The sequence below is a fragment of the Arthrobacter alpinus genome (assembly GCF_900105965.1).
Taxonomy (GTDB): domain Bacteria; phylum Actinomycetota; class Actinomycetes; order Actinomycetales; family Micrococcaceae; genus Specibacter; species Specibacter alpinus.
Map to the genome: position 1 here is coordinate 3157436 of NZ_FNTV01000001.1, position 56925 is coordinate 3214360.

54 protein-coding genes and 1 tRNA gene (2 of these 55 only partly in view) are annotated in these 56925 nt (G+C 61.4%); 38 read left to right on the forward strand and 17 right to left on the reverse strand.

Translation table 11 applies throughout. The annotated features are described in order from the left end of the window. Positions 1 to 1166 carry the 5' portion of a septum site-determining protein Ssd gene (gene ssd / locus BLV41_RS14440; protein ID WP_083360794.1) on the reverse strand. It extends 19 nt beyond the left edge of the window, so only the first 1166 of its 1185 coding nucleotides appear in the window; it begins with the start codon at positions 1164 to 1166; the stop codon falls past the left edge of the window. Positions 1167 to 1286: 120 nt separating this feature from the next. Between ssd and BLV41_RS14445 the strand changes: the two genes are divergently transcribed. Beyond that, entirely contained in the window at positions 1287 to 3017 is a 1731-nt protein-coding gene (locus BLV41_RS14445; protein ID WP_074712257.1) for a bifunctional 3'-5' exonuclease/DNA polymerase, read from the forward strand. A 25-nt stretch (positions 3018 to 3042) separates the two neighbouring features. On the opposite strand, the gene BLV41_RS14450 is transcribed toward BLV41_RS14445, so the two are convergent. From BLV41_RS14450 to BLV41_RS14460, 3 genes are read right to left on the reverse strand one after another with little or no spacing between them, the layout of a single operon-like run. Further along, positions 3043 to 3729: an NUDIX hydrolase gene (locus BLV41_RS14450; protein WP_074712258.1), complete on the reverse strand. Its 687-nt coding sequence runs from the start codon at positions 3727 to 3729 to the stop codon at positions 3043 to 3045. After that, on the reverse strand, positions 3726 to 4538 hold the full coding sequence (gene nth / locus BLV41_RS14455; RefSeq protein ID WP_074712259.1) for an endonuclease III: 813 nt from the start codon (positions 4536 to 4538) through the stop codon (positions 3726 to 3728). The genes BLV41_RS14450 and nth overlap by 4 nt, the downstream gene beginning before the upstream one ends. Next, a complete protein-coding gene (locus tag BLV41_RS14460; protein WP_074712260.1) occupies positions 4538 to 5914 on the reverse strand; it encodes a hypothetical protein in 1377 nt (458 codons plus the stop codon). The genes nth and BLV41_RS14460 overlap by 1 nt, the downstream gene beginning before the upstream one ends. Positions 5915 to 6263: 349 nt before the next feature. Between BLV41_RS14460 and acs the strand changes: the two genes are divergently transcribed. The 6 genes from acs to aroQ all read left to right on the forward strand — a co-directional run bounded on the left by acs (position 6264) and on the right by aroQ (position 13386). Then, on the forward strand, positions 6264 to 8240 hold the full coding sequence (gene acs / locus BLV41_RS14465) for an acetate--CoA ligase (protein WP_044577432.1): 1977 nt from the start codon (positions 6264 to 6266) through the stop codon (positions 8238 to 8240). 454 nt (positions 8241 to 8694) lie between these two features. Further along, positions 8695 to 10017, forward strand: coding sequence for an ABC transporter substrate-binding protein (locus BLV41_RS14470; RefSeq protein WP_074713338.1), 1323 nt, complete (start codon positions 8695 to 8697; stop codon positions 10015 to 10017). Between the two features lie 88 nt (positions 10018 to 10105). After that, positions 10106 to 11080, forward strand: coding sequence for a carbohydrate ABC transporter permease (locus tag BLV41_RS14475; RefSeq protein ID WP_074713339.1), 975 nt, complete (start codon positions 10106 to 10108; stop codon positions 11078 to 11080). Next, positions 11080 to 11988 (forward strand): carbohydrate ABC transporter permease, encoded by a 909-nt coding sequence (locus tag BLV41_RS14480; protein WP_083360795.1) that lies wholly within the window; start codon positions 11080 to 11082, stop codon positions 11986 to 11988. The genes BLV41_RS14475 and BLV41_RS14480 overlap by 1 nt, the downstream gene beginning before the upstream one ends. 74 nt (positions 11989 to 12062) lie before the next feature. Beyond that, positions 12063 to 12854 carry a DeoR/GlpR family DNA-binding transcription regulator gene (locus BLV41_RS14485; RefSeq protein ID WP_074713341.1) on the forward strand — a complete coding sequence of 264 codons (792 nt, stop codon included), beginning with the start codon at positions 12063 to 12065 and terminating at the stop codon, positions 12852 to 12854. 73 nt (positions 12855 to 12927) lie between these two features. After that, positions 12928 to 13386 carry a type II 3-dehydroquinate dehydratase gene (aroQ, locus tag BLV41_RS14490; RefSeq protein WP_074712261.1) on the forward strand — a complete coding sequence of 153 codons (459 nt, stop codon included), beginning with the start codon at positions 12928 to 12930 and terminating at the stop codon, positions 13384 to 13386. A gap of 16 nt (positions 13387 to 13402) precedes the next feature. Here aroQ and BLV41_RS14495 read toward each other — a convergent pair whose 3' ends face one another. Then, complete coding sequence (locus tag BLV41_RS14495) at positions 13403 to 14626, reverse strand: MarP family serine protease (protein ID WP_342028217.1); 1224 nt, start codon at positions 14624 to 14626, stop codon at positions 13403 to 13405. Positions 14627 to 14821: 195 nt separating this feature from the next. Between BLV41_RS14495 and BLV41_RS14500 the strand changes: the two genes are divergently transcribed. Continuing rightward, on the forward strand, positions 14822 to 15499 hold the full coding sequence (locus tag BLV41_RS14500; protein ID WP_058945660.1) for a Crp/Fnr family transcriptional regulator: 678 nt from the start codon (positions 14822 to 14824) through the stop codon (positions 15497 to 15499). Positions 15500 to 15575: 76 nt separating this feature from the next. Here the strand turns inward: BLV41_RS14500 and BLV41_RS14505 are convergent, their stop codons facing one another. The 3 genes from BLV41_RS14505 to sp36 are packed head-to-tail and all read right to left on the reverse strand — an operon-like array spanning position 15576 to position 17147. Further along, positions 15576 to 16490, reverse strand: coding sequence for an NUDIX hydrolase (locus BLV41_RS14505; RefSeq protein ID WP_074713343.1), 915 nt, complete (start codon positions 16488 to 16490; stop codon positions 15576 to 15578). Between the two features lie 13 nt (positions 16491 to 16503). Next, positions 16504 to 16989, reverse strand: a complete 486-nt coding sequence (locus BLV41_RS14510) for a RidA family protein (RefSeq protein WP_074712262.1) — start codon at positions 16987 to 16989, stop codon at positions 16504 to 16506. Between the two features lie 2 nt (positions 16990 to 16991). Beyond that, positions 16992 to 17147 carry a Sp36 family protein gene (gene sp36, locus BLV41_RS22130; protein WP_170835480.1) on the reverse strand — a complete coding sequence of 52 codons (156 nt, stop codon included), beginning with the start codon at positions 17145 to 17147 and terminating at the stop codon, positions 16992 to 16994. 36 nt (positions 17148 to 17183) lie between these two features. On the opposite strand from sp36, the gene BLV41_RS14515 reads away from it, so the two are divergent. The 6 genes from BLV41_RS14515 to BLV41_RS14540 all read left to right on the forward strand — a co-directional run bounded on the left by BLV41_RS14515 (position 17184) and on the right by BLV41_RS14540 (position 24417). Continuing rightward, on the forward strand, positions 17184 to 19406 hold the full coding sequence (locus BLV41_RS14515; RefSeq protein WP_044577448.1) for a transglycosylase domain-containing protein: 2223 nt from the start codon (positions 17184 to 17186) through the stop codon (positions 19404 to 19406). A 12-nt stretch (positions 19407 to 19418) separates the two neighbouring features. Continuing rightward, positions 19419 to 20372 carry a metallophosphoesterase gene (locus BLV41_RS14520; protein ID WP_074712263.1) on the forward strand — a complete coding sequence of 318 codons (954 nt, stop codon included), beginning with the start codon at positions 19419 to 19421 and terminating at the stop codon, positions 20370 to 20372. A gap of 119 nt (positions 20373 to 20491) precedes the next feature. Beyond that, a tRNA-Pro gene (locus tag BLV41_RS14525) sits at positions 20492 to 20568 on the forward strand. Positions 20569 to 20678: 110 nt separating this feature from the next. Continuing rightward, on the forward strand, positions 20679 to 21044 hold the full coding sequence (locus BLV41_RS14530; RefSeq protein ID WP_074712264.1) for a zinc ribbon domain-containing protein YjdM: 366 nt from the start codon (positions 20679 to 20681) through the stop codon (positions 21042 to 21044). A 33-nt stretch (positions 21045 to 21077) separates the two neighbouring features. Next, a complete protein-coding gene (locus BLV41_RS14535) occupies positions 21078 to 23072 on the forward strand; it encodes a DUF6541 family protein (RefSeq protein WP_074712265.1) in 1995 nt (664 codons plus the stop codon). A gap of 112 nt (positions 23073 to 23184) precedes the next feature. After that, on the forward strand, positions 23185 to 24417 hold the full coding sequence (locus tag BLV41_RS14540; RefSeq protein ID WP_074713344.1) for a helix-turn-helix domain-containing protein: 1233 nt from the start codon (positions 23185 to 23187) through the stop codon (positions 24415 to 24417). Between the two features lie 86 nt (positions 24418 to 24503). On the opposite strand, the gene BLV41_RS14545 is transcribed toward BLV41_RS14540, so the two are convergent. After that, entirely contained in the window at positions 24504 to 25472 is a 969-nt protein-coding gene (locus BLV41_RS14545) for a phosphoribosylaminoimidazolesuccinocarboxamide synthase (RefSeq protein ID WP_074712266.1), read from the reverse strand. Positions 25473 to 25484: 12 nt separating this feature from the next. After that, positions 25485 to 26777 (reverse strand): phosphoribosylamine--glycine ligase, encoded by a 1293-nt coding sequence (purD, locus tag BLV41_RS14550; protein ID WP_044577464.1) that lies wholly within the window; start codon positions 26775 to 26777, stop codon positions 25485 to 25487. Positions 26778 to 26881: 104 nt separating this feature from the next. Between purD and BLV41_RS14555 the strand changes: the two genes are divergently transcribed. From BLV41_RS14555 to purM, 8 genes are all read left to right on the forward strand, one after another. Next, the gene (locus BLV41_RS14555) at positions 26882 to 27832 is read left to right on the forward strand and encodes a proline dehydrogenase family protein (RefSeq protein ID WP_074713345.1); all 951 of its coding nucleotides are present in this window, start codon (positions 26882 to 26884) and stop codon (positions 27830 to 27832) included. A 238-nt stretch (positions 27833 to 28070) separates the two neighbouring features. Next, a complete protein-coding gene (locus BLV41_RS14560) occupies positions 28071 to 30521 on the forward strand; it encodes a S1 family peptidase (protein ID WP_074712267.1) in 2451 nt (816 codons plus the stop codon). A gap of 150 nt (positions 30522 to 30671) precedes the next feature. Beyond that, positions 30672 to 31229, forward strand: a complete 558-nt coding sequence (locus BLV41_RS14565) for a hypothetical protein (protein ID WP_074712268.1) — start codon at positions 30672 to 30674, stop codon at positions 31227 to 31229. A gap of 36 nt (positions 31230 to 31265) precedes the next feature. Continuing rightward, positions 31266 to 32270: an asparaginase gene (locus BLV41_RS14570; protein ID WP_074712269.1), complete on the forward strand. Its 1005-nt coding sequence runs from the start codon at positions 31266 to 31268 to the stop codon at positions 32268 to 32270. Positions 32271 to 32304: 34 nt separating this feature from the next. Next, a complete protein-coding gene (locus BLV41_RS14575; protein ID WP_074712270.1) occupies positions 32305 to 32658 on the forward strand; it encodes a sterol carrier family protein in 354 nt (117 codons plus the stop codon). 54 nt (positions 32659 to 32712) lie between these two features. After that, positions 32713 to 33036: a hypothetical protein gene (locus BLV41_RS14580; protein WP_044577479.1), complete on the forward strand. Its 324-nt coding sequence runs from the start codon at positions 32713 to 32715 to the stop codon at positions 33034 to 33036. A gap of 79 nt (positions 33037 to 33115) precedes the next feature. Further along, entirely contained in the window at positions 33116 to 34681 is a 1566-nt protein-coding gene (gene purF, locus BLV41_RS14585) for an amidophosphoribosyltransferase (RefSeq protein ID WP_058945659.1), read from the forward strand. 23 nt (positions 34682 to 34704) lie between these two features. Continuing rightward, a complete protein-coding gene (gene purM / locus BLV41_RS14590; RefSeq protein ID WP_044577485.1) occupies positions 34705 to 35853 on the forward strand; it encodes a phosphoribosylformylglycinamidine cyclo-ligase in 1149 nt (382 codons plus the stop codon). A 324-nt stretch (positions 35854 to 36177) separates the two neighbouring features. Here the strand turns inward: purM and BLV41_RS14595 are convergent, their stop codons facing one another. Next, on the reverse strand, positions 36178 to 36408 hold the full coding sequence (locus BLV41_RS14595) for a DUF3073 domain-containing protein (RefSeq protein ID WP_044577488.1): 231 nt from the start codon (positions 36406 to 36408) through the stop codon (positions 36178 to 36180). A gap of 325 nt (positions 36409 to 36733) precedes the next feature. On the opposite strand from BLV41_RS14595, the gene BLV41_RS14600 reads away from it, so the two are divergent. After that, the gene (locus BLV41_RS14600) at positions 36734 to 38683 is read left to right on the forward strand and encodes a septum formation family protein (protein WP_074712271.1); all 1950 of its coding nucleotides are present in this window, start codon (positions 36734 to 36736) and stop codon (positions 38681 to 38683) included. A gap of 60 nt (positions 38684 to 38743) precedes the next feature. Here BLV41_RS14600 and clpB read toward each other — a convergent pair whose 3' ends face one another. Then, positions 38744 to 41359 (reverse strand): ATP-dependent chaperone ClpB, encoded by a 2616-nt coding sequence (gene clpB / locus BLV41_RS14605; RefSeq protein ID WP_074712272.1) that lies wholly within the window; start codon positions 41357 to 41359, stop codon positions 38744 to 38746. A gap of 173 nt (positions 41360 to 41532) precedes the next feature. Here clpB and BLV41_RS14610 point away from each other — a divergent pair, with 173 nt between their 5' ends. Further along, entirely contained in the window at positions 41533 to 42312 is a 780-nt protein-coding gene (locus tag BLV41_RS14610; protein ID WP_074712273.1) for a MerR family transcriptional regulator, read from the forward strand. Positions 42313 to 42319: 7 nt separating this feature from the next. Here BLV41_RS14610 and BLV41_RS14615 read toward each other — a convergent pair whose 3' ends face one another. Continuing rightward, the gene (locus BLV41_RS14615; protein WP_074713346.1) at positions 42320 to 43009 is read right to left on the reverse strand and encodes a ubiquinone/menaquinone biosynthesis methyltransferase; all 690 of its coding nucleotides are present in this window, start codon (positions 43007 to 43009) and stop codon (positions 42320 to 42322) included. Positions 43010 to 43121: 112 nt separating this feature from the next. Here BLV41_RS14615 and BLV41_RS14620 point away from each other — a divergent pair, with 112 nt between their 5' ends. The 4 genes from BLV41_RS14620 to BLV41_RS14630 are packed head-to-tail and all read left to right on the forward strand — an operon-like array spanning position 43122 to position 45327. Continuing rightward, on the forward strand, positions 43122 to 43988 hold the full coding sequence (locus BLV41_RS14620) for a DUF4031 domain-containing protein (RefSeq protein WP_074712274.1): 867 nt from the start codon (positions 43122 to 43124) through the stop codon (positions 43986 to 43988). Positions 43989 to 44011: 23 nt separating this feature from the next. After that, positions 44012 to 44437, forward strand: a complete 426-nt coding sequence (locus BLV41_RS14625) for an ASCH domain-containing protein (protein WP_074712275.1) — start codon at positions 44012 to 44014, stop codon at positions 44435 to 44437. Positions 44438 to 44485: 48 nt separating this feature from the next. Beyond that, the gene (locus tag BLV41_RS22815) at positions 44486 to 44608 is read left to right on the forward strand and encodes a hypothetical protein (RefSeq protein ID WP_280138623.1); all 123 of its coding nucleotides are present in this window, start codon (positions 44486 to 44488) and stop codon (positions 44606 to 44608) included. Between the two features lie 59 nt (positions 44609 to 44667). After that, positions 44668 to 45327 (forward strand): pentapeptide repeat-containing protein, encoded by a 660-nt coding sequence (locus tag BLV41_RS14630; protein ID WP_074712276.1) that lies wholly within the window; start codon positions 44668 to 44670, stop codon positions 45325 to 45327. Positions 45328 to 45352: 25 nt separating this feature from the next. Here BLV41_RS14630 and BLV41_RS14635 read toward each other — a convergent pair whose 3' ends face one another. Further along, the gene (locus BLV41_RS14635; RefSeq protein ID WP_044577503.1) at positions 45353 to 45826 is read right to left on the reverse strand and encodes a hypothetical protein; all 474 of its coding nucleotides are present in this window, start codon (positions 45824 to 45826) and stop codon (positions 45353 to 45355) included. Positions 45827 to 45972: 146 nt separating this feature from the next. Between BLV41_RS14635 and BLV41_RS14640 the strand changes: the two genes are divergently transcribed. Genes BLV41_RS14640 through BLV41_RS14655 form a run of 4 tightly spaced genes read left to right on the forward strand, consistent with a single transcriptional unit; the run spans position 45973 to position 49891 of the window. Further along, positions 45973 to 47181, forward strand: coding sequence for a sensor histidine kinase (locus BLV41_RS14640; protein ID WP_074712277.1), 1209 nt, complete (start codon positions 45973 to 45975; stop codon positions 47179 to 47181). Continuing rightward, positions 47178 to 47804 (forward strand): response regulator transcription factor, encoded by a 627-nt coding sequence (locus BLV41_RS14645; protein WP_074712278.1) that lies wholly within the window; start codon positions 47178 to 47180, stop codon positions 47802 to 47804. The genes BLV41_RS14640 and BLV41_RS14645 overlap by 4 nt, the downstream gene beginning before the upstream one ends. Before the next feature lie 24 nt (positions 47805 to 47828). Beyond that, entirely contained in the window at positions 47829 to 48224 is a 396-nt protein-coding gene (locus BLV41_RS14650; RefSeq protein WP_074712279.1) for a hypothetical protein, read from the forward strand. 41 nt (positions 48225 to 48265) lie between these two features. Then, positions 48266 to 49891 carry a sialidase family protein gene (locus BLV41_RS14655; RefSeq protein ID WP_074712280.1) on the forward strand — a complete coding sequence of 542 codons (1626 nt, stop codon included), beginning with the start codon at positions 48266 to 48268 and terminating at the stop codon, positions 49889 to 49891. A 64-nt stretch (positions 49892 to 49955) separates the two neighbouring features. Here the strand turns inward: BLV41_RS14655 and BLV41_RS14660 are convergent, their stop codons facing one another. Both BLV41_RS14660 and BLV41_RS14665 read right to left on the reverse strand, forming a co-directional pair. Then, entirely contained in the window at positions 49956 to 50456 is a 501-nt protein-coding gene (locus BLV41_RS14660) for a PspA/IM30 family protein (protein WP_074712281.1), read from the reverse strand. Positions 50457 to 50459: 3 nt separating this feature from the next. Next, on the reverse strand, positions 50460 to 51035 hold the full coding sequence (locus BLV41_RS14665; RefSeq protein ID WP_074712282.1) for a hypothetical protein: 576 nt from the start codon (positions 51033 to 51035) through the stop codon (positions 50460 to 50462). Positions 51036 to 51189: 154 nt separating this feature from the next. Here BLV41_RS14665 and BLV41_RS14670 point away from each other — a divergent pair, with 154 nt between their 5' ends. The 5 genes from BLV41_RS14670 (at position 51190) to BLV41_RS14690 (ending at position 54528) form a co-directional block, all read left to right on the forward strand. Continuing rightward, complete coding sequence (locus tag BLV41_RS14670; protein ID WP_044577515.1) at positions 51190 to 51591, forward strand: YccF domain-containing protein; 402 nt, start codon at positions 51190 to 51192, stop codon at positions 51589 to 51591. A gap of 46 nt (positions 51592 to 51637) precedes the next feature. Then, entirely contained in the window at positions 51638 to 51871 is a 234-nt protein-coding gene (locus BLV41_RS14675) for a hypothetical protein (RefSeq protein ID WP_044577518.1), read from the forward strand. After that, positions 51871 to 52464 carry a HutD/Ves family protein gene (locus BLV41_RS14680; protein WP_074712283.1) on the forward strand — a complete coding sequence of 198 codons (594 nt, stop codon included), beginning with the start codon at positions 51871 to 51873 and terminating at the stop codon, positions 52462 to 52464. The genes BLV41_RS14675 and BLV41_RS14680 overlap by 1 nt, the downstream gene beginning before the upstream one ends. Positions 52465 to 52469: 5 nt before the next feature. Next, positions 52470 to 53309 carry a PhzF family phenazine biosynthesis protein gene (locus tag BLV41_RS14685; protein WP_074712284.1) on the forward strand — a complete coding sequence of 280 codons (840 nt, stop codon included), beginning with the start codon at positions 52470 to 52472 and terminating at the stop codon, positions 53307 to 53309. A 91-nt stretch (positions 53310 to 53400) separates the two neighbouring features. Further along, a complete protein-coding gene (locus tag BLV41_RS14690) occupies positions 53401 to 54528 on the forward strand; it encodes a cation:proton antiporter (RefSeq protein WP_074712285.1) in 1128 nt (375 codons plus the stop codon). 64 nt (positions 54529 to 54592) lie between these two features. Here the strand turns inward: BLV41_RS14690 and BLV41_RS14695 are convergent, their stop codons facing one another. Next, entirely contained in the window at positions 54593 to 56284 is a 1692-nt protein-coding gene (locus BLV41_RS14695) for a DEAD/DEAH box helicase (protein WP_074712286.1), read from the reverse strand. Between the two features lie 497 nt (positions 56285 to 56781). On the opposite strand from BLV41_RS14695, the gene trmB reads away from it, so the two are divergent. Then, on the forward strand, positions 56782 to 56925 hold the 5' end (the start) of the coding sequence (gene trmB / locus BLV41_RS14700) for a tRNA (guanosine(46)-N7)-methyltransferase TrmB (protein ID WP_083360797.1). The gene runs 804 nt beyond the window's last position; 144 of the gene's 948 nt are visible here — the first part of the coding sequence; its start codon is at positions 56782 to 56784; its stop codon lies beyond the right edge, outside the window.

Below are 56925 nucleotides of genomic sequence, written 5' to 3' on the forward strand. Positions count from 1 at the left end.
TTCATCAGCTCGCCCTTTTGCGCCGGGGCCGCACTTGGTTCGTCCCCCGCCATCCAGCCCAAAACGTTCCCCACAAGTCTTCGCACGGGCCGACGTCGGATCGTGTCCGGCCACCGCTCGGACTCGATCCAGTCCGTAGCACCGCGTAGCCGCGGCATCGTGCCCGCAAGCGGCAAGCCCACGGCGGCCGCAAGCATGTCCGCGTCCAGCCCTTCGCCTAGGGGCCCGCGAACCACGGCCACGACGGGTTTCGGGGGCAACGCAGCTATGACGGGCAAAGTTGCTGCTGCGGAACGTGGACGCGCCGGCACAACGACGACCAACCCGTCGCAGTGCCACGCCAAAGATCTGAATGCATCTGGCGTCCGGCCCAAATCCACTACCACCAACCCGTAGGCGCCCCGAGCCGCCCGCATGACCTCGCCCACGGCGGTAGGGGCTTGCGTGTTCTGTGGAACATCTTGCTTATCCGCTCGGGCAGCGGCATCCCAGGACAAGACCGCCAATCCCGCAAAATACGGCAACGACGCCGCCAACTGGTCCGGGTTGATGGCCCCGGACGCCCGCAACAATTCGGGCCAATGCAGGCCGGGGACTTCCTCAGCCGACGATGCCCCGCATAGTCCCCCACCCCACGGGTCGCCATCAATCAAGAGCGTCCGTACTCCCCGCTTCACCGCCCCAGCGGCGATGAGCGTGGCTAGGGTGGATGCGCCAGCCCCACCGCATCCGCCCACGATTCCCACCACACCAGCTCCCGACGCCGGATTGCGCAAGCAGCTGAGGTAGTTGGCCAGCCATGGCGCCGAATCCGGCAAGATGGCCACCCGGTCGGCGCCCAGCCTCTCCGCTTCACGCCACATGAGAGCCGAATCCGAGGCAAGTCCGACCACCACAATTGGCCCCCTCCATCCGGCAATTCCAGCCTCAACTTCGGAATTGGCCATGGCCGCGGCGTCAATCATCACGGCCGCTATGTCGTCCCATCGGGCTGCCGCTTCATCCCAGCTCTGACCCACAAGAAGTTCGACGGCGGCTGCCGCACTCACGCGCCCCACAGCACCCTGCAGTTGGCTCGAGGCAGACAGGAGCAGCACCGTGGTGTCCCGGTGTGGCAGCCAAGGTTCCGATGTTGGGCCATTCGGCAGGCGTTGATTGCTTCTCATGGAGCAACTGTGCAGCCCGATGCCGCACACTTCCAGACCACGTCACACAAAAGTGCGGAACTACGCGCCCAGAGGCAGCTGTGGAGGATTTAATCCGGCCTTGCGTGGAGAATAGAACTTATGTACGCATTACTTGCCACTGGTCCCGAAAGTTCTACCATCCTGGTTGAACTGCGGAACGACGACGGCTCACCTGCCTCGCCGGCCCAGAAAGTGGCCCGCACCGAGCTCAGCACTACCGTGCGGGCACTAGAGGAGCTGCATCATCCGCGTTGGGTTTGGGACCGGGCCATCAATTGGTATCCGAGCCTCCTGGCAGCCGGTGTACGCGTGGAAAAGTGCCACGATCTGGCGTTGTGTCAGAATATCCTGCAGTTTTCCGAATTTGCCGCCAGCACCAGCTATCACCAGAGTTTCACGCCGTTGCCGCCGGAGATCGATCCCGTGCGTAACAGCAGCCTCCTATACGGTTCCTCCGCCGGGCAGGACAGCCTTTTCGATGCGCCGGCCGTCTCCTCGGCTGCAGGTCCATGGAATCTGGCTGCGGTTGCCCAGGAACTTGGCGCGCAAAAAAGAGCCGTCGCTTCCTCCACACACCCAGCCAGGCTCACACTTTTGCTCAGTGCAGAATCCGCTGGTGCATTGGTGGCCGCGGAGATGCAGTATGAAGGTATTCCCTGGAGGGAAGACCTGCACAGGAGGCTGCTCAATGACCTGCTTGGCCCCGAACCAACGAATCTGGCCCACCCAGAAAAACTGGAAGCGCTGGCCGCACGGTTGCGCACCGCCCTTAATGCCCCATCGCTGAATCCAGACTCCCCGCAAGACCTGATGCGTGCCTTGCACCGAGCCGGGATCGAGGCGAAATCAACGAGAAGCTGGGAACTGCAGGAGTTCAAACACCCTGTCATTGCACCTCTCCTGACGTACCGAAAACTCAGCCGGCTCTTCACCACCAATGGGTGGAACTGGCTGCAACAATGGGTCACGGCCGGCCGGTTCCACGCCGAATACGTGGTGGGTGGCGTGGTCTCGGGGCGCTGGGCCTCACGAGGCGGCGGCGCCATGCAGATCCCAGCCCAAATCCGCAGCGCAGCCGTCGCTGATCCTGGCTACGCACTGATCGTTGCCGATGCTGCTCAGCTGGAGCCGCGCGTGCTGGCCGCTCTGGCACAGGACACCGCCATGGCTGCCGCGGGCGGAGACGCTGCCGGAAATAACAAGGATCTCTACGCGGGGATCGCCGCTGAAGGTTTTGGTGGCGATCGGAGCATGGCCAAGGTTGCCCTGTTGGGCGCCATCTATGGGGCCACGACGGGCGATTCCGGCCGCTTGGTCCCTCAGCTTGCCCGTATGTACCCACGCGCCCTCGACTTTGTGGAACAAGCTGCCCTCGCCGGTGAACGTGGCGAACGTGTGAGTACCTATCTGGGCCGCAGCACCCCGCCGACCTCACAGGCCTGGCATGACGGCCAGCGCAGTTCAACGGCCCAGGAACAGCGCCGGGCGGAGCAAGCCGCCCGGTCTCGCGGCCGCTTTACCCGGAACTTTGTGGTTCAGGGGACCGCCGCAGAGTGGGCCTGCTGCTGGCTGGCTGAACTCCGACGCCGGCTTCGGGCCCTGGCGGCTGCCTCTCCAAAAACAGGTGATGACTCAGGAGCAGGTACGCCCCAACTGGTGGCCTTCCTGCACGACGAGGTCATGGTGCACTGCCCGGCCAGCATGGTCGATGAGGTGACACAGATCGTCCACGAGTCCTCCCGTGCCGCCACTGAGTTGATCTTTGGCAAGATTCCGCTGGAATTTCCCGTCAATGTCAGCGTGGTCCAGTGCTACGCCGACGCAAAATGACCCAACTCAACAGCTGCCAGGCAGCCTAAATTGGCGCGGGAATCTCCCGCTGCTCATCCCACGGAACGGACCAGCCCAGTTCGTGGAAAACGTAGTTCAGGATCCCTGCCGTGAAACCCCAGACAACCACACCGTTGACCGCAAAGGCCGGGCCCCGGTAAGTGTCTCGGCCTCGCTTCACCACGGCGGTGAAACGATTGTCTGGATCCAGCAGGTCCCTCACCGGAACCCGAAAAACTTGAGCAGATTCACCAAAATCGACCACATCCACGGGAGTCTGGCGAGCCCACCAGGCCACCACTGGCGTCACCATGAAGTTGCTAACCACCAGAGGAACCTCAGGCAGTGTCCCGAGGATTTCAACTCCTAGCGGGTCAAGGCCTGTTTCTTCGTGGGCTTCGCGCAAGGCGGTGGCGGACAGGGAATCATCCAATGCGCCCACTCCCCCGCCAGGAAACGCCACTTGTCCAGGATGGTCGTTCAAGGTTGCGGCCCGTTCCACCAACAGGATGTCCAGATCCGCCGAGGCCAGCGGTTTTTCAGAGGCCGCAGGAACCTCATCCAGGGCACCGAAAAGCATGAGCACAGCGGCTTTGCGGAACGTTGCGGCGTCGGCCGGTGCCGGCCACAGCGCCGGCCTCCCCACGCCACTAATCTCCGTCAGCGTGGCGGCCTTCTTGGCCAGCTCAATGAGATCAGCGTAGGCGCTCATGGTTGCCCACCAATGGACTGCGCGGCACGTGCTGCCAATTGTGACTCTTGCCGATACTGAGCCGCATTTTCAACATCAGCCTGCATACGGGCCAGCAGCTCTTCCTGGCCCGGGGCCAACTCATATTTGAGAAGCTTCACCGCCTTCACCGGGTCCACCTCGCCGTCACCGTAAGCAGGGCACAAATGTGCAATTGGGCAGGCACCACAGGCCGGTTTGCGGGCATGGCAAATCCGGCGGCCATGGAACACCACGCGATGCGAGAGCATGGTCCAATCCTTAGGCTCGAACAACGCGGCCACATCGGCCTCAATCCGAACCGGGTCCGTCGACTCGGTCCAGCCAAACCGTTTGGCAAGTCTCATGAAATGGGTGTCCACGGTGATCCCCGGGACACCAAATGCGTTGCCCAACACCACATTTGCGGTTTTCCGCCCGACTCCTGGAAGCGTCACCAACGCCTCGAGGGTGCCGGGGACCACGCCGTCGTACTCGTCGACCAGACGAGTGGACAAGGCCAGCAGATTTCCCGCCTTGGCCCGAAAAAAGCCCGTGGGTTTGATCAGCGTTTCCAGCTCCACGGTGGACGCCTGTGCCATCGCCAACGGGGTTGGGAAGCGGGCGAAGAGCGCAGGCGTCACGGCATTGACGCGGATATCGGTGGTCTGAGCAGAGAGGACCGTGGCCACCAACAGCTCAAACGCGTTCCGGAAATCCAGCTCCGCATGCGCATACGGGTAGAGCTGAGCGAGTTCTCGGTTGATTTTGCGGGCCCGGCGCTTGAGAGCCAGCACCGAATCCTGCGGCATTACTGGCTGTCCGAGGCGCGCTCAATCCCCACGAGATCGAGCAATACGCCCGTCTTGCCGTGGCTATCCTGAACCAGGAAACTGTTTCCGCGATCTTCCAGTGCCAGAATCCAGGCCCCCGGGTTCAGCTTAAATACGAACTGACGGGTGCGCTCGTCGATCACGTTCTGCGGGCGGTCCACGGCGAACCAGAACGGCTCGGCGATCACGGACGCTGCGGCCTGGGGGTTCACCGTGGCACCGATGCTCTCCTTGACCGACACTGGGCTGACCGGATCCGCGGCGGCCGGAACTGGAGCTTGTTCAGCCGCGGGAGCAACCTGCGGGTTCAAGCTGGTGGCGTTGTCATCATCGGTGACGCCTTCATTGGAAGGTTCGACGGCGGGCGCAGGCTCGGCGAGCGCCGGTTCCGCGGGCTGAGCCGCTTCCGCGCTGGCAGGCGTGGCAACGTCGGATGCCTCCGAGACGCTTGGAGTCGAGCTCTCGGGGGCGCTCTCCTGCTGCGCGTTGGTTGCTACCGGGAAAGTCTGAGTGCTTGTTGCTGCGGGGGTGGCCGAGGCGCCTGCAACGGTGTTGGCGGCCTGGGCGGCCGGGGAAGCTTCCCTGGCCGGGGTGAAAATCTGACCTGCCGAGGTATGGCCGGCGGGCGCCTGCTGCGTTCCCCACGAGGCACCAGCACCAGCAACAGGTGCGCCGGCAACAGGAGCTTCAGGTGTCGGCACGCCGGCCACCTGACCGGAGGCGCCGGCACCGAACGAGGCGCCCTTGCCGAAGCCGCCCGGCTTACCGGTTCCCTGCGGGCCGGCTTTGGCGCCACCCACCCCAGCCACGGGCTTGGGTGCGGCGGGGCGCTTGAGGGCAGGAACGGCGTCGCGCGCTGCTGGGTGAGCAGGAGTTTCCACACGGCCGGAATAGTCAGCCGCCAAGGCGGGAATCCACTGGGCGCACACCGTGGACACCAGCAGCAATAGCGCCCCAATGAGGCCCACAAGGTAGGCGATGCCGAAGTTTGTGACGGTCCCGGTGAAGAAGAAGAAGGTCGCGAAGGAGGCCACAACGGAGGCGAACTGATCGGTGGACAACGATCCGATGCGGATCTTGGTGCCCGGACTCATGCGGCGGGCAAGGAACAGTCCACCAACAATCAGCGGAAGAATCACGCCGATGGCCAGATAGAACAGGCCGCCCGTGTTCCAGAGGTTGAGGCTGCCGACGAGTGTCTGAATGATCGGCACCAAGGATGCGACGAAAATGATCAGCACCGATCCTAGAACGGCGAGGTCCCGGATGGTCAGCGGCCCGACGGCGGCATTACTGAGCGATGCACCCGTGCTGCCTGTGGAGCCCTGGGTGGAATGCGTGTGTTGCTCTGTCATGGTCTTGCTCCTCTTTTGTCACGATTGATCCCAGCCTAGTTACCCCGGACAGGCAACACTAGCGAGCCACAGCTAAAACTGGCTAGAAACCGCTAGATGGGGAGAACTGCCCATACGCCTTCTGTGGGCAGAATCATGCATTTGAGCGCAGATATGACGCCACTGACCCCACGGTGGTGTGACGGCGAACACGTCAAGGTGCGGAAAGGGATAGAGTTTGAGCTAGAACAAACGTTGTCCTCAAAACCATCCTGCGCGCTGCCGCCAGCCCCGAAAAGGGACCGCCGGGCGTTGCTGCGCGGCTGGGGTTTTGCCGGACATCAGCAACGAAGGAATGAAGGGATATTAGATGTCTGAGGTCACCACCGCAGCTGACAACCAGTCCGGAGACGCACTGGAAAACCTCCTCACGGAGAACCGCCAGTTCGCACCCAGTGCAGAATTTGCCGCCGGCGCAAACGTGCACAGCGATGAATACGCCAAGGCCAACGCAGACCGCCCCACCTTCTGGGGAGAGCAGTCCCGCGAACTGCTTTCCTGGTCAAAGCCGTTCACCAAGACCCTTGACTGGTCCAACCCGCCGTTCGCCACCTGGTTCGAGGACGGTGAAATCAACGCCGCCTACAACGCGCTTGACCGTCATGTGGAGGCCGGCAACGGTGACCGCGTCGCCATTTACTTCGAGGGCGAGCCCGGCGACACCCGTACTTACACGTACGCGCAGCTGACCGAAGAGGTCAAGAAGGCCGCCAACGCTTTCGAGTCCCTGGGCCTGGTCAAGGGCGATCGCGTGGCCGTTTACCTGCCCATGATCCCCGAAGCTGTCATTACACTGCTGGCCTGTGCCCGCATCGGCGCCGTTCACTCGGTGGTCTTTGGCGGTTTCTCGGCGGATGCCCTGCGCTCGCGCATTGACGACGCTGAGGCCAAGTTGGTTGTCACCGCAGACGGAACGTTCCGCCGCGGCAAGCCCAGCGCCTTGAAGCCTGCCGTGGATGAGGCACTGGCCGCCCCCGGACACAGCGTCGAAAACGTCGTGGTGGTTAAGCGCAATGGCGAGCCCGTTGAATGGGTTGAAGGCCGCGATAACTGGTGGGACGATACTGTGGGCACCGCCTCAGCCGAGCACACCGCCGTCGGGCATGCCGCCGAGCACCCCTTGTTTATCCTCTACACCTCCGGCACCACGGGCAAGCCCAAGGGCATCTTGCACACCACCGGCGGATACCTCACGCAGACCGCTTACACGCACCGCGCCGTGTTTGACCTGAAGCCGGAAACGGATGTCTACTGGTGCACGGCCGACGTCGGCTGGATCACCGGCCACTCCTACGTCACCTATGCCCCGCTCATCAATGGCGCCACTCAGGTCATGTACGAGGGCACCCCAGACTCCCCGCATCAGGGCCGCTTCTGGGAAATCGTGGAAAAGTACAAGGTGTCCATCTTGTACACGGCACCCACCGCTATCCGCACATTCATGAAGTGGGGCGAAGACATCCCCGCCAAGTTTGATCTTTCCTCGATCCGCCTTCTGGGATCCGTGGGCGAGCCCATCAACCCCGAAGCCTGGATGTGGTACCGCCGCGTCATTGGCTCCAACCTGGCACCCATCGTGGACACCTGGTGGCAGACCGAAACCGGCGCCATTATGGTCGCCCCCTTGCCCGGCGTCACGAGCACCAAACCAGGGTCGGCCCAGGTGCCCATGCCCGGCATCGCGGTTGACGTGGTGGATGAACTCGGCGCCTCCGTGCCGCACGGACATGGCGGCTACCTCGTCATTCGTGAGCCCTGGCCGTCCATGCTGCGCGGCATCTGGGGAGACAACGAGCGCTACAAGGACACCTACTGGTCGCGCTTTGACGGCATGTACTTTGCCGGCGACGGGGCCAAATGGGACGACGACGGCGACATCTGGCTCCTGGGCCGCGTGGACGACGTCATGAATGTCTCTGGCCACCGGCTCTCAACAACTGAAATTGAGTCTGCTCTGGTCAGCCACCCCTCGGTGGCTGAGGCAGCCGTGGTGGGCGCAGCCGACGAAACCACAGGACAGGCCGTGGTGGCGTTCGTGATCCTGCGCGGTTCCGCCGTCGAGGACGCCGACATCGTCACGACTCTGCGCAACCACGTGGCTAAGGAAATTGGCCCCATCGCCAAGCCGAAGACCATTTTGGTGGTTCCCGAGCTGCCCAAGACCCGTTCCGGGAAGATCATGCGCCGCCTCTTGAAGGATGTGGCCGAGGGCCGTGCCGCGGGCGATTCATCAACGCTGGCCGACAACACGGTCATGAACCAGATTGCGGAATCCTTGAAGGCCTAGCCTGCCCCAAGCAAATCCGACCTCGACAGTGCCGCGTCACCCTTGGGACCCGGCGTGCGCCTACGCAAAATGGCGCGTCGAGAGGATTGCACCCCACCTGCAACCCCAAGGTTGGCCCGCACACACGTGCGGGCCAACTTTTTGCCATCGACGAGGCCGCTGAGTCCCAGAAACACAGCGTCATACTGGCCGGGCATGCCGTCATATTTGCCGGAGCCCTGCCGCGACGCAAAGTCACAGGAAACACTTCTGGGGTCACCGGCAAAAGACTCGACCCGCGCCACATTTGGCGGAAAGCCCTATCCCACATCCCCGGCGACCGGAGCACTCGCCAAAAAGAAACAAAACCGTGATCGAAAAGTTTCTCTTTTGAGTATTGACGTTTCTTTTTTGTAGTTTCACGATTGATTTATGTGATCCACTTCACGTGATCGTGCATTTCAAGGGAGAAATCATGTCATTCAACGAAGACCGGTCCGCCAGCGGAATCATCCGTTCCGGCTTTGACCGCCGCACCCTTTTGAAGACCCTCGGCGTGGGTGCCGTCAGCGCAGCAGGTATCCCGTTGCTCGCAGCCTGCACCGGCGGATCCGGTCCCGGCGGCTCCGCAGCAGCATCAACGTCACTGACCTTTGGATCGGGTTCATCGGATGATGTCCCCAAGGCGGCCTACAAGGCAGTCACAGACGCCTTCACGGCCAAGACCAAGAGTCTGGTAACCACCAACGTTGTCCCGCACAACGATTTCCAGAACAAGATCTCCACTTACCTCCAGGGCAGTCCGGACGATTCATTTACCTGGTTCGCCGGCTACCGCATGCAGTACTACGCGGGCAAGGGACTGCTGGCGCCCATTGACGATGTCTGGGAAACCATTGGCGCCAACTACTCCGACGCCATGAAGAAGGCTTCCACCGGCCCCGACGGCAAGATGTACTTTGTGCCGAACTACAACTATCCCTGGGGCTTCTTTTACCGCAAGAGTGTTTGGGAAGAGAAGGGCTACGAAGTTCCCACCACCTTCGATGACCTCACTGCCTTGTGCGCCAAGATGAAGGCCGATGGCTTGGTACCGATCGAGTTTGCCGACAAGGACGGCTGGCCGGCCATGGGCACCTTCGATTACATCAACATGCGCCTCAATGGCTACCAGTTCCACATGGATCTGACAGCCCACAAGGAAACGTGGGATCAGAAGAAGGTCAGTGATGTCTTTGATACGTGGAAGGCACTGCTGCCGTTCCAGAACCCTGCCGCACTGGGCATGACCTGGCAGGATGCGGCCATCAACATGGGCAAGAAGAAGTCGGGCATGTACCTGTTGGGTTCCTTCGTGACCCAGCAATACACGGACAAGGCCATCTTGGACGACATCGATTTCTTCCCCTTCCCGGAAATCGCCATGGAAGGCCAGGATGCCGTGGAAGCCCCGATCGATGGCTTGCTGTTGTCCAAAAAAGGCGGCAACAACCAGGCAGCCAAGGACTTCATGGCATTCATGGGCACCCCGGAAGGCCAGAACGCGTACGCCAAGGTCGACCCGTCCAACATCGCCACGGCCAAGGGTGGGGACACCTCAGCCTTCTCGCCGTTGACCAAGAAGTGCGCGGACACCATTGCCAACGCGAAGAGCATCAGCCAGTTCTTTGACCGAGATGCACTGCCCGCCATGGCCAACAACGTCATGATCCCGGCACTGCAGGCCTTCATCAAGGACGGCACCGTGGACGTCAAGAACATGGAGTCCCAGGCCAAGGCCCTGTACGCGGCCCAGTAACGCACCAAGTGTGGTGGCGGGCCCGCCCGCCACCACACAAACTGCATCCGCAATCCTGCAAGGTTCACTGCGAGAAAACGAGTTTGCCATGAGCACGCCCACCGAACTTTCCAAATCAGCCCCCCGCGGCACTGGGGCCGCCCACTCTTCAGCACGCAGACCCCGCAAGAACGCGGGAGTAAAGAGACTCTCCACCACGGACAAAGTGGTCCTCGGCTTCATGGTGGGTATACCCACCCTGGTACAGCTGGCCTTTGTCTGGATTCCAACCCTCCTCTCCGTCCTGCTGTCTTTCACACGATGGAACGGTCTGGAAATCTCAGACATCCGCGCCGCTGGCTTCGCCAACTACAGCTACGTTTTTAACGACAGCCCCGCATTCTGGCCCGCCGTCCAGCACAACATTCTGTGGCTGGTTTTCCTAGCAGTCATCGCTACCCCCCTGGGCTTGTTGCTGGCGGTGCTCTTGGACCAGCAAATTCGCGGGAGCAAGATCTACCAAAGCATCTTCTTTGTCCCGGTCATGTTGTCCCTGGCCCTGGTTGGCATCATCTGGCAGCTTTTCTACCAAAAAGACAATGGCCTGTTGAACTTCCTGCTCGGCACAGCCGGCACCCCGGAAGCCGTGGACTGGTTTGGCGATTCCAGCGTCAACATCTGGGCTGCCCTTGTTGCGGCCACATGGCGTCACGCCGGTTACGTCATGATCTTGTACTTGGCCGGTCTGAAGGGTGTGGACGCATCTCTCAAGGAGGCCGCTTCCTTGGACGGCGCCAATGCCACCCAGACCTTCTTCCGGATTGTTTTTCCCGCCATGGCACCCATCAACATCGTCATCGTGGTGATCACCATCATCGAATCCCTCCGCGCCTTTGACGTTGTCTGGGTCATCAACAAGGGCACCAACGGGCTGGAACTCATCAGCGCCCTCGTCATCAGCTACCTCATCGGTGAGGGCCAATCGATCGGCATCGGATCCGCGTTCGCTGTCATCTTGCTCGTCATCTCGCTTGTCCCCATCACCATCTACCTTTCCCGCACCTTCCGGAAGGAGAAGTTCTAATGTCTGCTTCCATCACCAGGACCAACCGACCCGCCACAGGCGGCGTTGGCCACGGCCTCAAACGGCCTCACTACGGCACCCACATCTTCTTGACGGTCATGGCCGTCATGTGGATGATCCCCTTGGGCTGGGCGCTTTTCACGGCCCTGCGCCCCAAAGCAGACACCGATAAATTTGGCTACTTCAGCCTGGGCGGCGCGTTCAACTTCGACAACTTCGTCCAAGCCTGGACGCAGGGCGGCTTCCCGCGCTACTTCGCCAACTCGTTGATCATCACGATCCCCACCATTATCTTGGTGCTGTTGTGCAGTTCCATGATGGCTTTTGCCGTCAGTCGGGTGAGCTGGAAGTTCAACATCACGCTGCTCATCATGTTCACGGCCGGGAACCTGCTTCCGCCACAGGTTCTGGCTACACCCCTGTTTGAAATGTTCAAGCTCATTCAACTGCCATATTGGTTTAGTGATTCCGGCAGCTTATTGAACACCTATATGTCCGTCATCATTGCCAACACTGCCTTTCAGATTGGCTTTTGCACCTTCGTCTTGTCCAACTACATGAAGGCCCTTTCGGGGGATCTGACAGAAGCGGCGCTGGTGGACGGTGCCGGAATCTGGCGCCAGTTCGTCTCCATCATCATGCCGTTGTGCCGACCAGCGATCGCTGCCCTGGCCACTCTGGAACTGATTTTCATCTACAACGACTATTTCTGGCCGTTGTTGTTCATCCAAAGCGGGGACCGGCTCCCGGTCACCACTGCCATCAACAATCTGCAGGGAACGTTCCTGTCCAACTACAACCTGCTCGCCGCCGGAGCCACCATCACAGTCATCCCCACCTTGATCGTCTATCTCTTGCTCCAGCGCCACTTTGTGGCTGGTCTGACGCTGGGTTCCAGTAAGGGCTGAGTGTGCGGATGAGATCAGGAATGCAGATGAAATCGGGGATGAGCTCATTCTCCACCCGAACCGAGGAGGTTCCGATGCTTGCGGACGTCCGACGCAGTGAAATTGTGGCCATTGTGTCCCGGGAGCGAGTCGCTCGGGTGGCGGACCTAGCTGAAACCCTCGGCGTGTCAGTTGTTACGGTCCGCCGGGACATCGACGCCCTGGACGACGCCGGATTGGTCCAGAAGATCCATGGCGGCGCTAAGCTGCCCGGCGGCGCGGGGACGCACGAGCCCGGGTTTGAGCTCAAATCCACCCAAAGCACCCAGGAAAAGGAGGCGATTGGGCAGGAGGCGCTGCTGCTGGTCCAAGATGGCATGGCCATCGGGCTAAGTGCCGGCACCACCACGTGGGTCCTGGCCAAGGCGCTCAGTACGCGCAAGAACTTGACGGTAGTGACCAATTCAGTCAAAATCGCCGATGTCTTTCAGACCGCCGGGTCACGCGTGTCGGTCATCCTCACCGGCGGTGAGCGCACGCCGTCGGACGCCCTGGTGGGTCCTATCGCCACTGCGTCGGTCCGCTCCCTGCACCTGGATGTTCTGTTCCTCGGTGTTCACGGGGTGGATGAAAACGCAGGTTTCACCACACCCAACCTGCTCGAGGCCGAGATGGACCGGGCGCTCATCGGTGCCGCACGCAAGGTGGTGGTCCTGGCTGACCACAGCAAGTGGGGCACGGTGGGAATCAGCACCATTGCGGGTTTGGAGGATGTGGACGAGCTCATCAGCGACGACGCCCTCGGCGCCGAAGCCCAAAGGGTTCTGCGTGAACGCGTCGGCAAACTGCGGCTGGTCAGTATTGCCGCAACCTCATCCGAGGCCTAGCCAAACTTTTTTCACGGCGGGATTTACCTGTTGGGTGCCCCGGTCTGGCGCCGAAGTGGGGCATTATTAACCCATGACGTCTACGACTGCACCGGCCCGCGGCACCCTGCTGATTCTCAACGGCCCCAACCTAAACCTGTTGGGCACCCGCGAACCTGGGATTTACGGATCGGCAAGCCTGTCCGACGTCGAAGCTCTTACCACCGCGGCTGCCGAATCCGCCGGGTTCGGCGCCAGCTGCCTGCAGTCGAACCACGAGGGTGTTCTGATCGACGCGATCCATGCAGCACGGGGGACGGCGGTGGGCATCATCATCAACGCGGGCGCCTACACCCATACCTCGGTGGCGCTTCGGGACGCGATTGCTGCCGTGGAACTTCCCACCGTGGAGGTGCACATCTCCAACGTCCACAAACGCGAAGAGTTCCGCCACCACTCATACCTTTCGCCGGTCTGCAGTGCCGTGATTGTTGGCGCCGGAATCCACGGCTACGAGCTGGCCGTGAGTGCCCTCGACAAGACACTCTCCTAGGCTCAACCCTCGAAAATCAACTAACTTTACAGGAGCCCGAGGGTACCGGGCTGTTGAGGTGCGGCGCCGCAGTGATGACGGGGCTGACTTCTTCCATTGTCAGGGCAAAGCCAACATTGCTGGCAGAGGTGGCCTTGGCGAAGATCACGCCTATGACATCGCCCTTGCTATCCAAGAGTGGTCCGCCCGAGTTGCCCGATTGCACGTTGCCGGCCAATTGGTAAACATCCAGCATGGTCGAGGCGCCATCGGTAATATCCGGAACCATCATGGGTGCCGAGGAGAGTACGGTGGCCGCCCGGATCTGCAGCGGTCCACCCAAGGGGTACCCGGCAAAGGCCGTGGGCGTGTTTCCGGGGACTGTCGCGGAGGTGGCCAGTGGCTGCGCGTCGAGGGAGTCAACGGCAAGAATCGCTAGATCGTGAGAAGCATCAAAGTAGACCACTCGGGCCGGGAGAGCACCCTGTTGCTGAGTCTGAACCACGGGCATCGAAACTCCCGCCACCACGTGGGCGTTGGTCAGAACGCGTCCGGGTGAGATGACGAATCCAGTGCCGGTTTGGTTCTGTCCGCATTGGAATGCTGTTCCGGAAATCTTCATGACGGATTCTGCCGCCGTATTCCAGGCCTCGGTGTTGGTGTCAGCCATCGGAGCGGCCACCTCAACATTGGGCCCGCTCGGATTCAGCAGAGCGGGGATGCCCTCATCGAGGACAAGCGAGCGGACCTGGGCCACTGCTTCCTTGACGGGCTTCGGCGTCCAAGCGTCAATTTTGGAGATGACTTGGGAATCACTAAGGGCTGTGGAAACGGCCGGAATACCCAAGTTGGATACGCCGAAGGACAAGAAGGAAATGACCAATGCGCCTACGGCAATGTTGAGCAAACCACCCAAGATGCGGTTTACGGAGCGGATTGAGTCGGATTTCACAAACCGCCCGATGGCTCGTCCCAGCTTCATGCCCACGCCGTGGCCAATGGCAATGAGCAGGACAGTCGCACCAATCACCATGACGGTTCGCAGTCCTGGGTTTGGGGCCAGTTGGCTGACAAATGGTGCAGCAAAAAATGCTCCCACCGCGCCAGCAATAAATCCGGCCAACCCGCCCAGAGCCACTACTAATCCGGCGTTGAGACCATATATTAGCTGCCACAAAAGCCAGAGAATAAGCACAACATCAAGCCACGAGAAACCAAGCACGGTCGCGTACAGCTCCTCCCGGGCCAGCGCCCAGTCCATCAGGCGCACGAATTACGCCCCAGTGGCACATGTTACCGGCACAAACCGAGTAACAACTGGTCTTCTGGTCGGCTCAAACTGCCAATATGCTGGCAACGGACGCCACAAATGCCAAATTGGTCACAAAAACAGAAAAATTCTGAAACAATCAGTAATAGGTCACAACTGATTAGCTACATAATGCAAGGAGTTTTCATGGACATCGAGGTACTACGCCGGGCACCACTGTTCGCCACGCTCGACGACGAGGCATTCCGCCTTCTGACGGACGAACTGGCCGAGGTGGATCTTTCCCGCGGGGCTTCGGTCTTCCGTGAAGGAGACCAGGGCGATCAGCTCTATTTCATTGTTTCCGGCAAGGTAAAGCTGGGACGCACTTCCTCGGACGGCCGCGAATCACTCGTTGCCATCCTCGGCCCGGGCGAACTCTTCGGCGAAATGGCTCTCTTCGATCCGGCACCGCGCAGCACCACCGCCACCGCCGTTTCCGAAACACGCCTGGCCGGACTCCGCAACGAGTCCCTTAACTCTTTGCTGCGCAACCGCCCCGAAGTGTCCATGCAGCTGCTGCAGGCACTTGCACGCCGCCTGCGCCGCACCAACGACAACCTTTCCGACTTGGTCTTCTCAGATGTTCCCGGCCGTGTTGCCAAGGCAATCTTGGACCTGGCAGACCGGTTCGGCCGTCCCGCCACCGATGGCATCCTGGTTGCCCACGAACTCACGCAGGAAGAATTGGCCCAGCTGGTGGGCGCTTCACGTGAGACCGTCAACAAGGCCCTGGCTGAATTCGTTCAGCGCGGCTGGCTCCGCCTGGAAGCCCGCGCGGTTGTCATCTTGGACGTCAACCGTCTGCGCCAGCGCTCACGGTAACCCGCATCGCGAAAAGCCGGCCGGATCACCTCAAAGGTGGTCCGGCCGGCTTTTTCATGCTCGTTACCCGAAAGTCTCAACGTTCCCGGCAGGGTCCGCCTTCTGACGCTGGCGCGGTGGCAACCTCAAGGCTGAATCCGCCGTCGTCGCCCACAACAAGTTTGGGCTGGTATTCGTTGATGGGCCGTTTGTGGTTCAGGTAGGCGATACAGCCGCGCGCAGCGGCGATCTTCTCCAAGATGATCTCCACGCTGGGCACCACAAGCTCGCCCAACGCCAGACCAGCGGTGTTCGGCAGGCCGATCTCATCACCCAGCGCCGATGTGGCACGGTCAGCGAGCACGTCTGCGGCACAGACCCAACGCCCCCATACACCCTTGCTGGTCAGCAACGACGGTTCCTGGTTGACGGGCGGGGTGGCAGCAAAGTATCGCGTATCAAAACGCCGGTGGGCAAAGTCGGGGCTGGTCCAGTGACTCAACGGCTTCAGTAGATCAGTGCGCAGCGCAAGACCATACCGCTCCAGCAGGGACGCAAAAGTGGTCTCCTGGGCAGCAATCGATTCGCGCGCGCGCATCCATTCCGGCCCAGAGATGCCCTCAACCACTCCGGAAGCATCCGATCCAGCGAGCAAGATGCCGGTTTCCTCAAATACTTCACGAATGGCTGCCACCACATGGCGCTTGGCCAAGCCAATGTCGTCCGTGCCCATGCTCTTGGCCCAAGCGGTGGGCGAGGGTCCCACCCAGTCGGTAACGTCGTCGTCCGCTACTTCAATGGTGCCGCCGGGGAACGCAACGGTTCCCAAGGGCGAACCGCCCGGACGGTACGTCAAATACGTTTTGAGGCCGGCGGGGCTGTCTTTCAACAGCACAACAGAGGAGGCCTTCCGCGGCTTGCTGGGGGTGCGGTCACCAAATTCAACCCACGTTTCCGCGGCTCCCCGCTGGTCTGCATTCAGCGGGAAGTACCTCTTGCCTGCGGGCCGAATGCCCGCAGGAGTGCTACTGGAATTCGGCAATCAACTCAACCTCGACAGGAGAATCCAACGGCAAGACGGAAACTCCGACGGCGGAACGGGAGTGAACTCCTGCCTCACCAAATACTTGGCCCAAAAGCTCGGAGGCACCGTTGACGACGCCCGGCTGGCCGGTAAAGGAAGGGTCTGAGGCCACGAAGCCAACAACCTTAACAATGCGGGTGACTCGATCGAGGTCGCCGATGACGCTCTTCAGCGCGGCGATGGCGTTGATGGCGCAAATCGCTGCGAGGGCTTTTGCGTCCTCAGCGGAAACCGCCGCGCCCACTTTGCCCGAAGCTGTGAGTTTGCCGTCAACAAAAGGCAGCTGCCCGGAGGTGTAAACATGGTTCCCAGAGATCACAGCAGGCACATAGACAGCTACCGGCGCAGCCACAGCGGGCAGGACTAGGCCAAGCTCCGCAATCCGAGCCTCAATGCGTGAAGTTCCTTGATTTGGCAAGGTATTCACGGCTAGGCCTTCTCTCGTTTAAGGTACGCAACAAGGCCTTTTCCGTCGGGTCCGGGGACAACCTGAACCAGCTCCCAGCCGTCATCACCCCACTGGTCAAGAATTGCCTTCGTGGCGTGGATAATCAGCGGAATCGTAGAGTACTCCCATTTGGTCATACATCAAAGCGTATCCCCTGCCGCTAAACTGGGAAAATGGCAGCAAAAAAACACCCCATTTTCGATACCGCCACAACTCTGGGTAAATTGGTCGCTTTCCTGGGCATCAGCACCATTTGTGGTGTGCTGGTCGCAGGACTGATGGTTCCGGCCGTCGCCTTGGCGGGCGGCACGGCCACCTCTTCCATCTCATTTTTTGACGATCTCCCGGATGAGATGAAGTTTGAAACTCCGGCGCTGTCATCGAAAATTCTTGCTGCTGACGGCTCCGTTATGGCGACATTCTATGATCAGAACCGCACCGAGGTTCCGCTCGATAGCATCTCGCCCTTTATGCAGGACGCGATCGTCGCCGTTGAGGACTCTCGTTTCTACGAGCACGGCGGCATCGACACACGCGGGCTCATGCGCGCTGTGACCTCCATGGCCAAGGGTGGTGGACGCCAGGGTGCCTCCACCATTACTCAGCAATACGTCAGCAACGTCATTAACCAGACCTACGCTGCCAACGGGGAACTGGAAAAGGTTAAGCAGGGCGATGGCAAGGGTGTTGGCGACAAGGTCCGCGAGATCAAGCTCGCCATCGCCGTTGACAAGCAACTGTCCAAGGAGGAAATCCTGCAGGGATACCTCAACTGGGTGTTTTTTGCCAACAACAACTACGGCATTGAAGCCGCGGCATCCTTTTATTTCAGCGCCCATGCCAAGGATCTGACACTGCCCCAGGCTGCTTTGCTCGCCGGCGTGGTCAACCGACCCAGCTACTACGATCCCGTAGTGAACCCCGAGAACGCCCTTTCACGCCGCAACATGGTGCTCGACCACATGTTGGATCAAGGCATGATCGATGCCAAGCAGCACGCCGACGCCGTTAAGGCTGAGATTGGCCTGAAAGTTCAGTCGAATCGCAATGGCTGCACCACGGCCGTCCGTGCCGAATACTTCTGCCAGTACGTCAGCAACTTGATTCTCAATGATGTCAACTATGGCAAGACCGTGGAGGATCGCCAGAAGCTGCTCCTTCAGGGCGGTTTGACCATCACCACCACGCTGGAACCGGGTTTGCAGGACGCCGCCCAGGCCCAGTTCGAGAACTTTACGCCGGCCGGCAACAACCCTGACGAAGTTGGCCAGTCATTGGTCACCGTCCAGCCGGGCAGCGGCAAGATTCTTGCCATGGCACAGAACACCAAATTGATTGCCCCCGAGGGGCAATACAACTCGGACTACAACTTTAACGTTGACCGAATCGATGTCAACGGCAATTCGCTTGGCGGCGCCGGCGGCTTCGACGTTGGTTCAACCATCAAGCCGTTCACGTTCGCCGAGTGGCTCAACTCCGGGCACCGGATCAACGAGGTCGTTAACGCCTCGGTTCGCAAGTACCCCATCGGTTTCCAGTGGACCAACACCTGCGGATCAACCACCGGCGTCTATGACGACAATGCCGGCGATGGTTCCAAGGACCTCCAAAACGCGGAGAACAACTTCTACCAGCGGCTCACGGCCCGGGAAGGTTTGTACAACTCCCTGAACACGGCAACGTTTGCCACCGCAGCCCAGTTGGATATGTGCAACATCCAAAAGATGATGTCGGCCACCGGCATCCACCTTGGTGGGGATCCTAACCAGCCCTACAGCGTTGAATATGTGAGCTCTCTTCTCGGTTCCGGCGAAGTTGCACCCCTGACCATGGCCTCTGCCTTTGCAACCTTCGCCTCGGGCGGCGTGCACTGCGACCCCATCGCCTTGGTTTCCGTAACCAACATCAAGGGTGACAAGTTCCCTGTTCCCGGTGCCAATTGCAAGCAAACCGTAAAGCCGGAGGTTGCCGCGGGTGTCAACAGTGTCCTGCAGGAAGTGCTGGTCCGGGGTTCCGGTTATCAGATTCCGTTGCAGTACCCCGCAGCGGCCAAGACCGGTACCACCAACAACTCTGAGCAGACCTGGACCACCGGGTACACGCGCGGTCTCGCCACGTCGTCGTGGGTTGGCAACATCGTCAAGTCTGAATCCAGCAACGGCAAGTTGATCGCCAACCAGCGCCTCGACTACGTGGACGGTGCCACCTATGCGGGCAAGGCTTGGCAGGGTTACATGAACCAGGTTGCCGGCTTCTTTGATGTTGGCGCCTTCACCCCTCCGCCGGCCAGCATGGTCAACCCGCCGGTCACGATCGCACCAAAGCCGGCTGACGCACCGAAACCCGCCACCAAGGAATCTGGGACGCCCAAGAGTGACGACAAGAAGAAGGACTAGGGCCTAGTCACCATGTCAGCTACGCGCACAACCCCGTCCCGCCTCACAAAATTGGGGGCGGCGGCGGGGTTTGCCGTTGCCGCCGGAGCTACCGCGGTGGCCTACGGCACTTTCATTGAACGTCACTGGTTTGCACTCCGTGAGGAGTCGCTGGCGATCTTGCCTCCGGGTTCCACACCATTTACCGTGCTCCACCTTTCTGACATTCATTTGTCGCTCGGGCAGCACAAAAAGACCGAGTGGCTCAAGGGCCTGGCTGTGTTGGAGCCTGACCTCGTGGTCAATACCGGGGACAACCTGAGTCACCCACAGGCGATCGCGCCCTTGTTGGACGCCCTTGGCCCGCTCATGGACTTCCCAGGCGTCTTTGTGCCTGGTTCCAATGACTACTTTGCACCTCGGATCAAGAATCCCCTGGCGTATTTTTCCGGTCCGTCCAAGATCCGGGCAGATCAGCGCCCTCCGCTGGCCCTTGATACCGAAGCGCTGCACGCGGGCTTCGGCCAAGGCGGCTGGGTCAACCTGACAAACCGGGCCCAGTCCATCCCGCTCAAGGGCATCCGCTTTGACTTCAGCGGCGTGGACGATCCCCATTTGAATCGTGAGCGCTACGCCGGTTGGCCGCGCGGATCAGTCAGCCAGAACTCGGCCCCGCACGTCAAGATCGCCGTGGCACACGCCCCCTACCAGCGCGTCTTGGACCATTTCACTGCAGATGGCGCAGATCTGATCCTTGCCGGCCATACCCACGGCGGCCAGGTCTGCGTCCCGGGCTACGGCGCGCTGGTGAGCAATTGCGATCTGCCCACGTGGCGCGCCAAGGGTCTCAATGACTGGGATGCCGCGGGACGTACCGCGCCGGTCAACGTCTCTGCGGGAATCGGCACCTCCCGCACAGCCCCGTTCCGCTTCGCCTGCCGCCCGGAAGCCGTGGTGCTGACGTTGACGGCCAAACCGCAGCCTTAGTCGTATCACCCTGCGCCGAATTGTCCCCGGGGCCTCGATTTCGTAATCCACCCCTCTTTCCGCTATTCTTGAGAGGTTGCTTTTCCAGACCTTCACTGGTCACGGGAAACGTAATGGATCGGGGTGTGGCGCAGCTTGGTAGCGCGCGTCGTTCGGGACGACGAGGCCGCAGGTTCAAATCCTGTCACCCCGACCAAATGAAAGTGGCGGTATCCATTGGATACCGCCACTTTTTCTTTTGAGTAAAGGCCCACTTAAATCCAGAGCAATACGGGCCCAATTCGCTGAACGGCTAGGATGGAGCGCATGACTGACACACTTCCCCCTTGTCCCCTTTGCGGCTCCGAGTACAGCTACGAAATGGGCGAGCTGCTGGTGTGCCCCGAATGCGCGCACGAATGGTCCGCCTCGGAAAGCGCGGAAAGCGCCGACGATGCGCCGGACCAGCAGGAAACCTTAGTGAAGGACGCCGTCGGCAATGTTCTGGCCACGGGCGACACTGTCAGCATCGTCAAAACGATGAAGGTCAAGGGCAGCCCCCAAGATCTTAAGATCGGAACCAAGGTTCGCAACATCCGCCTCATCACGCCCGTCAACGGCCACGACATCGACGCGAAAGTGGATGGTTTCGGCCCCATGAAGCTAAAGTCCAGCATCGTCAAAAAAGTTTGATTTGACCCAGCGATCTAGGACAGGGATGTTTGGGTGAGTTCATGGATTGAAGCGCTGCCCGCTTTCACGGTGGCGCTGCTGATGCTTGCCCTGCCCGGCGCTGCAGTGCTTGCAGCGTTGCGGATCCGCGGAGTTGTGGCGGTTTGCCTGGCCCCTGCCGTGTCCGTCTCTGTCATTGCCGTCAGTGCCGTCGTGGCCCCGCTGATCCATCTCTCTTGGAACATTCCGGTGGTTTTGCTGGGCACGGCGATCGCGTCCGGTGCGGCTTGGGCTGCTCGGCGCTTCATCCCCACCCTCCGGGCAGCATCAACGGAGGAAAGCCCGCAGGCGGGGCTCGGGGCACCGCTTTTGGGCGTGCTGCTTGCCTTGGGACTAACGACGGCGCTGCTCACCTTGGTTGCCGCCACCCCGGAAGCATTCACACAGGGTTACGATTCCGTTTTCCACCTCAATGCCACCGAATTCGCGGTGGAAACCGACAATGCCTCATCCTTCGCCATCTCCGGCTTTATTCTGCCAGCCGGCAAGGCGGCCTTTTACCCGGGGGCGTGGCACGGGTTGGCTAGCTTGTTGGCGATTGTCACTGGCGTCAGCGTTCCCGCGGCTACCAATATTGTGTGGCTGGCAACGGCCGGGGTGGTGTGGCCGCTCAGCTGCGTTTTTCTGACCCGCGTTTTGTTTGGCCGCCGCCCTCTTCTGCTGCTGTTCGCCGGCGTGATGGCCGCCGCCTTCCCCGCGTTCCCCTGGCTCTTGCTGCAATATGGCTCGGCCTACCCGAATTCGCTCTCCAACGCCATGGTTCCCTTGGGGATCGGCCTGGCCCTGCTGATCCTGCGCCCGGCCGTCCACACAGGCCTTGAACCCGTTCAGGCGTTGGCGGTGGTGGTACTTTTCCTCCCCGGCGCCGTCATGGCACAGCCCAACGGCATATTCAGCGTTTTGTTGGTCCTGACTCCGCTCTTGGTCTTTCTCGTCTTTGCCTGGCTGCGCACAGGATTCACACGGAGCAAGCGCGGTGGTTTCAGCCGCATGGCACTCCTCATTTTCCTGACGGCATTTGTGGGTGGCGCGCTCTTCACGCTGCCGCAAATTCGCAGTCTTTTTAGTTACACCAGCCCCGCCTTCCTGCTGTTCCCGGTGGCTTTGTTCCGCAACTTCACCCACGCCCCGGACCCGGTCTGGTTCCCGTCAGTGGTCCTCACCATTCTCGTGATGGTGGGCGTTTGGGCGGGGTTCCGCCGCCCAGGACTGCGTTGGTTGCTGGCGGCCTTGCTTCTGCTGACCTTGACCTACCCCTTGGCATCGGGGACCAACGTGGCCCTGGCCAACATTGTTATGGCCCCCTGGTGGGACAACCCGGAACGCGTTGGCGCGCTCATGCCCTTGCTGGCCGTGCCGCTGGCGGCCTTTGGACTGGTCGGCGCCCTCGATTGGCTCCGAGCCAGGTTCCCCGGCACCGCGAACTCCTCGTTCCTGGCCGGGCACAAAGGCAAGATGACGGCGGCAGCGACTCTCGCCGTCGTACTGGTCTTGTCCAACCCGGGACTCTGGCAGATCAACGGCGAGGTGGGCAACATGTACAAGGTACCGGCCGAACCCGACGGGCATGCACAGGTGGACGCCCAGGAGCTGGCCCTGATTCAACGGCTCGCGGACTACACAACCCCTGACGACGTGATCGCCAACAACCCCTACAACGGCTCGGCGCTGGCCATGGCGCTGGCGCGCCGGACCATGCTATTTCCTTACAGCTCTCAGGGCGATCTGAACGAGGACCTGTACACGCTGCGGTTCTGGCTCAATCGAGTGGGTAGCGACCACGAGGTGTGTGCGGCGGCGAAACGGCAGGGCGTCACGTACCTTCTGGACTTCGGCACGGACTACATTCCTGCGTTCAACGATCCTCGTTCCCTGTACCCGGGAGTGACACTGGCACCCGATTCGGACGCCTTCACGCTGATCGCCAGTGAAGGACATGCCCGGCTCTACCGACTGGATACCTGCGGAGGAGTTCGGGTCCAATCCTGACCATCCAGATCTAAAGTCGCAGAATGTGACAACTTTTGTCACGCTTTCCGCCCATTGGCGTGCTGCAAGGCTTAGAGTTTAATCACGATTCCGGCTAACAAGGGGCATGTCCGTGGGCAGCAGTTTTGGTGATCGACTCAAGCAAGAACGTTTGTCCCGCAATCTGACCCAAGGTGAATTGGGTGGCGAGCTTTATTCGGCCAGCTATATTTCGCTGTTGGAAAACGCCCACCGTGAACCCACCACGGAGATCATCAACCAGCTCGCGGAGCAGCTGCAATTGGCCCCTTCATCCGTTGCGGCGTGGGAACGGCCCCGCTTCGATCAGGAGAGCGAATGCCTTCGACTCTCGCTGAGCGCCCGTCAAAGTTGGGACACGCGCGACTACTCAGGCGCCGCAACAAATGCGAATGCGGCAGCACGGCTGGCCAGTGCCAACGACGACGCCGTGACGTGGTGGAACATGATGTTCCTTGCGGCGAGTTCGCTGCTGCGCAATGGAGATCACGCCGAAGCCGCCGCCGTTCTCGGAAAGCTTCTTGGCCACACCCTCACGATTGAAAGCGATGGGCTTGCCCTGCGCGCGAATCAGGTCATGGCCGCCGCAATGCTGGCACAGGGAAGCTTGCCGGAAGCTATCTCGCACGCAACGGCGGCCGTTGAAATTGGATCGGGCGACAGCCCGGAGGAGTTCGCCGCCTATCTCCTCGCCCTGCAAACACTCATCGGCGCCCTGACCGAGGCAGGCCGGCTCGAGGAAGCCTGGACTCACGCGTTGGTCCTGGCAGATTCCGTCACGGATGAGACCCCGCCGCAGATGGCCGGTGAAATCCACTGGGTTGTTGGCAACGTCGCCTTCATCCGCCACGACGTCCGCACCGGTCTGGAGCATCACGCCAAGGCCGGCCGACTGCTCTCCCCCGCCGCAGACCTGGCCCGCTGGGCACAATTCAACAAGGCAACGGCGTGGGTGCGGCTCATGGCCGGGGTGGTGGAACCTGCCACCCTGCAAGCGATCGAACGAAGTGAACTTGCGCACTCGGTGGTAGGCGCGACGGCGACCGAGACATTGGAGGTTTCGCTGCTTCGGGCGCGGTGGAACTACCTGAACGGGGACCTCACCGGCGCTCTGGTTCTTTTGGACACGATTGAGGCCCAGCCGGAGCAGCTGGCGCAGCACATCGCCGGTGATTCCGCCCTGTTGCGCGGCTTGGCCCTGCAGGGCTCGGACCGCCTTTCGGAGGCATACGCCGCGTTCGAATGCGCCCACGACAGGTTCACACAGGCGGGCGCTCTGGACCGGGCCGCCGATGCGCAAGAACACATGGCCAGCGTCCAACTTTAAGTCCTTAAACGCCGCGGGGGTCGTTGTTGCTTTTCGCACCAGGCAGACCGGTGACGAAAGGCAACAGCGACCCCCGCGCATGACAATTAGACGAACGTGGCGCCCGTCAGGCGTTCAAAAGCCTCAACGTAGCGGGCGCGAGTGCGCTCAATGACCTCGGCAGGGAGTGCCGGCGGCGGCGTGTCCGAGGCCCGGTCCCATCCTGATTCCGGGCTGGCCAGCCAGTCACGAACATACTGCTTGTCAAAGCTTGGCTGGGCCTTCCCGGGTGCCCACAGTTCTGCATCCCAGAAGCGTGAGGAATCCGGCGTAAGAACCTCATCGCCCAGGGTGATGACGCCCGTGGCCGGATCGGTCCCGAATTCCACCTTGGTATCAGCCAGGATGATGCCGCGTTCCCGAGCAACCTCCTCGGCGCGTGAGTAGATTTCCAGGGTCAGCGTTCGCAGAGCCTCGGCGGAGGAGGCGCCCACGGTGTCCACCATGGTCTCGAAGGTGATGTTCTCATCGTGCTCGCCCACTTCAGCCTTGGCCGAGGGGGTGAAGATGGCGTTTTCCAAACGCGAACCGTCGCTGAGACCGGCGGGGAGCGGCAGATTGCATACGGTTTGTGAGGAGCGGTATTCGATCAGGCCAGAACCCGTCAGGTAACCGCGTGAAATGCACTCAATGGGGAACATTTCAAGCTTCTTGCACACCATGGCGCGTCCGGCCACGGCGGCGGGAACGCCATCCTCAACCGTGGTTGCCACAAGGTGGTTGGGAACGTTGAGCTGTTCAAACCACCACAGGCTCAGCCCTGTCAGGATGCGGCCCTTGTCAGGAATTTCCGAGGTCAGCACATGGTCAAAAGCACTGATCCTGTCACTTGCCACCACCAGGACCACGTCGTCACGGCCAGCGAACGGGCCATCAGTAGCTGCACTCACCTCAGGGGACCCTGAGTGAGCTTGCGAGCTCTGGGAGGCCTCGGGGATGTAAAGGTCGCGTACCTTGCCCGAGTAGATGTGGGTCCAACCGGAAAGGGACGGTGCTGCGGGTATTGCTGAAGTCATGCGCTAAATTCCTTATGCCTGCGTAGCGGAATCCGCCACGGTAATTTCGCCACGAGCAGCCTTGGCCGCGATGTCGGTACGGTATTGCCCGCCCTCCAAGGAAATTTCCTCAATACCGGCGTATGCCCGCTCGCGAGCGTCCTCCAGGTCCACTCCCAAGCCAACAACCGCGAGCACACGGCCGCCGGCGCTGATGGGGTTCCCGTCGGAGTCACTGCTGGTGCCCGCATGCAGCACGTGAACGCCGTCGAGCCTGTTGGCCTTCTTGAGGCCCCGGATGCGATCGCCGGTTCGCGGTGCGTCTGGGTAGTTCTCGCTGGCAAGTACGACGGCGACTGCCGTCTCGGGTGCCCAGCGCAGCTCGTCGATCTCGTCCAGTTGGCCCTTGGCTGCCGCCATGAGAATTCCGCCGAGAGGTGTCTTCAAACGTGCCAGAACGGCCTGCGTCTCCGGGTCTCCGAAGCGGGCGTTGAATTCGATAACGCGGGTGCCGCGGCTGGTCAATGCCAGTCCGCAGTACAGGACGCCGGTAAAAGGGGTGCCGCGGTGAGCCATCGCGTCGATGGTCGGCTGTGCAACGCGGTCGATGACCTCCTGCACCAGACCTTCCGGCGCCCATTCGAGCGGGGAGTACGCGCCCATGCCGCCGGTGTTGGGGCCTTCGTCGCCGTCGAAAATGCGCTTGAAGTCCTGGGCCGGGGCCAAGGGGACAACTGTGCGCCCGTCGGCGAGGACAAACAGGGAAACCTCAGGGCCGTCGAGGAATTCCTCAATGACCACGGTTCCGCCGACGTCAAAGCAGGACTGAGCGTGAGCCAGGGCTTCGTCGCGGTCTTCGGTAACTACAACGCCCTTCCCGGCTGCAAGTCCATCGTCCTTGACAACATACGGCGCCCCGAAGGCGTCCAGGGCGTCTGCTGCTTCCTGGGCGTTGACGGCAACTTTTGCCATCGCTGTGGGAACCTGGGCCTCCGCCATGACGGTCTTCGCAAACGCTTTGGAAGCTTCCAGCTGTGCGGCTTCCTTGCTGGGGCCAAATACGGGAATCCCAGCCAGGCGCACGGCATCGGCAACGCCGGCGGCCAGTGGCGCCTCGGGGCCAACAACCACCAGGTCACTTTCCAGCTTCAGCGCCAGGGCTGCAACGGCGGCAGGATCACTGGCGTTGATCTCATGCGTTGGCACAATGGCAGCGATCCCGGCATTGCCAGGGGCTGCGTGCACCTCGCTGACGTTGGGGTCGCTGAGCAACGAGCGGACAATGGCATGTTCGCGGCCTCCGGGGCCAATGACTAGAACCTTCACGCTCCAAGACTACTTTGCTTCTCCAAAGCGGCCGCAAAATGACGCCAAAGGGCCTGCCCTTCATGGCAGTCTGGCTCTGGCTGGGCCGGACATATTATGAGGGCATGACTTTTGGAGACCACACCCTGCCTCTTGCCGCGGACACCTTACGTACATGGGCCCTTGATGAAAGCCTCAAAGCTAATGTCATGGCCAACCCGGTTCTGGCTTCGGCTGCTGGCCGGATCGCCCGCCGTTTCATGGCAGGAGAAACCACCAATGACGCTTTGACCTTGATCGCTAAAAATGCCCACCGCGGCCACCTAACAAGCATTGAGTGCGCCGGCGAATCCATTCGATCAGAAGAGATTGCCAACAAGGAAACAGGCATCTTCACAACTCTTATCGCAGAGATGAAAACGCGTGATGAGCTGGCCACGGTATCCTTTGACCTCTCCCATATTGGTTCCGTGGTTTCGCCTGTTCTCGGTCTGGCCAACGCCCTAGCCATAGCGGAAGCTACCCGTGATGCCGGTACTTACATCATGATTTCGGCGGAAAGCTCGGAACGCACGGATCTAGTCCTCGATCTCTACGAAAAGGTCTCCGACGCATTCGAAGAAACCGGGATCACCATCCAAGCCCGCCTCCACCGCTCCCCCGCCGATCTGCAACGGGTCATGCAACGCTCCGGCCCCATCCGCTTGGTCAAGGGAGCGTTTCTTGAAGACAGTACTGTGGCGCATCCCCGGGAAAGCAACGAATTGACCAATGCCTACCTCGCCATGGCGCAGAAGTTGGTGACGGATGGTCATCGGGTAAATCTGGCAACTCACGATTCCTCCATGGTTGAGTCTCTCAAGTCCCTCCTGGGCCAGAAGCTCAAGGGCGCGCATGTTGAGTTTGAGATGTTGCAAGGATTGGGCACCGAACTTTTGGACTCGCTCAGTAATGAAGGTTACGCAACGCGGGAATACGTGCTCTTTGGCTCCGAATGGTGGCTCTACGTGCTGAACCGCATGGCCGAACATCCGGAGCGCGTCATCACGGCCCTTGCAGATCTCAACGATTTCTAGACCGCACAGGAACCCATGATCGTCAATGGAGTGTTCCATTTCCGAGGTAACCACTAGTGAACAGGGTCGACGTACGCAATACTGCAATAGCAGCACTGCAGCACATTAGTCCACTTGATAGATTTACTCGCGGGCTGCCGTGATCACTCATCTGCAGGACTGTCTGGTAGTCAAAAGCGCCTGAGGCGCTCGGATCTCATCACGAAACATTCATATTTCTTCAGGGGGAAATATCCACATGCGAGCAACCAAGCGCGCCTTCTTTATCCGAAGCGGTGCGGCGTGCGCCGCCGCTGCGGTTTTGATTGGCGGAACCTTTGCCGCCAGCACTGCCACCGCAGCACCTTCTACTAATACGGCGCCGTCGTCGATTGCCACAGCAATACCGAGCGCGCCCACCACGCAGCTACCGGCCGAAACGACATTGCCCGACGGTCTGGCCGAGGCAATTAGGCGCGATTTGGGCAAGAGTATTGAGGAATTCAACGCCGATGGCACGGTGGCCGCCAAGGCAGCAGATGTGCAGGCCAGCCTCACTGCGGCCGATCCCTCCGCCGTGGTCTCAGTCGAGGGCGACACCATTAACGTCAAGACCTCCGATCCCGGCGCCGCCAAAACAGCTGCCGGCAACAGCAAGGCCAAGGTCTCCACGCCTCAGGCCCCACCGCTGGTTGCCAAACAGCATTCCGATCTAGCTACCGTGCTTGCCGACTACGCCGAGAAATTCGGCGTGACCAACCTGCAATCGATCATGACTGACGGCAACGGCAACGTTGTGATCCGCACAGGCGATGCCATCACGGACAGCCCGGCACCCACGTCAAGAACTTTCATGGCCTCCACCGAGTACTCCACGGATGACTTCGCTAGCAACTACGCCAACGTTGTCATCGAATCGGCACCCGGACCAGTTGCCGCATTCGCAACGGACGTCACCAACGGCCAGGGCTACCTGGCATTGGCCGGCAAATCAGTCTTTGCCTGTTCAATCGGGTGGAACGGCTTCGACGCTGCGGGCAAGGCGGCCGTCATCTCGGCAGGCCACTGCGCCGAGGACGGCACCGCAACCGAAACTGCCCTGTCCAACCCCGCCACCGAACCCGCAGTTGGTGGTCAGGGCGGAGGCTTCACAGCCGTCTTGGGCACCTTTGGCGCGTCACAGTTCGGCGGCCCCAACAATTCCCCTGTCACCGGTGACGTGAACGGTCCTGCCAGCGGGTTGGGAAACATCGGCACCGACGTTTCCGTCATTGACGGCATCAACCCTGACTTGAACCAGCTGGCCAAGGTTACCGACTGGACAACCCCTGACACACCGAAGAGCTCTGGTCCCGTCGTGACGGGTGTCTCGACAGCCGTTGTTGGCACCGATGTTTGCAAGTCGGGCCGCACCACCGGGTGGTCTTGTTCCAAAGTCGACGAGGTCGGATACTTCTTTGTCGCCGGGAAAAACTACCCTGCTGACTCCGCTGCCTGCGATCCCGTAGCCACCGTCCCCGAGTGTAACGATATCCGCGGCGTCCGAGGCTTTGGCTCAAAGGCGCTCGTAGCCGACCGCGGCGACTCGGGCGGTGCCATCATTGCCGGTTCCCTCGCAGTCGGCATGGTCAGCGCCGGAATTCCCGGTGTCATCTCATACGGAGTGGACCTCAAAGACGCCCTGGCTCACACTGAGGGCTACACGGTCAAGATCTCCCTCGAAACCCCCAAAGTCACTACCTCGGCTCCGGTTTACCGCCAGGGCGCCGTGACCGGAACCCTGGCGGGCGCACCTGCCGGCACCACCGTATCTGTCACCATCGATGGCAAGACCACCGACGCTGCCGTGGGGCAAGGCGCAACATGGAGCGTTGATGCCCCCAACAAGTTCGGCACCTTCGACGTCACGGCCCAGGCCAGGAATGGTTTCAGCACCTCGGAGATCACCAAGGCCTCAGTAACGGTCATCAAGGAGACACTGGCCGCTCCAGCCATCACCAGCCCGGCCGATGGCAGCAGCGTTGCCGCCCCTGTCACCACCATCACGGGAAACGGCAAGCCCGGTGCTACCGTCGAGCTTTCCGGGGACGTCACTGGCACCGTCAAGGTTGGCGGTGACGGCAAGTGGTCGTTCACGCTGCCAAGCGCGTTGGACGGCCTTGGCTGGTACACCGTGACCGCCAAGCAGATCCTGGCGGACTGGAACGATTCCGTCAAGACCACGAGTGACTTCACCGTGGCCCCGGACGCCCCGGCCGTCACCTCGCCTACCAACGGCCAGGCGTTCCTCTTCAATGAGGGCCCGTCGGTCATCTCAGGCACCAATATGGAAGACGCACGTGTCCAGGTGACCATGAACGGCAAGCAATACAACGCCGTCGTGGAGGGCACCACCTGGAGCGTCACGCTGGACGCACCCCTGAACGCCGGCAACTACGCCATCACCACCGTTCAGCAGTGGGGCGATTTCCAGTCCCTGACCGGCACCTACGCATTCGTTGTCAATGCCGAGCCGCAGCCGGAGCCCACCACGCCGCCGGCTACTCAGGAGCCGACCACTGCGGCCACCGCCGCACCGGCGCCCGCAGCCAACAATGACCTGGCCAGTACCGGCGCGTCCGGCTCCACAATGCTCCTTGGGGTGGCCGGTGGACTGCTCGTCCTTGGCGGTGCGGCCTTCATGATTTTCCGCCGCCGTTCTTCAAAGTAACCCTGGCAGCTGGCGTTCGCAGTTAGGCCGCCACCGAACAACGGCAGTGGGTTCCGTTCATCTCGGATGGTACCCACTGCTGCTTGTTTCGACGAAACCAGATTGAGCCTAGACTTTGTCCACACCCCCACAGGACGTTCGGGAGGCACCATGAACCGCAAGAAAATGGCCATGGTAGTTCTGGCCGCCACGATCGCAGGAGCACTTGGCATGAGCGGATGCGCCACACCAGAAATCCCTGAGGCGTCCTCCTCGACGCAGGGCACAAGCCCAGCGGAAACGAACGAAACACAAACGAGCCCTGCAGAAACCAGCGTTTTGCTGCTGCTCAACGATTCCCTCCGCGACCAGCTCGGTAACGAATATTCAGATTCCTGGATTGAGGGCAACAAACTTCACGTCGCTGTCACCACCGAGTCCGCCGCGACCATCGTGACCAAGGCCGGGGCCATCCCCCAAGTCGTCGCCTTTGACGCCACCGCCTTGGAGGCCGCATTGCAGTCCGTGTCAGCATGGCAGGCCAAGCTCCCCAAGGATCAGGCCGCCGCCATTCACAAGATCATTTCCGACGGCCGCACCGGAACGCTGACTCTTTTTGTAGCCCCGGAACAGCTCGACGCCGTGGCCCAGGCAGCGGCGGCGGACAACCCGGCCGGCGAGGTTGGCCTCGTAATCAAAGAATCAACCGGCCTTGCCACACCCTTCTAAGCGCTTCAGCGATGAAGCACTGGATAAGATGACACCATGATCCATACCTTCAGGGCGTACGACGCCGTAGAGCTCGCCGTTCTGGAACGCAGCGGATTTGTTGAGTCGATCCATATTGGTTCCGCCGTTGTGGTGGCCGGGGACGGTTCCGTCGTCACCGAGCTTGGCGATATCAAGGCTCCGATCTACCCGCGCTCGGCCACGAAACCCTTTCAGGCTCTGGCCTCCATGCAGTCCGGTGTCCCCTTGCGCGGCGCTCAGGTGGCGATCGCCTGCGGCAGCCACACCGGGTCCTTGGAACATATGGACCTTGTGGCGGGCATGCTCAAGGCCGCTGGCCTGAATGAGAGCCACCTCGGATGCCCCGCAGCCTGGCCCGGCGACTCCACGGCACGCGCTTGGATGGTTCGCACGGATCGCCAGAAGTCCAAACTTGCCATGAATTGCTCCGGCAAGCATGCCGCATTTTTGTGGGCCTGCCAGGAGAATGGCTGGGATGTGGCCGGCTACTTGGAACCGAACCACCCCATGCAACGAGCCGTACGCACGGTATTGGAGGAGTACACCGGCGAACAGGTCACCCACACCGGTGTTGATGGTTGCGGTGCCCCTGTCATGGCGGTCTCTTTGACAGGACTGGCCCGCGCCTTCAGCACGCTCGCGAAGGCCCCAACGGATAAGAACGCAAACGCCAGGGCCGCCACCATTGCCACATCCATGTTGGACTACCCCTGGGCCGTGGAAGGGCATGGGAAACCCAACACGGTTGTCATGGATGAGCTCGGTGTCATCGCCAAGATGGGTGCTGAAGGTGTTCTGGCCATGGCCACCGCCTCGGGTGCCAGCGTTGCCGTGAAGATTCTTGACGGCAACGGCCGGGCTGCCTCGCTCGTTGGCCTAACGCTCTTGGCCGCATCAGGCGCCCTGGACATTCCCGAGGTTGCCGGAGTGTTGGACAAGGTTGTCCCTCCGGTCATGGGCGGCTCCAGCCGAGCTGGCAGCCTGCGCCTGGGCCAAGCGGTCAGCGCCCTGCTGGTTTGACCCGACACGAAAATCACAAATTCAGGAGCCTGACATGCCCGCCCGTCGTCGGATAGACATCGCCGAGGGAAGCGCCGCCCTTGCCGCTTGGCGCGGAGGGGAAGCCTCCCGCCCTGTGACAGCCATGGCGGTGCGGTACACGCTCGAGGAATTGGCCGCCCGCGCCCCGGGAAACTCGGTGGAGGTGCGCGTCCCTCCCTTCGGCGTCACGCAATGCATCGCCGGGCCTCGGCACACCCGTGGCACGCCCCCCAATGTGGTGGAGTGCGACGCCGGAACCTGGCTTTCGCTGGTGACCGGCGGGACCAGTTGGGGTGACGCCGTCGAACATGGCCTGGTTGCGGCGTCCGGACTACGCGCCGATCTCTCCAAGGAACTACCCTTCTAGCGAACCCCGTGCCGGCCCGGCGGCGCCTCCAGCTGGGCCGGGTACCCTTGAAATATGACTTCCCAGCCTGATTCGACTTCCGGAGAGCCCCGCAAACTCAGTGTGCGCCGTGCCCCGAAGTATGTTCCGTTCATGATCGCCGGTGCCATTATTGGCATCATGGTTGCGGCCATCCTCACCTTGGCACTCCCACCCAATGACCAGTTTGAAACCTCCAGCGTCTTTGGCATGTTTGCCGTGCTGATGCTGGCTCCGGGTGTTGGTTTGGGCGCAATAACTGCCCTCTTGCTGGACCGCCAAAGCAGGCGCCGTGCCACAACGCTGGTAGCTCAGCCGCTGCCCGACGACGAGTCCAACGCTGAGGGCGAGACCGCCTAAGCGGGCACAGCAATCGCACGAACTTAAGCTACGTCACAGTAGGTCAGATGTGCGCCTCATTACATGAGATAATTTTCTCGTGGCTCGCGGAGACGGAAAACTATCCCATGACCTTTTACCCGGAGAAAAGGGACCTCAGGACGCTTGTGGCGTGCTGGGTATCTGGGCACCCGGTGAAGAGGTTGCAAAACTAACCTATTACGGACTGTATTCACTACAGCACCGTGGTCAGGAATCTGCTGGCATCGCAACAAGCGATGGCAAGCGGATCAGTGTGTACAAAGACATGGGACTCGTATCCCAGGTCTTTGACGAACCCACACTGAATACCCTGACGGGGCATATGGCTGTTGGCCATTGCCGCTATTCAACGACCGGCGCTGCCAACTGGGCCAACGCCCAGCCCACTCTGGGCGCAACGGGCAGCGGTACCGTGGCGTTGGCGCACAACGGCAATCTGACGAACTCTGCAGAACTGCATGAGATGGTCATTGCCAAGTACGGCTCCCCCACATCGGGCGAGATGGCGCAGGGCAACACCACTGACACCGCACTGGTCACCACCTTGCTTCGTGGCGAAGATGGCCGCTCTCTTGAAGAGACCGCCATGGAATTGCTGCCGAAGATTCACGGCGCGTTCAGCTTTGTCTTCATGGACGAGCACACCTTGTACGCAGCCCGCGATCCGCACGGTGTACGCCCGTTGGTTCTGGGGCGCCTTGAAAGTGGCTGGGTTGTAGCTTCAGAGGACGCCGCACTGAACACCATTGGCGCTACGTTGATCCGTGAAATCGAGCCCGGCGAATTTATCGCCATCGATGAAGACGGCGTACGCACCCAGCGCTTTGCACCGGCAACACCGGCCGGTTGCGTTTTTGAATACGTGTACTTGGCTCGTCCGGATGCAACCATTGCCGGTCGTTCCGTTTACGAATCCCGTGTGGAAATGGGCCGCCAGCTGGCCCGCGAAAACCATGCCGACGCTGACCTGGTCATCCCGGTACCGGAATCCGGCACGCCGGCAGCCATTGGCTACGCCGAACAGTCCGGCATCCCGTTTGCCCATGGATTCGTGAAGAACGCCTATGTTGGCCGTACCTTCATCCAGCCCAGCGATACGCTGCGCAAGCTCGGCATCAAGCTCAAGCTCAGCGCACTCGACTCCGTTATCCGCGGCAAGCGCATTGTTGTTGTGGACGATTCAATCGTCCGTGGCAACACCCAGCGTGCCGTGGTGCGCATGCTCAAGGAAGCCGGCGCCAAGGAAGTCCACGTAAAGATCTCCTCACCGCCGGTTCGCTGGCCATGCTTCTACGGCATCGACTTTGCTTCACGTGCGGAACTGATCGCCAACGGTGCAGCAGTTGATGAGATCGCCAAGTCCATTGGCGCCGATTCCTTGGAGTACATCTCCGAGGACGGCATGATCGAGGCCACCTTGCAGCCGCGCGAGCGTCTGTGCACGGCCTGCTTCACGGGCACCTACCCGATTGAACTTCCCAGCAGCGACCGTTTGGGCAAGAACTTGCTTGAACGCACCGCCGCCGGCAACGCCACCCCCTCCACCGGTTGCGATCCGGGACCTGACGCGGAACTCGAAACAGTTCTGACCGATCAAGACCGCACCGCCGCCAACGGTTCTTAGAGCATTCGCAGAAAAGAGACGCCATGACCAACGCCTCCCACGATTCCGCTACCCAGGGAATCACTTACGCCAGTGCAGGTGTCGACACCGAAGCGGGCGACCTCGCCGTTGAGCTGATGAAGGAAGCCGTCAAGGCAACGCACGGCCCCAACGTTGTTGGCGGCTTCGGCGGATTCGCCGGCTTGTACGACGTATCAAAGCTCCTGACCTACAAGAAGCCGTTCCTGGCGACGTCCACGGACGGTGTTGGCACCAAGGTTGCCATCGCCCAGGCCATGGACATCCACGACACCATCGGGTTTGACCTCGTCGGCATGGTTGTCGATGACATCGTGGTGGTTGGCGCCGAGCCGTTGTTCATGACCGACTACATTGCCACCGGCAAGGTTGTCCCGCAGCGCGTGGCGGACATTGTTCGCGGTATCGCCGCTGCCTGCAAGGTTGCCGGAACCGCCCTGGTGGGTGGCGAAACCGCTGAGCACCCCGGCCTGCTGGCTCCGGATGAGTACGACGTCGCAGGTGCTTGCACCGGAGTGGTCGAGGCTGACCTGCTGCTGGGTCCGGAACGCGTGCGCGAAGGTGACGTCATCATCGGCATGGCCTCCTCGGGCCTGCACTCCAACGGCTACTCACTGGTCCGCCGCGTCATCAACCACGCAGGCTGGGCCCTGGACCGTCAGGTTTCGGAGCTGGGCCGCACCTTGGGCGAGGAGCTCCTTGAGCCCACCCGCGTGTATGCCGCAGACTGCCTGGACTTGACCCGCTACCTTCCTGTCACGCAGGAAAAGGCTGTTCACGGTTTCAGCCACATCACTGGCGGCGGCTTGGCTGCCAACCTGGCACGTGTACTGCCACAGGGCCTCATCGGCACCGTGGACCGCTCCACCTGGAGCCTGCCGGCCATCTTCAACCTGGTCTCCCAGCTGGGCAACGTACCGCTGGCCGATCTGGAGCGCACGCTGAACCTTGGCGTGGGCATGGTGGCAGTGGTTTCCGCTGATGCAGCCGACGACGCCGTGGCCCGCCTGAACTCCCGCGGCTTGCCGTCATGGGTTATGGGAACTGTCACCGCAGAGGCTTCGGACTCCGACAAGACCGGCTCCGACTACACCCAGGGCGCCAAGGGTGTTGACGGCGGCGCAGTCCGCCTGGTGGGCAACTACGCTTCCTAGTTTTTAGACTCACGACGGCGGCCCTCACCTTTTGGTGAGGGCCGCCGTCGTGCGTTAACCCTAGACACGAAAATGATCCCGATTCCTCTTTCCAACACCGGAATCTCGGCATCAGAAAGCGTGATCGGGATCATTTTCCACGAGTGGGAGCGATCGCGAGGGACCCTGGCCGAGGAACGAGGCTAGGGAGTGATCGGGTGGGCCCACGATCACGAGGGACCCTGGCCGAGGAACGAGGCTAGGGAGTGATCGGGGAACAACAAAATCCCCACACGTCGCTTTCGCGTCGTGCAGGGCTTGTTGCGTTTATTGAACTAAGTGATTCTACCCAATACGCCGGGAGTCCACGTCGTCGTCTTCTTCAAACTGATCCGCATATTTATCTTCATATGCCGAATAGTCCGGCTCTGCAGGAAGTTCGCTGTGATGGCTCGGGGCACGCCGAGTAGTCCCACCAAGCTCTTTTTGCAGAGCTGAATAGTCAGTGCTCGGGGAGTAGTACTTAATGTCCCGAGCCTGCTTGGTTGCCTTCGCCTTTTGACGGCCGCGCCCCATGGCGTGACCCCCTTTTACACTTGGACCGGAGGTGGTCGCTCGGGCTAAGAGCGAGGCTCCGGAATATTCGGTCAATTTGTCGTATTCCTAGATTACATTAGTTCTGCCCCTATCGTGTTCCACTATGGGTTGTTCTGCCCATAGCCAAACACTGAATTTCCCGCGGCACCGGCGCGAAATTCGGTAGAGTCACGTGTAGACAGAGTATTTTCTCCACGGAGACGGCTGGCCGGGGTGCTCAAAAGGTAGATTCCGGTCACGTCCAGCCACCATCACAAGCACAACTTATTGCGCGGAACCCGGCGCAGCACGGAAGGTCAGTCCCATGAACGAGAGCAGCAACGCCAACGATCAGGACGCTCCGAAGAGCCCTTCGTCTGAAAACGGAGACCAGCCGGAAGCGGTCATTTCCGGCTCGGACTATGAACTTGCTGAGCCGCAGTTGGGTGTCGCCGAAATCAGTGAGGACGTTGCCGAGATCGTTGACCTCGAGGCCGCGGCAGCCGAGGCCGCTCGTGTTGAACATGAGGCGGAACTCGCTGCCCAAGGTGTTTCGGCCCCCTTCACTGATGCGTTTGAGGCCAACCCCACTGGGGAAGCCGCAACCCAGGAAGAGCCCATCGATTGGGACAGCGCCCAGACTGTCATGCGCACCGACTTCACCAAGCCGCCCGTAGCGACCAACCCGTGGTCCCCAGCGGCTGACTCAGCGCCTGAGGAACCCGCAGTGGACCTGGCCGCGCAGAACCGGCGCGACGCCGGCGCTGCCGCTGTTCCCGCCGTAACTGACGTGCCGGGCGCACCTGATGCTCCCGATGCGACTGAGGTAGCGGACGCGCCAAGCGCACCTGTTGCACCCACCGTCCCTGGTGAACCAGAAATGCCCAGCGCACCTGTTGTTCCGAGCGCACCGGAGGTTCCAACAACCTCCGAGTCACCGACTCCTCCCGAAGCGCCCGAATCATCTGACGCGCCGACTGAACCGATGGCGCCCGAGGCACCTCCTGCGCCGACAACGGCACCGACTGCCGGAAATGACCATGGTTGGCGCCGGCCCGAAACGCCGTGGCAGCAGTCGGCCACTCCTTGGCAACCCAAGGCCGGCCAATGGCAGTCGCCCGCTCAAATTGCACGCGGCCATGAAGAAACCGCGGCAGCAGCAGCTTTGGCCGCGGGGTCGCTGGCAGCAGAACAACCCACTGTGCCGATTGAGCCTCAGCCAGATAGCACCCCAACCACCGCGTCGCCTCAGGTAAACGCCGCAGGATCGAACCCTCAGCAGCCATACGGCCAGCCCCCTGCGCCCGGCCAGCCGAACAACGGCGGTCCTGCGCCCTTCGGCCAAGCTGCAGCAAGCGGCCAGCCACCCTATGGCACGCCGGGCCAGCAGGGCGTACCGCAGCAGGGAGCACCCCAGCAAGGTGGCCCGAATTGGGGTCCCCCGCAGCAAGGTGCCCAGCAACCTGGAACGCCCCAGCAGGGAGCCCCCAATTGGGGTGCTCCCGTACAATTTGGCGCTCCTGGCATCCCTCCGGTTCCTGGCTCCGGTGGACCTCAGGGCCCCAACGGTCCGGGATATCCTGGTGGCCCCCAAGGCCCCGGGCCTCAGGTTCCCGGATTCCCGAACGGCCCGGCAGGTCAGGGCGGCGGTGGCATGTCTCCGTCGGCAAAGAAGAAGCTTTTCATTATTCTGGGCGCCGTTGTGCTCGGCCTTGGACTTTTGGCGTTCTTCATTTGGCTGTTGGTTGGTTTCATTGTCGGCAACGTCAAGAATCTGGATCCGATCCCGGCGCCTGCGGCTACCTCAGAGTCTCAACCCCTGGAATCCCCCGGAACCGAGCCCAGCGCTGGGCAAAGCGCCGAGCAAAGCGCCGAGGCCAGCGATGCGGCCGAGGGAAGTCCCGATGACGGGCTGATCTTGGATGCCCTGTCCCCTTTGGATTGGCTCGAAGGTGACTGCCTTCGAAACTTCAAGGACCAATCCACCGTGGCCGATGTGGTTTTGTGCAGCTCCCCGCACAACGCCCAACTGGTGGGAACATTTTACTTCGAGGATGAAGCCGATTACCCCGGTCTTGAAGCTCTCAAAGCCAAGGCAGTGGAGGTGTGTGACGCTGTCTCCTTCACCTCCGACGCCGGGGACATCAGCACGCTCAAGCAGACCACCGCTTACCCGTCAGAGACCACATGGAACGAGAAGGACGATCGCCGGGTGGACTGCATGGTTCATGACACCCGTGACGGAAATCCACTGACAACAGACCTGATCCAGTAACAAAACGGCAATGGCCGGCCCGCTCATGAATTGAGCGGGCCGGCCATTACTGTTTTGGGATTACTTCCGGGTCACCGTCAACCCTGAACCGGAAGCAGAGTCCATGTCCAGCTCATCGAAATCGGCGGCCGTGTCCACCAGGACGGTGTCGCCGTCCGTGATGGTGCCGGCCAGGATTTCCTTGGCCAGGCGGTCGCCTATTTGGCGCTGGACCAGGCGGCGCAGCGGACGTGCACCGTAGGCCGGATCGTAGCCTGTCAGGGCCAGCCACGCCCTCGCCGCATCTGTTACGTCAAGACTTAGGCGCCGCTCGTACAACCTCGAAGCCAGCGACTGCACCTGCAAGTCCACAATCCGCGAGAGCTCCTCCACGTTAAGTGCGTCAAACATGACGATCTCGTCGAGGCGGTTCAGGAACTCCGGCTTGAATGAGGCCTCCACGATTGACATGACGGCCTTGTGCTTCTCATCCTCACTCAGCTGCTGATCCACAAGGAACTGTGAGCCGAGGTTGCTGGTCAGCACGATGATGACGTTGCGGAAGTCAACCGTGCGTCCCTGCCCGTCGGTGAGCCGTCCGTCGTCGAACACCTGCAGCAGGATGTCGAAGACCTCGGGGTGGGCCTTCTCCACCTCATCGAGCAGCACCACCGAGTATGGACGACGGCGCACGGCCTCAGTCAGCTGCCCGCCCTCGTCGTAGCCCACGTATCCCGGAGGGGCGCCTACCAGCCGCGAGACCGAGTGCTTCTCGGAGTATTCGCTCATGTCGATGCGGATCATGGCGCGTTCGTCGTCGAAGAGGAAATCGGCCAGCGCTTTGGCCAGCTCCGTCTTGCCCACACCAGTGGGTCCCAGGAACAGGAAGGATCCCGTGGGTCGGTCCGGATCGCTGATGCCCGCCCTGGCGCGGCGAACGGCGTCGGACACGGCCGTCACGGCAGAGGACTGGCCAATCAGGCGCGAGCCCAAGACCTGCTCCATCTGCAACAGCTTCTGACTTTCGCCCTGCAGCATGCGCCCGGCGGGAATGCCGGTCCAGGCCGAAATGACCTCGGCGATGTCGTCGGCCGTGACCTCCTCGGCCACCATGAGCTCGGGCTTGTCGATGGATTCCTCCTCGGCGGCAGCCGCCTCCAACTCGCGCTGCAGGGCAGGCATCTCGCCGTAGAGGATCCGCGAGGCCTGCTCCAGATCGCCGTCGCGCTGGGCCTTGTCCGCAATGGAACGCAGCTCATCCAGCTTTGCCTTCAGGTCGCCGACTCGGTTAAGCCCGGCTTTCTCGGCTTCCCAGCGTGCGTTGAGTCCTGCCAGCTCTTCCTTCTTGTCCGCCATGTCTGCTCGCAACGCTTCGAGGCGTTCAATAGACGCTGCGTCCGTTTCACCACTGAGCGCGAGCTCTTCCATGGTCAAACGGTCCACGGCGCGGCGCAGCTGGTCGATCTCCTCCGGTGCGGAATCGATCTCCATGCGCAGTCGGGAAGCGGCCTCATCCATCAGGTCGATGGCCTTGTCCGGAAGCTGGCGGCCGCTGATATAGCGGTTGGACAGCGTGGCTGCCGCGACCAGTGCGGAGTCCGCGATGGCTACCTTGTGGTGAGCCTCGTAGCGTTCCTTGAGTCCGCGCAGAATACCGATCGTGTCGTCAACGCTCGGCTCCCCCACGAACACCTGCTGGAAACGACGCTCCAGAGCCGGATCCTTTTCAATGTTCTCGCGGTACTCATCCAGTGTGGTGGCGCCGATGAGGCGCAGCTCGCCGCGGGCCAGCATGGGCTTGAGCATGTTGCCGGCATCCATGGAACCCTCGGATGCGCCAGCACCCACCACCGTGTGAATCTCGTCGATGAACGTGACGATCTGGCCGTCGGAGGCCTTGATTTCCTCGAGGACAGCTTTGAGGCGTTCCTCAAACTCGCCGCGGTACTTGGCGCCTGCCACCATCGAGGCCAAATCCAGGCTGATGAGCGTCTTCCCGCGCAGCGATTCAGGCACGTCGCCGGCCACCATGCGCTGTGCCAGGCCTTCGACGACGGCTGTCTTACCCACACCGGGCTCGCCGATCAACACGGGGTTGTTCTTGGTGCGCCGGCTCAGGACTTGAATGACCCGGCGAATCTCCGAGTCACGGCCAATCACCGGATCAAGCTTGCCGGTGCGGGCAATGGCCGTCATGTCCACGCCGAACTTCTCCAGCGCCTCGAAGGTGTTCTCGGGATCGGGCGTGGTGACCTTGCCGTCGCCGCGCACGGTCGGCAGCGCAGCGTCGAGCGCGGCCCGGGTGGCGCCAGCCTTGCGCAAGGCACTTCCGGTTGCTCCGGCGTCGTCCGCAAGCCCCAACAGCAGGTGCTCGGTGGACACGTAGCTGTCTCCCATGCGTTCGGCGGCCTGCTGTGCGGCCTGCACCGCCATCAGCGTGTTGCGGCTGAGCTGGGCCTGGGCCACTGACGTGCCGGACGACGACGGGAGGTTGCGGATGGCGGCGCTGGCACCGACACTGACCTCGTCGGGGTCCACCCCGGCGGCCTTCAAGAGGGCAACGGCAACGCCCTGGCGCTGGTCCATAAGGGCCTTGAGCAGGTGGGCGGGCTCGACCGTGGGGTTGCCGGCGGTCGAGGCGTTCATGGCGGCGGCAGAAAGAGCCTCCTGGCTCTTTGTGGTGAATTTGGCGTCCAAGAGAGATCCTTTCGTTGGCTGTCTGTGAATGTTATGACTCACGGCTAGTAAAGTTGAGTCTACTACGCTCAACTTTGCTTAAATGGATCTTATTCCCACGGCTCGGCGGTTGTGCCTGTCAAGACCCAGCCACCCTTGACATTGACGCAACGTCAACCTTTACCGTTGTTTCCATGAGCACTTTCGAGCCCGGGACAGACTGGTCCATCCATCAAATCACGGCAGTGACCGGCACCACCAGCAGAATGCTGCGGCATTATGCCGCGATCGGCCTATTGCCACCGAGCCGGATTGCGGGCAATGGCTACCGACACTACAACCAGCAAGCCTTGGTTCGGTTGCAGCGCATCCTATTGTTGCGGGAACTCGGACTCGGTCTACCTGAGATTGCCTCAGTTTTGGACCGCGAGAGATCACCCGCGGCGGCACTGAAGGCGCATGTGGCGTGGCTCCGTGGAGAACAAGACAGGCTGACCCGACTTATTGCATCAGTTGAGAAGACCATCGAAGCAGAAAATGAAGGAGAGAAGATCATGGCTGAGGACATGTTTGACGGCTTTGACCATACCCAACACAAGGAGGAGGTTGAGCAGCGGTGGGGAAAGGACGCCTACGCGCGCAGCGATGCGTGGTGGCAGAGCATGGATGCCACAGAACAAGCGGCATGGAAGGGTCGTGTCGCCTCGCTGGGCAGCGACTGGATCGCAGCATTCACCGATGGCGTTTCGCCAGATTCCCCGGTTGCTCAGGAGTTGGCTCGCCGTCACGTTCAGTGGCTTGCATCCATTCCAGGCACGCCGGCGTCAACACCGGGAGGAGATATCCGCGGGTATGTCGCAGGGCTCGCGGAAATGTATGTTGCGGATCCCCGCTTTGGCGCAAATTACGGCGGCACAGAAGGTGCAAGCTTTGTACGTGACGTCCTCGGCTTGTACGCAGAGCGTGAGCTGTAACCCTCGCCTAGCCTGGCTTCCGTGCCGTCCAGATCATGTTGGTGCCCATGAATTTTGGCTTCACCTGAACGTCACGGAAGCCGGCCTGCTCAAATCTGAGTCGAAGCGCCTTAGGGGCAAGGAATCCAAGCGTGGAGTCGACCAAGTATTGATAAGCGGGGCGGTCACGACCAATGAGTGTCCCCAAAGTGGGAATGACAACCTTCATTCCCAGACGGATGAACGGGGCAAGAATGTCACTCGGCGGAGATGATTCAAGCGCAGCTACTACGCCACCGGGCTTGAGGACGCGGAATTGTTCGTTCAGGACCTGATCCAAATCGCTAACGTTTCGCAAAAGGTAGCCGTGCGTCACACCGTCGAACGCGTTGTCCTCAAAAGGGAGCTCGTGCGCGTCGGCAAACTGCCAGTCAATACTCTCGTTACCTTCCATGGTGCGGGCCACCTCCAGCATGGATTCGGAAAAATCCGCCCCGATGATGGTGCTTTCGGGACTCTGCTCGCGAATGGCCCGGGCAATGACACCGGTGCCCGTCGCCAGGTCGAGGTAGCTTGCCCCATGGCCGGACGTGGCGAATGTGGCCACTTCCTTGCACCAGCGCGCGTGCGAATTAAGCGTCATGAGCCTGTTCATCAGGTCATAGCGGCGGGCGATCCCGTTAAAAGTTGCCTGGACTGAAGAGTCTTCGTTTCGCACTGCCACTGGCTTTCGCTTGATGTGTTGAACTCAAACGAGTCTATGCGTGCAGATGCGGGAGGTCATATTCACCCAACAGCCGCCAAGGTGCGCACCGGCCTACACTAAGGCCATGATCTTCATCGATCCGCCCTTCTGGCCGGCGCACGGAACCGTCTTTTCGCACCTGATCTCAGACGCATCGGTAGCCGAATTGCACGCCTTCGCCGCGGCCAATGAGGTCACCGAGAGAGCCTTTGATCTTGACCACTACGACGTCCCGGAACGGCTCTACGCGGGTTTGGTGGCAGCCGGGGCAGTGCCGGTCTCCGGGAAGGAACTTGCGCGCACACTGGTGGCCTCGGGCCTGCGCATCAAGGCCAAGTACCGGGTCAAGTCCGTTGCTTCCGTTCTTGAAAAGCGATGGAATTCGCTGATGCCCACGGAGCCGGGCCTTGGGCTTTCACTTTTAGGACGGTGGAACGAGCCCCACAGGAACTACCACTCGGCCACCCATCTGCTGGCCGTACTGGAGGCTCTCGATCTACTGACGGGCCGTTCCGCTCCACGCCCGGTGGCGCTGGCGGCGTGGTTTCACGACGCAGTTTACAACGGCACGCCCAGCGACGAAGAGGACTCCGCTGTTTTAGCACAACTGAGCCTTAATGGGCTCATTGCTGCCGATGAAGTGGCGGAGGTGGTGCGGCTGGTGCAACTGACGGCCACACATTCCCCCTCTCCCGAGGACGCCGCCGGACACCTGCTTTGTGACGCAGACCTGGCAATCCTCGGCGCCGCGCCAGCCGAGTATTCCCGCTACTTAGCGGGCGTCCGCAGGGATTACGCGCACGTACCGGACGATGATTTCACGAAGGGGCGGGCCGGCGTCGTGCGTCAATTGCTGGCCTTGAAACCTATGTTTCACACCCAAAGAGGGCAGGATTTATGGGCGCTCCGGGCGCAACAGAATTTGAGTGAGGAATTAGGACGATTGAGCTAAATAGCTGAGGGTATGGTGGCCTCATGACTGACTACAGCTCGCTGCCGATTTCCGAATTCGCGTTCCCCGGTCCCCTGCGCGATCAACTGGTGGCCGCGATCCTCGATGGTTCCAAGACGTCCACCACCGCCACGCTCCTTGAGTACGAGCGGGAGGGTGAAGACTTGCCTCTTGCTGGTGCGCGGGAGTTGGTGATTGATTCAGGCGGCAAGGGCGTTGCCGTCATTGAGGTGACAGAGGTCCGCACCGTCCGTCTGGCCGACGTTGACCTGCAGCATGCCGTGGATGAGGGTGAAGGCCACGCGACGGTGGCGCACTGGCGGTCCGGACATGAAGAATTCTGGCACTCAGCCGAGATGCGCGAGGCGATGGAAGACCCAAACTTCGGTGTTGATGATGACACGTTGGTGGTGTTGCAGCGCTTCCGGCTTGTTGATCGGTTGGCATAGTTTCTCGGCCAACATTCCCCTAGGCTGGCGCCATGGCCACCACAGGAATTGTTCGCCATTGGCACGGTGAAGACGGCTGGGGCGTCATTGATTCAGATGAGCCCCGCAGGCGCCCCCGCCAACACCGGCGCGGCCTACACCTCCGGGCTGACACTGAGCTTCGACGGCTGACTCATGCCACTGATGGTTATCAGAATTTCAATGTGGGCGCAGCCCGATACTCTGGGTGCATGGCTTCGAAGACTGACCCCCGCGCACCCCGGCTCACCCCGCTTGCCCTTCACGATCTGGTGGAGAATGACGACGCTTTCTTTGGCCCGGGTGAGACGTATGACGGTCAGCGTTTTGACCGGCCAGCCTTTGACGAGGGCAATCTGACGTCAACCGACTTCCTCGAATGCGAGCTCAACGGCCCAACACTCAACGACGCGGAACTGCGCGGCGTGCGCTTCCGTGGTACCGCGCTCAATGACAGCTTTGCCCCAATCATGAAGGGCGCCCGGACCAGCTGGCGGGACACCGAGATCACGTCACCTCGCTGGGGATCAGCCGAACTTTACGACAGTAGCTGGCAGTCTGTGAGGATCGACGGCGGCAAGATCGACTTCCTGAATCTGCGCGCCAGTAAGATCATCGATTTGCAGATCAGTGATTGCATCATTGGCGAGCTGGATCTTGGTGGGGCGAACATCACCCGCATGGCCTTAAAAAACTGCCGTATCGGCACCCTTGATCTGCAACAGGCCCTCATTAAGGGTCTCGACCTGCGCACCACGGACTTCCGCACGCTCAACGGCATTGGTTCCATGGCCGGTGTGGTGGTGGACGATTACCAGCTGGGCCTGCTGGCGCCCATGCTGGCGGCGCACTTGGGCATCGCGGTCGAGTAGGGAGCCTGTCATGCCCAGCTGCGGCCTAGCGGGCCAGCGAGATGCCCATGGTGGCCAGGACACCAAATGCAGTGCCCCAGATGATGATCGAGATGACTTGCCACAAGATGACGGCGTTCTTGGAAGCGCCAAAGGAAATCATGGCGACCGACGTGATTTGGCTGGGCAGGATAGTTGGTCCAATCAGGCTCACCCCCGCCACTCCGAACTTATCAAATGCCGCACGCAACTTCGCACGGCGCGGAGTCATCTCTTTGGGCGCCTTGCCGGCGGAAACCTTGACCCTCACCCGGTGGGCTGCAATCACAAAGATGAGCAACGAAAGAATATTTCCCACCACGGCTGCGGCAATGGCAACCACGGGATTCATGCCGGAAACCACCCCAAGCACGGCACCAAAGTAAGACTCCACAAATGGTATGGCGGCCACGAGAAGCACCCCCAGCCACTGGAGCATGGGAGGAAGCGAGGTGGTGAAGGACTGCAGTGATTCAATCATGGTGACAGCTTTCTCGTATCGGATTTCGTTGATGATTCAATCCTTCCGTGCCGCCAGGCCTTGGGACAGTGCGCTGCTGTCACCACTCCCACGGGCACTTTCGAACGCCTGACCATGACAAATGTCATTGGCCTAGACTGAGCGTCATGCCCATCGCCACGCCCTCTGAAATTTTGCCGCCCTCGGCCCGCCCGGGCCGCAGCGTGCGGGCAACCTGGACGTACACGCTCGGCTCCATCGTGTTCGTCTTGGTGGTGCTCGATGCCATGCTCGTCAGCCTCGCGCTGGAGCCCATCACGAACGAGTTCGACGGCGGTGCTGGACTTCTCCTTGTCAGCCTTCTTCTCTCCGTGGCCATCCAGATCCGTTATTGCTGGTTCCTGAGGGCCGGATTGGGCGGTGGACTTCCCAGCATGGCGTGGACGCTGGCCCTTGTCAGCTCGGCTGCGGCCGTTTGGGTGCTTGGATTATTTGGTCCGGCTCATGCGCTGATGTGGAGCCTTCCCCTGTGGTTGGCTGTCTGCGTGATAGCTTGTCTGCTGCCCAAACGGCAGCGATGGTTGGTCCTGATGGGTGCGATTGCCGTTTCTCTCCTGCATCCTGCCGCTTACTGGCTCTTGCACGGTCGGGCGTATGGCTACCCGGAGCAACCCGGACTGCGCATGCTCTTTGTCTATGCTGCAGGGATGCCGTTGGTCCTTATCAGCAGCCTCTGGTGGTGGCGCGTTGTGGTGGAGCTGGACCGTCACCGTCTCATGGCAGGCGAACTCGCCGTGACCCAGGAGCGGCTGCGCTTTGCCGCTGACCTCCATGACATCCAGGGACACCACTTGCAAGTCATAGCCTTGAAGTCCGAGTTGGCCGAACGCCTCATGTCCATCAACCCCGAGGCCGCACGGGCAAACATTCATGAAACCCGCCTGATTGCCAAACAGGCCCTCGAAGAAACCCGTTCGCTCGTATCCGGCTACCGGGAAACAGTCCTTGAAAACGAGCTGGAAAACGCCCGCGAGGTCCTCTCCGCCGCCGGCGCCAGCTGCGACTTGCAGTTGGCGCCAGTGCCGGCGCATCCCGCCACCCAGAAGGCACTGGCCATGACGGTACGTGAGGCAACTACCAACATCCTGCGGCACAGCGAAGCCACGGCGGCCTCCATCACCCTGGCGGCATCTGCAGCCGGAGTGTCCCTGGCCATCAGCAACAACGGCGCCCCTCCAGCTCCCGCCGCAACCGGGACCGGGCTGCTCGGCCTACGGGAGCGGCTTGAAGCACTGGGCGGCACACTTGAAACCTCCATGGACGCCGGCCGCTTTGAACTGCAGGCCTGGATCCCCAGCAAAGGAACATTGACATGACAGACGCTCCGCCCGCGGGCCGCATTCGGCTTCTTTTGGCCGACGACGAACATCTCATCCGGGGTGCCTTGGAAGCGCTTTTGGGGTTGGAGCCCGACATCGATGTTGTGGCCAGCGCCGATAACGGCGTCACAGCTACCGAGCTGGCCTTAGCGACAAACCCTGACATCTGCCTTCTTGATTTGGAAATGCCGCAGGCAGATGGGCTGGAGGCTGCGGCAAAAATTCTGGCAGCGGTCAACACGCGGGTCATCATCGTGACCCGCCATGCCCGTCCCGGTGTGCTGCGCCGCGCGCTCTCGTCCAAGGTGTCAGGATTCGTCCCGAAGTCCACCCCTGCACAAGAGCTGGCCGTGGTCATCCGCGCGGTTGCCGCCGGCAAACGCTACATCGACCCGGAAATTGCCGCCGCAGCACTCACCGCCGAGCGTTCACCGTTGACCGACAGGGAATTGGAGACATTGCGGATCAGCCGTTCCACCACGAGCGTGGCGCAAATTGCTCAGAAGCTGCATCTGGCTCCGGGCACGGTCCGCAATTACCTATCCTCGGCCATGATGAAGCTCGATTCCGTGTCCCGGCATGAGGCGGCAGAGAAGGCATGGCAACAGGGCTGGATCTAACCGAACAATGGTAGGTTCTGAACCATGACGATTGACGGCGCAGGCCTGCCACACAACCCGCCCATACTGCTCTCGATCGGACATATCCAGGTCACCGACCAGTACGTCATGACGCCTTCCGGAACTTGGCCCCTGGCCGAAGTCAACGTCACAACCATTGATCAAACCAGGATCACCACCTACACGCCGGGTTGGGCAATTGCCATGGTCGTCATCTTCATCTGGTTCTTCCTGCTCAGCCTCCTTTTCTTGTTGGCCAAGGAATCCCGGATGGGAGGATTTGTCTCCGTCCACATTCAGTCCGGCAATTACACCTATACGGAGCAGATGCCTGTCAGCAATGATTTTCAGCGCATCGACGTCTTCAACAGGGTGCACTTCCTACAGACCCAGATTGGCCGGGCACGAAGCGTCCGCTAGATCCTTCGCAGCCGCGGAAATGGCACTAAGATCGTGGTGTGATGAAACGTCCTACCTCCTCTGAGCACGTTCTTGCCCGCCGCGGCGTTGCCGGTCACCGCCAGTACCGCATCCCAGCGCTGGCAGTGACCACCAACGGCACCATCCTCGCCGCCTATGACGGCCGCCCCAACTTGGATGATTTGCCCAATCCGATCGATCTGCTCCTGCGCCGCAGCACCGACAACGGGGCTACGTGGGGGCCGCAGCAGACGGTCCGGACCGGCACGGGACTGGACGGCTACGGCGATCCCAGCCTGCTGATCGATACGAAAACCGGCCGCATCTTCATGTTCCACGCCGCTGGCACTCACGCCGGATTCTTTGAGGCCATCGAGGGCCTGGAAAATCAGGACGCCATCCAGCACGCGGACCTCAGTTTCTCCGACGACGACGGTCTCACATGGACGCACCGCCGCCTCACCCCCATGCTCAAACATGAAGGCACCACGGGGCTCTTTGCGGCCGCTGGCGCCGGGATCCAAATCCACACGGGCCCCTTCACTGGACGCCTGGTCCAGCAGTTTGTGCTCCTGAACGAGGGCGCCATCAAGGCCGCCAGCGCCTACAGCGACGACCACGGCGAGAGCTGGACGCTGGGCGAATTCATCGCCGGCGCCAACGAGAACAAGGTCGTGTGCCGGGCCGACGGCAGCCTTCTGATGCACTCGCGCGCCACCCCGCACCGGCTCACGGCCGTTTCCACCGACGGCGGCCACAGCTACACCCCGGCACAGCCTCATCTGGATCTGCCGGACCCCAGCGACAACGGCTCTGTGGCCCGCTTCGACGGGCTGCCCAACCTCACCGCTCTGGCCACGCCGGAGACCGCGAACTGGCTCATCGCCACCCACAATCACGACACCCTCCTGCGCCGCAACACCCTCCTGAAGCTCTCGCAAGACAACGGCGCAACCTGGCCATTCGCCGTCGAACTTTGCGGGGGAAGTTCGCAGTATTCCACCGCCGCGCGTCTGCCGGACGGGCGGATCGGCGTGCTCTACGAGCGCCAGGGGTACCAGGAAATTGTGTTCACCACCCTCGATCCGCAAGAGCTGCTTGAATCCCCCACCGCTTCCCTGACGCACGACGCCGGCACCTCCTTCGCCAACAACGTTGGCCTATGCGTGGTGTTGCGGTCCGTCACGCCCGGGCGTCCCGCTGTGTGGGAAAGCGTTGGCGAGAGTTTCGTGCTCACTCAGACCGATGGCGACTGGGATCCTTCCTCGTGGAAGGAAGTGGGACAGGGGTACTCCGAGGATGCCCCGCAGGTGCTCTCCAACCGTGAGTCCCAGGACCTAAACTACGGACCCGTCTTTGCCGGCTACAAGGTCGGGGATGTCCTGGCGTTTGCTGGCCGTGTGGAAAATGCGGGTTCCGCGGTGGCCGAGGTGGCGGTCTCCATGCTTGCCGTTTCGGGTGGTGAGCCGGTACTGGTCGCGGAACCGCTGGAAGCAGGAGCGGTTCGCGGTTTCAACGCCACCCATACGCTGACGTCCGCCGACGTCGCGGCAGGTGTGGCTACCGTTGAGTTCGCGATGCAGGCGGGCTCGAACGGTGCTGCCTGGTCATTCAGCTTCGATATTGCCTCCGGAGACGTCACCGAGGAGTCTGCGCGTTATTTGTAGCGAATCTGGCGCAGGTTCAGAACTGGCGCCAGATTTTCGGTAGACCGTACGCAGATGTGAAGTCTTAGCGCTGTCGGCCGTCTTCGTCGAACTCTTCAAGCGCTTTCGCGATGGCGTGATCGGCGCCGGCGGCCGTGTGGGCGGCCTTGAGCGTTTCCACCGTGACGTTGAATCCGCTCACTCGCGCCTGCAACTGGGTCAGGGCGCCGATCAACATGGTTTCCTGTTCCGCCAAGGCGTCGCGCTGCGACATGAGATCGCCCAACTGCTCCCCCATGATCAGATGACGATTCATAGCGGTTTGCGCCGCCGCCAAATCCCCGTCAGCCTGGGATGTCTCGGCCTGGTTCACCAATGCGGCCATGGCTTTTTGAAGATCGGCAGCTTGCAGGTCCAGACGCTGCCGACTCACCGAAACATCGGCAACCCCGCGGCGCATTTTTTGCACGGCTGACAGCTGCTTGCGCTGGGCATCGCCCAAGCTGAGCTGGTCGCGGGGTGAGGCTCCGGCGTCGTGTTTGGCCGCGGCGGGTTTGGAGCCAAATAGTCGTGCAAGGAAACGCATTGCCTAGTCCTGGCCGAGATCCGTATACGTCTTGGACCAGTTCTTGAGCATGGTGGCCTCGATTTCGAGCGTGCGCGTGAGGTCCTTCATGTCGACGTCGCCCGCCGGGGCGGCCGCACTGGCCAGGGCGTTGCGGACCCCCAGTGCCGTGTGCGTGATCTGCTCAACCTGCACGCCGAGAGTCTTGGCGTAGAGCGCCTGAACGGCACGATCGGGCTCCTGCTGGGCGACCACCAACTGGTGGTCCATGACCGTGGCCGTCTGGTTCAGCGTGCTGAAAATAGACTCAAGATTGCCCGTGTACTGACCCGTTGACTGGGCCACCCCGAGGGAGCGGCGCGTGGCCTCGATCGAATCTTTCAGGGCAACTCGCTGCTTCAAGATCTCAGCCACGGGGCCGGTGCTGGACTCCGCACGGGCTTTCAGGGCACCGCGCTTGGCCGACTCAATCTTGGGCTTGGAGAATTTCGCCAGGCTCAATGCGCCGCGGTAGATGAGCACACCAAGGGTGATGGCAATACCCGCAACAATGGCAATGATGACCAGCATGAGGATCAAAAAGACGGTACCGAAGTCCATGGAAGTGCCGGTTTCCTTGCCATTTTGGAAGTGATGTTGTTGCAATTTAGCCTAGCACCGGCGAACCCTGAGGGGTTGTGAGGGACAGCGAACTCAGGGTGGCCACAGGGTCATCCCTGATGTTTTCGCGGCTCGGGCAAGGCAGAATGGAATGATGAAGACAATTCTGAATGTCATTTGGCTCGTGTTCGGCGGTTTCTGGCTGGCCCTGGGCTATTTCGCGGCTGGCATTCTTTGCTGCATTCTCATCATCACGATCCCGTGGGGGATCGCCTCGTTCCGCATTGCCGGGTACGCCCTCTGGCCGTTTGGCCGGACAGTGGTGGACAAGCCCGGAGGCACGGGCATCGCCAGCACGCTGGGTAACGTCATCTGGATCTTGGTGGCGGGCATCTGGATCGTGATCGGGCACGTCACCACGGCAATCGCCATGGCCATCACCATCATCGGAATTCCCCTGGCCATTGCCAACATCAAGATGATCCCCATCTCCTTGATGCCTCTGGGCAAGGAAATTGTGCCAAGCAACCAGCCGTTCGTCAGCAACTACCGCTAGGACAGAACAAGCATCGCCATTGTCCCGCTCCGCGTAAGCTTGTGCCATGCGTAACAAGACCGACTGGCTGGACATCATCGTCAACTTCGCCAGCTTCGCGGCCATGATTCTGGTGCTCACCTTTGTCAGGACCAATCTGCCGATCAAGATCGTGCTGGCTTTTGCCGTCTCCCTAGCCATCACGGGAGGCTGGTCCTACTACAAACGCAAGCTCCGCCGTCGGCCGTCAGACCCCAAGCGATTGCACGTGTATAGCGTGAAGAATGAGGACGAAAAATAGTGGAAATCATTCGTTACGCCTCTCTCAAGTCAACCCCGTGGGCCAACGGCGGCGGCATCACGCGGCAGATTGCGGCCGGCCCGGACACCAAGAACTGGGACTGGCGTGTGAGCCTGGCCGAAGTTTCCAAGGCTGGCCCATTTTCGCCCCTGCCCGGCGTTGACCGGATCATCACGGTGGTCGAGGGCGATCTCATTGCGCTGACAGTTGACGGTGTTGAACAGGCTCTGGAGACGTACCGTCCCTTCCGCTTTTCCGGCGATTCCGAGACTTCCGCAGCCTTGCCCACCGGCGTGTTGAAGGACTTGAACCTGATGACTCGGCGCGGCGCCTTCAAGGGCTACGCCGCCATCATCGAGCTGTCAAAGAAGCGCCCGCACCCAGTGTTCGCTGACCAATTTGCCGTCCTCTTGCAGGGTTCGGCCACGGTTTCCCCGGCGGCCTCCCCCGCAACGGACTACGCCAAATCCTCCTCGACAGCGCCCGCCGCCGAAGCGCTGGGCAAGTTTGACACCGTGGTTGGCTCCGATGATGGACCGGAGATTTCCGGTCGCGGCTTCTTGGCTGTGCTGAGCATCGACCCGGTCCCATAGCCCTGATGACCAGATCGCGCAGGTACAGCGAGGTCGATGTTTTCGCGGCAACCCCCTATCGCGGAAATCCTCTGGCGGTAGTGCACGACGCCGAGGGTTTGAGCGATGCGGACATGCAGCAATTCGCCAACTGGACCAACCTTGCCGAAACAACGTTTCTGCTTGCTCCCACGAATCCGCAGGCGGACTATCGCGTCAGGATTTTCACAGCCAGCGAGGAACTTCCCTTCGCCGGGCATCCCACACTCGGATCTGCAAGGGCCTGGCTAGATTCCGGTGGCGCAGTGAGTCCGGACGGTGTAGTCGTTCAGGAATGTGCGGCAGGCCTGGTCTCGATCAGGGTTTCCGGAGACCGGTTCGCGTTCCAAGCCCCGCCGTTGACCCGCTACGAGGCCGTTGATGAATCACATCTGCAGCGAATCGCCGACGTCTTGGGAATCCGGCGGGAAGAAATTCTTGACTCCTCGTGGATCGTCAATGGACCACGGTGGATTGGCATCAGGCTGCATTCTGCTCAGGACGTCCTGGAGCTCCGTCCTGACCCGGCGCAGTTGGGTGATCTGGAAATTGGCGTAGTAGGGCCCTACGGCCCTGAAGCAACTGCGCAGTTCGAGGTGCGCGCCTTCTTCGGCGGAGACGCCGTGTGGGAAGATCCGGTGACGGGCAGCCTCAATGCGGGCCTGGCCCGGTGGCTGATGGATACCGGGGCAGCCCCAGCCAACTATGTGGCATCTCAGGGAACCGTCTTGGACAGGCAGGGACGGGTCCACATCAGCGTTGACGGGGACGTGATCTGGGTTGGCGGGCACGTCAGCGCGTGCATCAGCGGAAGCGTGCTGATTTAGTTTCAAGGCCAACCCTTTGGCAAAACAAGTTCACCATGCACAATGAGCACATGGGACAGCACTACTTGGCCAGACACGGACGGGCACGGTCATGACGTTCCCCCTGCTCGCACTGATTTGCGTCGCAGCATTGCTGGGCCCGCTCCTGGCACTTCCCCGAACATGGCACGTCCCGGTAGTCATCGGTGAACTGGTGGCCGGGATCCTCATTGGTCGCAGCGGCTTGCGCCTTGTTGACCCGGGCGAACCCACGTTTACTTTTCTGGCGGATCTCGGTTTTGCACTGATCATGTTTGTGGCAGGATCCCACGTTCCGGTCCGGGACCAGAACATCCGCTCCGCGTTGGGCAGCGGCGCCGCGCGCGTGGTTCTAGTGACGGCGGCCGCCGCGGCGGTTGGAATTGCCGTGGCCGCCTTGTTTGGCACTGGACACGCACCGCTCTACGTTGTACTTTTGGCGTCCTCGTCCGCAGCACTGGTGCTGCCGATTGTTGGCTCACGCAGCCTCAAGGGCCCCAACGTCCTAGCCATGACGGCGCAGGTAGCCATAGCCGACACCCTCGCCATCGTGGCCCTCCCGCTAGCCCTCAACCCTGCCACGGCAGGGCGCGCCGCACTGGGCTCACTGGCCGTCTTGGCCAGCGCGGCCGCGCTATTCTTCCTCCTGCACAAGGCGGAGCAAAAGGGGCATCGACGAAGAGTTCATGAGGTCTCCGAACAGCGCGAATTCGCCTTGGAACTCAGGATTCAGTTGGCCGTTCTCTTCGCCCTGGCGGGTCTTGCCGTGTGGAGTCATGTCTCTATCATGCTCGCCGGCTTCGCCTTTGGGCTGGCCGTCGCTGCCGTGGGTGAACCGCGGCGCCTGGCCCACCAATTATTCGCCCTCACCGAAGGCTTCCTCGGGCCACTGTTCTTTCTGTGGCTCGGTTCATCCCTTGACCTGCGCGAACTCTCCACAGAACCCAACATGATTTTGCTCGGCCTGGTCTTGGGATTTGGCGCCATCGGTGTGCATTCGCTGACGCGCCTACTCGGCCTGCCACTGCCGCTTGGCGTGCTCTCTGCCTCGCAACTGGGCGTGCCAATCGCGGCCGCCACCATCGGCATCCAACAAAACCTTCTGGCTCCGGGCGAACCCGCGGCACTCGTGCTGGGCGCCCTCGTCACCATGGCGGCCACCACCTTGGTCAGTGCCCGGCGTCGCCTATCTACGGGGTAAACAAAAACAACCCACAGCACCGGCACATTGTGGCCGGTTGCTGCGGGTCGTTTTCTGAGCTTATTTAGCGGCTGCGACGCTGGTTGGAGGCCGGAGCCGACGCGCGGCGGGCGCCACCACCGGAGCGGGCCGAGCCGCCACCGTTAGCGTTGTAGCTGCCGCCGGAGGTTCCGCCGGTGTTGGAGGACCAGGCAACGCCGGAGTTGCTGCGTGCGCCGGCGCCTTCGCGCGATCCGCCGTCGCGGGCCGGGCGACCCTCAGCGGAACGGGCCGGACGGCCCTCAGCGGAGCGAGCCGGGCGACCTTCAGCAGAGCGGGCCGGACGGCGGTTTTCGCCGCCGCCGAAACGGGCGCCCTGAGGCTGGCCTTCACGACGGTCGCCGCGGTTGCCCGCAGCTGCCGGACGCTCGCTGGAATCGGAGGCTACACGACCACGGCCACCGCGACCCCCACGGCCACCGGCTGTGGGTGCCGCGCCGGAGCGGACCGAGCGCTTGCGCTGAGCGTTTGCACCGGTTGAGGTGCCACCGCCCTGAGCAGGCTGCTTGGATGCGAGCAAAGCTGCGCGGGTGCGCGGGTCAATCTTGTCAGCAACGTCGCCCACCAACGTGGCGATCAGGGGTGAGCTGGTGGTGACGCGCTCGAAGTTCACGTCAACGCCGGCTGCGCGCATGAGCTTCTTGACGTCGCCCTGCTGCTCCGGAAGCGTCAAGGTGACAACAACGCCGTCGGACCCGGCGCGAGCCGTACGGCCTGAACGGTGCAGGTAAGCCTTGTGCTCTGTGGGCGGGTCAACGTGGATGACCAATTCGATGTCATCAACGTGAACGCCGCGGGCGGCAACGTCGGTGGCAACCAGGACGCGGACGCCGCCGGTGGAGAACTCGGCCAGGTTGCGGTCACGAGCATTCTGTGACAGGTTTCCATGAAGGTCGACGGCCGGAATGCCGGCGTCGGTCAGGGTCTTGGCCAGCTTGCGGGCATGGTGCTTGGTGCGCATGAACAAGATGCGGCGACCGGCACCGGATGCAAGCTCAACGATGACCTGCTTCTTCACGGTCTGGTCATTGACGACCAGGACGTGGTGCTCCATGGTGGAAACGGCAGCCTTGGGCTCGTCCACCGAGTGGGTGAGCTGATTGGAGAGGTAGCGCTGAACAATCTTGTCAACGCCGTTGTCCAGGGTTGCGGAGAACAGCATGCGCTGCCCCTGCGTGGGGGTGGTGTCCAGCAGGCGCTTTACAACGGGCAGGAAGCCGAGGTCAGCCATGTGATCGGCCTCGTCCAGGACAGTGATCTCAACGCTTTCCAGCGAGACGATGCGCTGCTTCATGAGGTCTTCGAGGCGACCGGGGCAGGCAATGACAATGTCAACACCTGCGCGCAGGGCCTTTTCCTGACGGGCCTGTGAGACGCCACCGTAGATGACAGTGGTGTTCAAGCCCATGGCCTTGGCCAGCGGCTCGATGGTGTTGTTCAGCTGGGTTGCCAGCTCGCGGGTCGGTGCAAGAACCAGGCCCATGGGGCGGCCGGGCTTGCGGAAGTAAGGAGCTTCGCGCTCGGCCAGGCGGGCAACGAGCGGGATAGCGAAGGCAATGGTCTTGCCGGAGCCGGTGCGGCCGCGACCCAATACATCGCGGCCTGCCAGGGTGTCAGGCAAGGTCTTGATCTGGATGGGGAACGCTTCTTCAATGCCCTGAGCGGCGAGTGAAGCAACGATTTCCTTGGGCGCACCAAGGGCAGCAAAAGTTGTCATGTAAAGAGAGAATCTTTCGTAAGGCGGTTCAACGTCCCACGAGCAGTTTTGACCGCGGGTTCGCCGATTCAATGCCAGAGCGTGTCAACCGCGAGTTGCTATAGAGCAAAATCAATGCGGGACAAGTTGCATGCGTTCATCGACGCAGAATGCGCGAAACGCACATTAAGTAGTCTCAGTCTAACAGTGGGGCAGCATCGAATTTCCCGTTAGTGCCGCAACTCACCTTCTCGGGACTCAGGCCGCCGGGCAAAGACGGAGTGCTGGCGTTCCCGGGCCGGAGTTTTCGTATGCGCTGAACTCGCGCCGAGTTTGACGCATCTTGCCCACTGGCGCACAACTGGCGTCGGGTTCCACGCATACGAGAACGCCACTTTTCGTATGCGCTGAACTCATGGCGAGTTCGACGCAGATTAGATCCAGATCGGGCGAGGACTGGCGTAGTCCGAGCTAGCGCGACGAGTGGACGGAGTCGAAGCCCGGTACCCTTAAAGGTAATGAGTGAAATCCCAGCTTCCGACACCGAATTCCCCGTACTCGCTGACACGGCTACGCCTGCGCCCGCTGCCGCCGAGTCCACGGCAGATCAGCGCGCCCCCCGCACCGGGGACGGCTCCGCCCGCCCGATCACGCCGGGAACC

What these genes read in the sequence shown, in the direction of transcription:
- BLV41_RS14445 (WP_074712257.1), top strand. Translation starts at nt 1,287, where the DNA reads ATGTACGCATTACTTGCCACTGGTCCCGAAAGTTCTACCATCCTGGTT.
- BLV41_RS14450 (WP_074712258.1), bottom strand. Translation starts at nt 3,729, where the DNA reads ATGAGCGCCTACGCTGATCTCATTGAGCTGGCCAAGAAGGCCGCCACG.
- nth (WP_074712259.1), bottom strand. Translation starts at nt 4,538, where the DNA reads ATGCCGCAGGATTCGGTGCTGGCTCTCAAGCGCCGGGCCCGCAAAATC.
- BLV41_RS14460 (WP_074712260.1), bottom strand. Translation starts at nt 5,914, where the DNA reads ATGACAGAGCAACACACGCATTCCACCCAGGGCTCCACAGGCAGCACG.
- acs (WP_044577432.1), top strand. Translation starts at nt 6,264, where the DNA reads ATGTCTGAGGTCACCACCGCAGCTGACAACCAGTCCGGAGACGCACTG.
- BLV41_RS14470 (WP_074713338.1), top strand. Translation starts at nt 8,695, where the DNA reads ATGTCATTCAACGAAGACCGGTCCGCCAGCGGAATCATCCGTTCCGGC.
- BLV41_RS14475 (WP_074713339.1), top strand. Translation starts at nt 10,106, where the DNA reads ATGAGCACGCCCACCGAACTTTCCAAATCAGCCCCCCGCGGCACTGGG.
- BLV41_RS14480 (WP_083360795.1), top strand. Translation starts at nt 11,080, where the DNA reads ATGTCTGCTTCCATCACCAGGACCAACCGACCCGCCACAGGCGGCGTT.
- BLV41_RS14485 (WP_074713341.1), top strand. Translation starts at nt 12,063, where the DNA reads ATGCTTGCGGACGTCCGACGCAGTGAAATTGTGGCCATTGTGTCCCGG.
- aroQ (WP_074712261.1), top strand. Translation starts at nt 12,928, where the DNA reads ATGACGTCTACGACTGCACCGGCCCGCGGCACCCTGCTGATTCTCAAC.
- BLV41_RS14495 (WP_342028217.1), bottom strand. Translation starts at nt 14,626, where the DNA reads ATGGACTGGGCGCTGGCCCGGGAGGAGCTGTACGCGACCGTGCTTGGT.
- BLV41_RS14500 (WP_058945660.1), top strand. Translation starts at nt 14,822, where the DNA reads ATGGACATCGAGGTACTACGCCGGGCACCACTGTTCGCCACGCTCGAC.
- sp36 (WP_170835480.1), bottom strand. Translation starts at nt 17,147, where the DNA reads ATGACCAAATGGGAGTACTCTACGATTCCGCTGATTATCCACGCCACG.
- BLV41_RS14515 (WP_044577448.1), top strand. Translation starts at nt 17,184, where the DNA reads ATGGCAGCAAAAAAACACCCCATTTTCGATACCGCCACAACTCTGGGT.
- BLV41_RS14520 (WP_074712263.1), top strand. Translation starts at nt 19,419, where the DNA reads ATGTCAGCTACGCGCACAACCCCGTCCCGCCTCACAAAATTGGGGGCG.
- BLV41_RS14530 (WP_074712264.1), top strand. Translation starts at nt 20,679, where the DNA reads ATGACTGACACACTTCCCCCTTGTCCCCTTTGCGGCTCCGAGTACAGC.
- BLV41_RS14545 (WP_074712266.1), bottom strand. Translation starts at nt 25,472, where the DNA reads ATGACTTCAGCAATACCCGCAGCACCGTCCCTTTCCGGTTGGACCCAC.
- BLV41_RS14555 (WP_074713345.1), top strand. Translation starts at nt 26,882, where the DNA reads ATGACTTTTGGAGACCACACCCTGCCTCTTGCCGCGGACACCTTACGT.
- BLV41_RS14560 (WP_074712267.1), top strand. Translation starts at nt 28,071, where the DNA reads ATGCGAGCAACCAAGCGCGCCTTCTTTATCCGAAGCGGTGCGGCGTGC.
- BLV41_RS14565 (WP_074712268.1), top strand. Translation starts at nt 30,672, where the DNA reads ATGAACCGCAAGAAAATGGCCATGGTAGTTCTGGCCGCCACGATCGCA.
- BLV41_RS14570 (WP_074712269.1), top strand. Translation starts at nt 31,266, where the DNA reads ATGATCCATACCTTCAGGGCGTACGACGCCGTAGAGCTCGCCGTTCTG.
- BLV41_RS14575 (WP_074712270.1), top strand. Translation starts at nt 32,305, where the DNA reads ATGCCCGCCCGTCGTCGGATAGACATCGCCGAGGGAAGCGCCGCCCTT.
- BLV41_RS14580 (WP_044577479.1), top strand. Translation starts at nt 32,713, where the DNA reads ATGACTTCCCAGCCTGATTCGACTTCCGGAGAGCCCCGCAAACTCAGT.
- purM (WP_044577485.1), top strand. Translation starts at nt 34,705, where the DNA reads ATGACCAACGCCTCCCACGATTCCGCTACCCAGGGAATCACTTACGCC.
- BLV41_RS14595 (WP_044577488.1), bottom strand. Translation starts at nt 36,408, where the DNA reads ATGGGGCGCGGCCGTCAAAAGGCGAAGGCAACCAAGCAGGCTCGGGAC.
- BLV41_RS14600 (WP_074712271.1), top strand. Translation starts at nt 36,734, where the DNA reads ATGAACGAGAGCAGCAACGCCAACGATCAGGACGCTCCGAAGAGCCCT.
- BLV41_RS14610 (WP_074712273.1), top strand. Translation starts at nt 41,533, where the DNA reads ATGAGCACTTTCGAGCCCGGGACAGACTGGTCCATCCATCAAATCACG.
- BLV41_RS14620 (WP_074712274.1), top strand. Translation starts at nt 43,122, where the DNA reads ATGATCTTCATCGATCCGCCCTTCTGGCCGGCGCACGGAACCGTCTTT.
- BLV41_RS14625 (WP_074712275.1), top strand. Translation starts at nt 44,012, where the DNA reads ATGACTGACTACAGCTCGCTGCCGATTTCCGAATTCGCGTTCCCCGGT.
- BLV41_RS14630 (WP_074712276.1), top strand. Translation starts at nt 44,668, where the DNA reads ATGGCTTCGAAGACTGACCCCCGCGCACCCCGGCTCACCCCGCTTGCC.
- BLV41_RS14635 (WP_044577503.1), bottom strand. Translation starts at nt 45,826, where the DNA reads ATGATTGAATCACTGCAGTCCTTCACCACCTCGCTTCCTCCCATGCTC.
- BLV41_RS14640 (WP_074712277.1), top strand. Translation starts at nt 45,973, where the DNA reads ATGCCCATCGCCACGCCCTCTGAAATTTTGCCGCCCTCGGCCCGCCCG.
- BLV41_RS14645 (WP_074712278.1), top strand. Translation starts at nt 47,178, where the DNA reads ATGACAGACGCTCCGCCCGCGGGCCGCATTCGGCTTCTTTTGGCCGAC.
- BLV41_RS14650 (WP_074712279.1), top strand. Translation starts at nt 47,829, where the DNA reads ATGACGATTGACGGCGCAGGCCTGCCACACAACCCGCCCATACTGCTC.
- BLV41_RS14655 (WP_074712280.1), top strand. Translation starts at nt 48,266, where the DNA reads ATGAAACGTCCTACCTCCTCTGAGCACGTTCTTGCCCGCCGCGGCGTT.
- BLV41_RS14660 (WP_074712281.1), bottom strand. Translation starts at nt 50,456, where the DNA reads ATGCGTTTCCTTGCACGACTATTTGGCTCCAAACCCGCCGCGGCCAAA.
- BLV41_RS14665 (WP_074712282.1), bottom strand. Translation starts at nt 51,035, where the DNA reads ATGGACTTCGGTACCGTCTTTTTGATCCTCATGCTGGTCATCATTGCC.
- BLV41_RS14670 (WP_044577515.1), top strand. Translation starts at nt 51,190, where the DNA reads ATGAAGACAATTCTGAATGTCATTTGGCTCGTGTTCGGCGGTTTCTGG.
- BLV41_RS14675 (WP_044577518.1), top strand. Translation starts at nt 51,638, where the DNA reads ATGCGTAACAAGACCGACTGGCTGGACATCATCGTCAACTTCGCCAGC.
- BLV41_RS14685 (WP_074712284.1), top strand. Translation starts at nt 52,470, where the DNA reads ATGACCAGATCGCGCAGGTACAGCGAGGTCGATGTTTTCGCGGCAACC.
- BLV41_RS14690 (WP_074712285.1), top strand. Translation starts at nt 53,401, where the DNA reads ATGACGTTCCCCCTGCTCGCACTGATTTGCGTCGCAGCATTGCTGGGC.
- BLV41_RS14695 (WP_074712286.1), bottom strand. Translation starts at nt 56,284, where the DNA reads ATGACAACTTTTGCTGCCCTTGGTGCGCCCAAGGAAATCGTTGCTTCA.